57 protein-coding genes and 1 tRNA gene are annotated in these 56,401 nt (G+C 58.4%); 35 read left to right on the top strand and 23 right to left on the bottom strand.

Annotated features, from left to right (window positions below; genetic code table 11):
• Positions 1-52 precede the first annotated feature (52 nt).
• Positions 53-799: a hypothetical protein gene (locus tag K5E37_RS24035; RefSeq protein ID WP_221535348.1), complete on the bottom strand. Its 747-nt coding sequence runs from the start codon at positions 797-799 to the stop codon at positions 53-55.
• Positions 800-919: 120 nt separating this feature from the next.
• Positions 920-1,273, bottom strand: coding sequence for a hypothetical protein (locus K5E37_RS24030; protein ID WP_221535347.1), 354 nt, complete (start codon positions 1,271-1,273; stop codon positions 920-922).
• A 119-nt stretch (positions 1,274-1,392) separates the two neighbouring features.
• Here K5E37_RS24030 and K5E37_RS24025 point away from each other — a divergent pair, with 119 nt between their 5' ends.
• Complete coding sequence (locus tag K5E37_RS24025) at positions 1,393-2,139, top strand: hypothetical protein (protein WP_221535346.1); 747 nt, start codon at positions 1,393-1,395, stop codon at positions 2,137-2,139.
• A gap of 24 nt (positions 2,140-2,163) precedes the next feature.
• Here the strand turns inward: K5E37_RS24025 and K5E37_RS24020 are convergent, their stop codons facing one another.
• The 5 genes from K5E37_RS24020 to K5E37_RS24000 form a co-directional block, all read right to left on the bottom strand.
• Complete coding sequence (locus K5E37_RS24020; protein WP_221535345.1) at positions 2,164-2,529, bottom strand: hypothetical protein; 366 nt, start codon at positions 2,527-2,529, stop codon at positions 2,164-2,166.
• 109 nt (positions 2,530-2,638) lie between these two features.
• Positions 2,639-2,968, bottom strand: a complete 330-nt coding sequence (locus K5E37_RS24015; protein ID WP_221535344.1) for a hypothetical protein — start codon at positions 2,966-2,968, stop codon at positions 2,639-2,641.
• A 254-nt stretch (positions 2,969-3,222) separates the two neighbouring features.
• Complete coding sequence (locus K5E37_RS24010; protein WP_221535343.1) at positions 3,223-3,948, bottom strand: hypothetical protein; 726 nt, start codon at positions 3,946-3,948, stop codon at positions 3,223-3,225.
• Positions 3,949-4,724: 776 nt separating this feature from the next.
• Complete coding sequence (locus tag K5E37_RS24005; protein WP_221535342.1) at positions 4,725-6,146, bottom strand: UvrD-helicase domain-containing protein; 1,422 nt, start codon at positions 6,144-6,146, stop codon at positions 4,725-4,727.
• Entirely contained in the window at positions 6,139-7,869 is a 1,731-nt protein-coding gene (locus tag K5E37_RS24000; RefSeq protein WP_221535341.1) for an ATP-dependent endonuclease, read from the bottom strand. The genes K5E37_RS24005 and K5E37_RS24000 overlap by 8 nt, the downstream gene beginning before the upstream one ends.
• Positions 7,870-8,381: 512 nt before the next feature.
• On the opposite strand from K5E37_RS24000, the gene K5E37_RS23995 reads away from it, so the two are divergent.
• From K5E37_RS23995 to K5E37_RS23985, 3 genes are read left to right on the top strand one after another with little or no spacing between them, the layout of a single operon-like run.
• Entirely contained in the window at positions 8,382-9,344 is a 963-nt protein-coding gene (locus tag K5E37_RS23995; protein WP_221535340.1) for an SMEK domain-containing protein, read from the top strand.
• Positions 9,337-9,573: a hypothetical protein gene (locus tag K5E37_RS23990; protein ID WP_221535339.1), complete on the top strand. Its 237-nt coding sequence runs from the start codon at positions 9,337-9,339 to the stop codon at positions 9,571-9,573. The genes K5E37_RS23995 and K5E37_RS23990 overlap by 8 nt, the downstream gene beginning before the upstream one ends.
• Positions 9,567-11,288 carry a DUF2326 domain-containing protein gene (locus tag K5E37_RS23985; RefSeq protein WP_221535338.1) on the top strand — a complete coding sequence of 574 codons (1,722 nt, stop codon included), beginning with the start codon at positions 9,567-9,569 and terminating at the stop codon, positions 11,286-11,288. The genes K5E37_RS23990 and K5E37_RS23985 overlap by 7 nt, the downstream gene beginning before the upstream one ends.
• 204 nt (positions 11,289-11,492) lie before the next feature.
• On the opposite strand, the gene K5E37_RS23980 is transcribed toward K5E37_RS23985, so the two are convergent.
• The 11 genes from K5E37_RS23980 to K5E37_RS23930 form a co-directional block, all read right to left on the bottom strand.
• Entirely contained in the window at positions 11,493-11,858 is a 366-nt protein-coding gene (locus tag K5E37_RS23980) for a histone-like nucleoid-structuring protein, MvaT/MvaU family (protein ID WP_221535337.1), read from the bottom strand.
• A gap of 314 nt (positions 11,859-12,172) precedes the next feature.
• A complete protein-coding gene (locus K5E37_RS23975; RefSeq protein ID WP_221535362.1) occupies positions 12,173-13,015 on the bottom strand; it encodes a chromosome segregation protein SMC in 843 nt (280 codons plus the stop codon).
• Between the two features lie 219 nt (positions 13,016-13,234).
• Positions 13,235-16,144, bottom strand: coding sequence for a DUF927 domain-containing protein (locus tag K5E37_RS23970; protein ID WP_221535336.1), 2,910 nt, complete (start codon positions 16,142-16,144; stop codon positions 13,235-13,237).
• Complete coding sequence (locus K5E37_RS23965) at positions 16,141-16,413, bottom strand: DUF3077 domain-containing protein (protein WP_085641054.1); 273 nt, start codon at positions 16,411-16,413, stop codon at positions 16,141-16,143. The genes K5E37_RS23970 and K5E37_RS23965 overlap by 4 nt, the downstream gene beginning before the upstream one ends.
• A complete protein-coding gene (locus tag K5E37_RS23960) occupies positions 16,410-16,694 on the bottom strand; it encodes a hypothetical protein (protein ID WP_221535335.1) in 285 nt (94 codons plus the stop codon). The genes K5E37_RS23965 and K5E37_RS23960 overlap by 4 nt, the downstream gene beginning before the upstream one ends.
• The gene (locus tag K5E37_RS23955; protein WP_165368377.1) at positions 16,691-16,849 is read right to left on the bottom strand and encodes a hypothetical protein; all 159 of its coding nucleotides are present in this window, start codon (positions 16,847-16,849) and stop codon (positions 16,691-16,693) included. Before K5E37_RS23955 ends, K5E37_RS23960 begins: the two co-directional genes overlap by 4 nt.
• A gap of 373 nt (positions 16,850-17,222) precedes the next feature.
• The gene (locus tag K5E37_RS23950; RefSeq protein ID WP_122601761.1) at positions 17,223-17,528 is read right to left on the bottom strand and encodes a hypothetical protein; all 306 of its coding nucleotides are present in this window, start codon (positions 17,526-17,528) and stop codon (positions 17,223-17,225) included.
• The gene (locus tag K5E37_RS23945; protein ID WP_221535334.1) at positions 17,525-17,806 is read right to left on the bottom strand and encodes an AlpA family transcriptional regulator; all 282 of its coding nucleotides are present in this window, start codon (positions 17,804-17,806) and stop codon (positions 17,525-17,527) included. Before K5E37_RS23945 ends, K5E37_RS23950 begins: the two co-directional genes overlap by 4 nt.
• Positions 17,807-17,906: 100 nt before the next feature.
• The gene (locus K5E37_RS29515; RefSeq protein WP_260404453.1) at positions 17,907-18,746 is read right to left on the bottom strand and encodes a hypothetical protein; all 840 of its coding nucleotides are present in this window, start codon (positions 18,744-18,746) and stop codon (positions 17,907-17,909) included.
• 280 nt (positions 18,747-19,026) lie between these two features.
• Positions 19,027-20,268 (bottom strand): tyrosine-type recombinase/integrase, encoded by a 1,242-nt coding sequence (locus K5E37_RS23935; protein ID WP_221535333.1) that lies wholly within the window; start codon positions 20,266-20,268, stop codon positions 19,027-19,029.
• 164 nt (positions 20,269-20,432) lie between these two features.
• Positions 20,433-20,517 (bottom strand) — tRNA-Leu (locus K5E37_RS23930).
• 108 nt (positions 20,518-20,625) lie between these two features.
• On the opposite strand from K5E37_RS23930, the gene queA reads away from it, so the two are divergent.
• The 6 genes from queA to K5E37_RS23900 all read left to right on the top strand — a co-directional run bounded on the left by queA (position 20,626) and on the right by K5E37_RS23900 (position 26,710).
• Positions 20,626-21,675: a tRNA preQ1(34) S-adenosylmethionine ribosyltransferase-isomerase QueA gene (queA, locus tag K5E37_RS23925; protein WP_007956699.1), complete on the top strand. Its 1,050-nt coding sequence runs from the start codon at positions 20,626-20,628 to the stop codon at positions 21,673-21,675.
• Between the two features lie 14 nt (positions 21,676-21,689).
• Positions 21,690-22,805, top strand: coding sequence for a tRNA guanosine(34) transglycosylase Tgt (tgt, locus tag K5E37_RS23920; protein ID WP_161794909.1), 1,116 nt, complete (start codon positions 21,690-21,692; stop codon positions 22,803-22,805).
• Between the two features lie 43 nt (positions 22,806-22,848).
• A complete protein-coding gene (gene yajC, locus K5E37_RS23915; RefSeq protein WP_007956696.1) occupies positions 22,849-23,184 on the top strand; it encodes a preprotein translocase subunit YajC in 336 nt (111 codons plus the stop codon).
• Positions 23,185-23,248: 64 nt separating this feature from the next.
• Complete coding sequence (secD, locus tag K5E37_RS23910; RefSeq protein WP_039765691.1) at positions 23,249-25,117, top strand: protein translocase subunit SecD; 1,869 nt, start codon at positions 23,249-23,251, stop codon at positions 25,115-25,117.
• A 9-nt stretch (positions 25,118-25,126) separates the two neighbouring features.
• Complete coding sequence (gene secF / locus K5E37_RS23905; protein WP_007956694.1) at positions 25,127-26,041, top strand: protein translocase subunit SecF; 915 nt, start codon at positions 25,127-25,129, stop codon at positions 26,039-26,041.
• A 120-nt stretch (positions 26,042-26,161) separates the two neighbouring features.
• The gene (locus K5E37_RS23900; protein ID WP_007956693.1) at positions 26,162-26,710 is read left to right on the top strand and encodes a glycine zipper 2TM domain-containing protein; all 549 of its coding nucleotides are present in this window, start codon (positions 26,162-26,164) and stop codon (positions 26,708-26,710) included.
• A 97-nt stretch (positions 26,711-26,807) separates the two neighbouring features.
• On the opposite strand, the gene suhB is transcribed toward K5E37_RS23900, so the two are convergent.
• A complete protein-coding gene (suhB, locus tag K5E37_RS23895) occupies positions 26,808-27,626 on the bottom strand; it encodes an inositol-phosphate phosphatase (RefSeq protein ID WP_007941397.1) in 819 nt (272 codons plus the stop codon).
• Positions 27,627-27,771: 145 nt separating this feature from the next.
• Here suhB and trmJ point away from each other — a divergent pair, with 145 nt between their 5' ends.
• From trmJ to K5E37_RS23790, 21 genes are all read left to right on the top strand, one after another.
• The gene (gene trmJ, locus K5E37_RS23890; protein ID WP_007956692.1) at positions 27,772-28,542 is read left to right on the top strand and encodes a tRNA (cytosine(32)/uridine(32)-2'-O)-methyltransferase TrmJ; all 771 of its coding nucleotides are present in this window, start codon (positions 27,772-27,774) and stop codon (positions 28,540-28,542) included.
• A 2-nt stretch (positions 28,543-28,544) separates the two neighbouring features.
• Positions 28,545-29,321 (top strand): serine O-acetyltransferase, encoded by a 777-nt coding sequence (gene cysE / locus K5E37_RS23885; protein WP_007956691.1) that lies wholly within the window; start codon positions 28,545-28,547, stop codon positions 29,319-29,321.
• A 168-nt stretch (positions 29,322-29,489) separates the two neighbouring features.
• Positions 29,490-29,981, top strand: a complete 492-nt coding sequence (iscR, locus tag K5E37_RS23880; protein ID WP_007956690.1) for a Fe-S cluster assembly transcriptional regulator IscR — start codon at positions 29,490-29,492, stop codon at positions 29,979-29,981.
• Positions 29,982-30,031: 50 nt separating this feature from the next.
• A complete protein-coding gene (locus tag K5E37_RS23875) occupies positions 30,032-31,246 on the top strand; it encodes an IscS subfamily cysteine desulfurase (protein ID WP_007956689.1) in 1,215 nt (404 codons plus the stop codon).
• 101 nt (positions 31,247-31,347) lie between these two features.
• Entirely contained in the window at positions 31,348-31,734 is a 387-nt protein-coding gene (iscU, locus tag K5E37_RS23870) for a Fe-S cluster assembly scaffold IscU (RefSeq protein ID WP_003227907.1), read from the top strand.
• A gap of 28 nt (positions 31,735-31,762) precedes the next feature.
• Positions 31,763-32,086, top strand: coding sequence for an iron-sulfur cluster assembly protein IscA (gene iscA / locus K5E37_RS23865; RefSeq protein WP_003227904.1), 324 nt, complete (start codon positions 31,763-31,765; stop codon positions 32,084-32,086).
• Between the two features lie 8 nt (positions 32,087-32,094).
• A complete protein-coding gene (gene hscB, locus K5E37_RS23860) occupies positions 32,095-32,616 on the top strand; it encodes a co-chaperone HscB (RefSeq protein ID WP_007956687.1) in 522 nt (173 codons plus the stop codon).
• 51 nt (positions 32,617-32,667) lie between these two features.
• Positions 32,668-34,533 carry a Fe-S protein assembly chaperone HscA gene (gene hscA, locus K5E37_RS23855; protein WP_085745316.1) on the top strand — a complete coding sequence of 622 codons (1,866 nt, stop codon included), beginning with the start codon at positions 32,668-32,670 and terminating at the stop codon, positions 34,531-34,533.
• The gene (gene fdx / locus K5E37_RS23850; protein ID WP_007956685.1) at positions 34,533-34,874 is read left to right on the top strand and encodes an ISC system 2Fe-2S type ferredoxin; all 342 of its coding nucleotides are present in this window, start codon (positions 34,533-34,535) and stop codon (positions 34,872-34,874) included. The genes hscA and fdx overlap by 1 nt, the downstream gene beginning before the upstream one ends.
• A gap of 14 nt (positions 34,875-34,888) precedes the next feature.
• Positions 34,889-35,089 carry a Fe-S cluster assembly protein IscX gene (gene iscX / locus K5E37_RS23845; RefSeq protein WP_008084655.1) on the top strand — a complete coding sequence of 67 codons (201 nt, stop codon included), beginning with the start codon at positions 34,889-34,891 and terminating at the stop codon, positions 35,087-35,089.
• An 88-nt stretch (positions 35,090-35,177) separates the two neighbouring features.
• Positions 35,178-35,603 carry a nucleoside-diphosphate kinase gene (gene ndk, locus K5E37_RS23840; protein WP_221535332.1) on the top strand — a complete coding sequence of 142 codons (426 nt, stop codon included), beginning with the start codon at positions 35,178-35,180 and terminating at the stop codon, positions 35,601-35,603.
• A gap of 29 nt (positions 35,604-35,632) precedes the next feature.
• Complete coding sequence (gene rlmN, locus K5E37_RS23835) at positions 35,633-36,781, top strand: 23S rRNA (adenine(2503)-C(2))-methyltransferase RlmN (RefSeq protein WP_007956683.1); 1,149 nt, start codon at positions 35,633-35,635, stop codon at positions 36,779-36,781.
• Positions 36,782-36,793: 12 nt separating this feature from the next.
• Positions 36,794-37,552: a type IV pilus biogenesis/stability protein PilW gene (gene pilW / locus K5E37_RS23830; RefSeq protein ID WP_007956682.1), complete on the top strand. Its 759-nt coding sequence runs from the start codon at positions 36,794-36,796 to the stop codon at positions 37,550-37,552.
• Positions 37,552-38,610: a RodZ domain-containing protein gene (locus K5E37_RS23825; protein ID WP_221535331.1), complete on the top strand. Its 1,059-nt coding sequence runs from the start codon at positions 37,552-37,554 to the stop codon at positions 38,608-38,610. The genes pilW and K5E37_RS23825 overlap by 1 nt, the downstream gene beginning before the upstream one ends.
• A gap of 3 nt (positions 38,611-38,613) precedes the next feature.
• Positions 38,614-39,723, top strand: coding sequence for a flavodoxin-dependent (E)-4-hydroxy-3-methylbut-2-enyl-diphosphate synthase (ispG, locus tag K5E37_RS23820; protein ID WP_007956680.1), 1,110 nt, complete (start codon positions 38,614-38,616; stop codon positions 39,721-39,723).
• A gap of 22 nt (positions 39,724-39,745) precedes the next feature.
• Positions 39,746-41,035 (top strand): histidine--tRNA ligase, encoded by a 1,290-nt coding sequence (gene hisS / locus K5E37_RS23815; protein WP_085606838.1) that lies wholly within the window; start codon positions 39,746-39,748, stop codon positions 41,033-41,035.
• A gap of 41 nt (positions 41,036-41,076) precedes the next feature.
• Complete coding sequence (locus K5E37_RS23810) at positions 41,077-41,718, top strand: tetratricopeptide repeat protein (protein ID WP_007956678.1); 642 nt, start codon at positions 41,077-41,079, stop codon at positions 41,716-41,718.
• Positions 41,711-42,862 carry an outer membrane protein assembly factor BamB gene (gene bamB, locus K5E37_RS23805; protein WP_039765728.1) on the top strand — a complete coding sequence of 384 codons (1,152 nt, stop codon included), beginning with the start codon at positions 41,711-41,713 and terminating at the stop codon, positions 42,860-42,862. Before K5E37_RS23810 ends, bamB begins: the two co-directional genes overlap by 8 nt.
• Before the next feature lie 136 nt (positions 42,863-42,998).
• Positions 42,999-44,471: a ribosome biogenesis GTPase Der gene (gene der, locus K5E37_RS23800; protein ID WP_007956675.1), complete on the top strand. Its 1,473-nt coding sequence runs from the start codon at positions 42,999-43,001 to the stop codon at positions 44,469-44,471.
• A gap of 119 nt (positions 44,472-44,590) precedes the next feature.
• Positions 44,591-45,739, top strand: coding sequence for a pyridoxal phosphate-dependent aminotransferase (locus tag K5E37_RS23795; RefSeq protein ID WP_221535330.1), 1,149 nt, complete (start codon positions 44,591-44,593; stop codon positions 45,737-45,739).
• Complete coding sequence (locus K5E37_RS23790) at positions 45,727-46,518, top strand: amidohydrolase (protein ID WP_221535329.1); 792 nt, start codon at positions 45,727-45,729, stop codon at positions 46,516-46,518. Before K5E37_RS23795 ends, K5E37_RS23790 begins: the two co-directional genes overlap by 13 nt.
• A gap of 181 nt (positions 46,519-46,699) precedes the next feature.
• On the opposite strand, the gene leuA is transcribed toward K5E37_RS23790, so the two are convergent.
• The 4 genes from leuA to K5E37_RS23770 form a co-directional block, all read right to left on the bottom strand.
• Positions 46,700-48,379 carry a 2-isopropylmalate synthase gene (gene leuA, locus K5E37_RS23785; RefSeq protein ID WP_179693826.1) on the bottom strand — a complete coding sequence of 560 codons (1,680 nt, stop codon included), beginning with the start codon at positions 48,377-48,379 and terminating at the stop codon, positions 46,700-46,702.
• Positions 48,380-48,746: 367 nt separating this feature from the next.
• Positions 48,747-49,568: a peptidoglycan DD-metalloendopeptidase family protein gene (locus K5E37_RS23780; protein ID WP_221535328.1), complete on the bottom strand. Its 822-nt coding sequence runs from the start codon at positions 49,566-49,568 to the stop codon at positions 48,747-48,749.
• 3 nt (positions 49,569-49,571) lie between these two features.
• A complete protein-coding gene (xseA, locus tag K5E37_RS23775; protein WP_007956669.1) occupies positions 49,572-50,951 on the bottom strand; it encodes an exodeoxyribonuclease VII large subunit in 1,380 nt (459 codons plus the stop codon).
• A 10-nt stretch (positions 50,952-50,961) separates the two neighbouring features.
• A complete protein-coding gene (locus K5E37_RS23770) occupies positions 50,962-51,849 on the bottom strand; it encodes a LysR family transcriptional regulator (protein ID WP_221535327.1) in 888 nt (295 codons plus the stop codon).
• 100 nt (positions 51,850-51,949) lie between these two features.
• Here K5E37_RS23770 and K5E37_RS23765 point away from each other — a divergent pair, with 100 nt between their 5' ends.
• The 4 genes from K5E37_RS23765 to guaA form a co-directional block, all read left to right on the top strand.
• Positions 51,950-52,717 carry a sulfite exporter TauE/SafE family protein gene (locus tag K5E37_RS23765; protein WP_221535326.1) on the top strand — a complete coding sequence of 256 codons (768 nt, stop codon included), beginning with the start codon at positions 51,950-51,952 and terminating at the stop codon, positions 52,715-52,717.
• A 163-nt stretch (positions 52,718-52,880) separates the two neighbouring features.
• Positions 52,881-53,429, top strand: a complete 549-nt coding sequence (locus K5E37_RS23760) for a sugar ABC transporter ATPase (RefSeq protein ID WP_221535325.1) — start codon at positions 52,881-52,883, stop codon at positions 53,427-53,429.
• Positions 53,430-53,544: 115 nt separating this feature from the next.
• Complete coding sequence (gene guaB, locus K5E37_RS23755; RefSeq protein WP_011335798.1) at positions 53,545-55,014, top strand: IMP dehydrogenase; 1,470 nt, start codon at positions 53,545-53,547, stop codon at positions 55,012-55,014.
• A gap of 100 nt (positions 55,015-55,114) precedes the next feature.
• Positions 55,115-56,401 (top strand): glutamine-hydrolyzing GMP synthase (gene guaA / locus K5E37_RS23750; RefSeq protein ID WP_221535324.1); only part of this gene is annotated, 1,287 nt, incomplete at its 3' end.

Below are 56,401 nucleotides of genomic sequence, written 5' to 3'. Positions count from 1 at the left end.
GCACAGGCCGGCGATGATAGCGCAGCCGGCGCCTCGAACCCTTAAACCAGGCTTAAGAGCCCGCTTTTTCCAGCTTCAGCGCCAGCAGGCGCCATTCGGCAGGCGTCGCATCGACTCTTGGCTGTTCCTGTACGGAGCAGTCGAAGCGGTACGTCACGTCGTCGCCATTCATGTTCCGCGCGGTGACGGTGTTGCTGAAGGTGTAGACCTGATCCTTGAAGCGTTGCGGCGTCAGGCTTTTGCTGTCGGCAAACCGGGCAGACGCAGGGAAGCGCAAGGTGCTGGTCACGAACGGGCTGCACATGACATACGCGAGCATTGACTTGTCGCCCTGCGCATCGGCGCGCAGTTTTTTGCTCAGTGCCGTCAGGGCCTTGCGTCCCTCATCGTCACTCTGGTCGATCACGGTTTGCACCGACATCGTCTTCGGCGCGCGACTGGCGTAGTTCGGCAGCAGCGCGGAATCCGCTGGAGAGGGCTTGTTGTCCGGCTCGATAGCGGCAAACACCGGCGCATCTTTCAGCGCAGCAGGACTTGCAACTGCCTCGGCTTCCGGCAGCAACGAGGTCGGTTCGGCTTGCTGCTGTGCCACGACGTTTTCAGTCTGCGCGGCTTCGTAGCGATGCGCCGACGGGAACAATGAAAAAGTGATCGCCAGCACCACCATCGAAACAATGAAACCGCCCGCGACACCGACCAGGTTGGCGTAAAACAGATTCCAGCTGCCGCGGTTTTTCACCACCCAGCGCCACATGAAACCCCAGGCCGCGACAAATGCCAGAAAACGCAAAAACTCCATTCGATCCTTTCCTTAAACCTGCAAAACCTGAATTCAGCGCTCGCAGTGCTGAGATGGGCGGCAAGATAGCAAAATAGACATCCGCTGCTACAGCAACCATCGCATTCAACGCCGGCAAAATTATTTGAGTGCAAAAAACATGAATGTTGTCAGGCCGGCCACGGTGCCGCAAAGGCCTGCCAGTAGCTGACGCGCAACAGGATGTTCGACCCGCGATCGATGGGATACCAGCATCCATACACCCACCAGCGCCGCAGCGGTTGTCAGCATCTGCAGCACTGTGCCCATTAGCCCGGGTATGGGCGGCCGGTCCGCCCCGAACAGGCGAATGTAAAACTCCGAGACCACCACGCCTACCATCATGCCGCTGGCGGCACCGAGCACATTGGCGAGGATCAGATTCCAGGCACCACGTTGCCTGACGACCCATACCCACATGGCCGCCCAGGCAAAAAACATAACGGCTATTTCCATCGCATTCTTCCTTCGGAATCGGTGTTGATCAGGCCCTTGGCAGCTTGCTCGACAGTGGACGGCAAGATAGCAAAATAGTAGCGTCGCGCCACTGACTTCATCTCCGTAATGGACTACTCATGCCTGCTCTCAAAACCTGCCGTCTGTTTTGTGCGTTCGTCCTTGCTACCACGCTGACTCCGGCATTCGCTGCCTGGAAAGAGCACCCGGAAAACAGCTGGAAGTATTACCTCGCCAACTGTCAGCGCATGCAGGAAAAAATGGCCGACGTCCAAAGCGGTCGCGTGCCCGGCGCCTTTGAGGTGACGGGCGATCTGGAGAACAGCCTGGGGAGCATGAATGAGCACCGCCCAAACCTGCCTCCCCAGTACCTCGCCTCCGGGGAATTCGCTCAATGCGAAAACGTGGCGGCCGAGGCCGATGCGATGATTGCCCGTGGCAAAGCCGAGTTCGCCGACAGAATGAACCAGGCTGCCGAGCAAGGCCGGATCGCCCACCAGAACTCCCCCGAATACCAACGTGCCCGTTCACTCGGCTACAGCGATGTCGGCGAAATCTCCTTCCTCAAACTCCACGAAGACATGGACGGCGAAGCACGCCTGAAAACCATGATGATTACCGTCGATGAAGTCTGCGGCCAATACTTTCGCGCCACGCAATACGTGAAGCCGTATGTGATCTACACCGTTCGGCCGTCGGATGGCGGGTGTGGTGAGGAAAAGCGCGTGGCGATTGTCGGCGGCAGGTCGGTGGAGAAGGGCGATTACATCGATGAGCGCGGCGAGTTTCAGTATGTGGGCTGGAAGAAACTGGTGGGGGCGGATGGGTTTCCTACTGAGATTCGGGTGTTGAAGGCTCGGCGCTGACCGCAAAACAGTCACGCCGTCCAGTCACGTCTGGGGGAAATAATTCACCGCCAGAAACAGCAGGGTCGCCATGCCCGCGGCCAGGCCACACACCGCGCCGAGCAACTGACGTGCAACCGGATGTTCGGGTTGACGGCGATTGGCAATCCACAGCCATACCCCCGCCAGAACGCCCGCGCTGGTGATGAACACCACCAGACTGCGATTCAGATTGGGTGTCGCCATTGACGTACCAATGACTGCGTCGTAAATCAGCGTGAACACAATGCCGGTAACCACGCCACTTCCGGCGCCGGCAAGGTTGGCCAGTAACAGGTTCCACTCACCCCGTTGCTTCACCACCCACAGCCAGGTTCCAGCCATCACCAGCAAACACAACACAGCATCCATTTTGGTCTATTCCCGAGTGCGCGATAACAGAGGCGGAGACAGGCCTCTAGCGAGTGGACGGCAAGATATCAAAATAGAAGCTTCGCGCCACTTTCTTCATCTGCGTAGCTTAAAGAATGTCCTTCAAATAACCCTTGAGCGCGAGGAGCGGCTGATCCAGCTGCTCCAGCGACTGCGCCTGACCGAATTCGATCGACAACTTGTGCAGTTCCCGCCCCAACGGTTTCTCGACGCCACCCAACGCATCCATCGCCAGCGCCAGGCATTCGTTCATCTTGAACTGGATCGTCTCGACATCACCTCGGCGCACCAGCAATTCGAACACGTCTTTCTGATAGTCGCCCATGACCATGTCATCCCGCAGAATCGGGCTCAGGCCTTCTTCCTCGTACGCGAGTTTCAGGGAGAACAGGGCGACGGTTTCCAGTGACGTTTCCATGGGGTGAACCTGTGTGAGATCTCGCCGGAGGGCCAGCGGCACTTTCCGACAGACGAAAAAAAAGGCCTTGCTAAGCAAGACCTTTCTTGATTTTGGTGCCCGAGGGAGACTCGTGCAATTCATATAATTCAAGGTCTGCAAGGCGATTTGTTGGTTAGGGATACAGGGAGGGATACATGCTTACAGCTACTGCCGTAAAAAGCAGATCGCCTCCGAGTAAATCCAGCGTCGATATTAGCAGCAGTCTTTATTCATTAGCAGTGACGGCACCTTTCAGTGGAAAGGTGAGTAAAGCCACAATCGCATAGCTTTGCGTCAACCGTCGTATTGCAATGGAAGCAGAAGGGAGTTTTGAGATGGTCGATCACTAGGTAGGTTTGGTAGCAAACAGGACAGTCCAACGTCCCCTCGAACTCATCCGGTGAGTCCCCATCTTCCTCGTTCCAATCAGGCCAGGTGTCGTTGATCCACTGTTCCAGTCGATGCATGGCGATCCATTCAAGATCCTGCCGGTTAAAAATCAAACCCCGTATCTGCCGAAGCGTCGTAGGCTGAATGTCCCGTTCCAGTTTTTCTTTCAAAACACCTTCGACGAAGAAAAAAATAAACTGCAGAGACTCTGAAATTATCGCTTCGTCTTCTTCTTTGTGGTCGTAGCGGTGGTGTTCAATGCGGTTTCTTCTCTTTTGGATTCGCTCAATGACGGATTGAGGATCCTTGTGTAAGCCTTGGCCGACATTCTCCAGTCGGGCGAGCGCCTCTTTGATCCCTACCGTCTGCGAGTCGTCGGTAATTTTTGCGTCGATGTTCCTATAAATCAAAATCGGATTGGTGCGGTACAGCTGCTCCTTAAGCAACAGCTCTATGGCATGGAAGATCGTCAGGATTGCGTGTTTCCTACTGGAGTACCCCGGCTCTTTCAAGAAGTGCTCGATTCCGATTCGGAAAGAGTCGACTGCATTCGAATAAATATCGCTCATTTCGGCTTCCCCACTGAGTGCACCTACCAACGTGCTGGGAATTGAGGCTATCCAGTCATCGTGTGCCTGTCCATTACATGCCGCCTGCTAGGCCCATGTGCAAAAAACCGCTGGGGACCCTGAGGCTTTCTCGTCCACACGGGGTCGGAAACCCGCGGGACTGTGGTAGCGGGAGATGCTGCAGCTTACTGAAATTTCAACGTTGAAATTGAAAGGATCGTGAAGAAAAAAGGACATCGTTACCTTACCGGTAATGGTGGCCTTGGATCGATTGTTTCGTAGTGCAGATGCACAGGTGAACAGGCAGTTCACCGGGTTCACCTGTTCACTAAGCTGGGAGTTCTCCCGCTAACAAGATTCGGCGGGTTTCATGCCCCGTGTCATTCGGAAAGGCTCAGGGTCCCCGGCGACAGCTTGTCGGCTGCATCTGACCTGCGCTGGGGGAATCGACATTTCCGGGGAGATGGGGTGTAGCTCCTCAAGGGCGTGTTACGTAGGTTACGGGTGTAACGATTTCTATAACTTGTTGTAAATATTGATTATTTTATGAGTAACACTGCCTCGGCGAGTAGATAGAGAACTGTGTTACCGACTCAGCGCGTGTAACGCTGAGCTCGAGCGGTACTCCTTTTGCTTGCTGTTGTTTGCCAGTGATTGTCTAACTCAGATCGACTGCTAGCGACCATAAACGATGTTTGTCGTGGCAACGTAAAACTGGGTGAGAAAAAGTTGTCATTCGCTCTACCATCGTAAGAAATGAGAGCTGGAGCTTTCTCTCAGTTCCGCGTCGGTACTAACTCTGGCACCGCTGAGCACACAACGAGCCTATTAGACCCGCGCGTCAGGGCGACGTAGAGATGTCGGGCATCCATGTTTTCGGGGGAGGGAATGACGGCAACCTCGGCCTCCAGGCCTTTGAGAAGTAGTGTGCTGCCAATCGCGCGGCGAGCTAATGGTCGGCTCTCGTGGCGATTACGCTCTCGCTCGCGAATGGTGGCGGCGGAGAAGGTACAGTTGCCGCTGGCCGCCAACTGCAAAGCCCGCAGACAGCCATACAGAACGTCAGGGCGATATACACGTGAGTTGTCTTGGCGCATCAATGCACGTAGTGCTTCTGCGGCCAGTGGGTATGTCGGCGTGGCAGCGAAGGTCAAGAGCGCTACCTCGGTGGGCGTCGGTGGTGTTCGCGCTGTACCCCTGCGCAGGCTGTCCAATCTAGGCAAGAGGGTGGAGAGGCCAACTTGCGTCATCGTTTCGGCAGCAAAGTGAACCAGCCGCGTGACAGCATCAGGTGCTTCTAAGATGAACGTAAGGCCAAAACTGGTCAGGTCCGCAAGATCAACCGGCTCGACCGCTGTGGCTCCGGGGGTTTGGCTGGCCATTTGTCGACGTCCTCTGGGATTGCGACTGTCGCCGATTATCAGGACCTGTCCATCCGGGGTTATCGAGCGCGTCAACGCCGCGGCCAGGCGCTGGCGGTCGGCGGTGGCGGGATGCAGTTGAACCCATGTGACCTCAGGAGGTGCCGACCGTAGGTCGACACTGCCACCTGCTTGGAGGACGCGTCGGCAGTACAAAAGCCAATTGCCCAATTGCGGCGTCCCGGCGTTAATCCATCGCCAAGGTCGGTTGAGCTCGCCGATCGGAGGAAACTGCTGCAGAACATGCACATTCCAGTCGACTAACTGGTTTCCGCCAAAACCGAAGATAGCCTGCATTGGATCGCCAAGGACGCAGGTCGGCAACACGGTGGCCAGCGCCGTGACCAAAGAGTGCTGAACCAGGTTGCAGTCCTGGTACTCGTCAACGATAACGTGGGCATACGTGGCTCCCAGCGTCTCATTGAGGTGTCCGCCTTGCAACAGGTGGAGGGCTGCCACACGGATGGCGGGATAGTCCCCACCGGGGTTTCTCAGCTCCAAGGTATCAGCCGGTAGGCCGCTGCGCGCCGGAAAGAAGCTCACCAAGCGCATGGCAAATCCATCTAGCGTTGCGATGCGGTACGCCGATGACGGGACATTTCCGCGCTGCATCCGCAGACGCAACGTGGTAACTCCAGCATTGGTGTGAGTTAGGATGAGTACCGGTTTGCGACCCGTATGCTGAATCAGGGTGTCGGCGATAATCTGTGTTTTACCACAGCCCGCAGGTGCCGTAATGGTGCCCAAACGGACGGCTCGCAAATCAAACTCAGGCATGAGCCCATCCGTACAGCTGGTTGACCAGCGCAGCAAAGCCAGCTTCCACGGCAGGAAGGTGAGGGCCGACGATATCCCTGGCAACGTCTTCGAATTTGGTGACGGACTTGAACCAGCCGTTCTTGCGATGGCGGGAGGTCAAGCCGAGGGCTTGGCGCATTTCTGCTGTATACGGAGTGCCGGCAAGGCGCAGCGCGCGAATGCCTGCAAGCGTGATGGTCCCTTGCGAATGCGATTGAATGTGGGCGGCCACCAAATCCTCGTCGACCAGTTCAACTGCTCTTTGAAGCAGAGCGTCGATGGCGAGGTCGGGCAGGCTAAGGAAAAGTTCGTCCTCCAACGCACGCCCCACCCGCCAGGTCATGGTTTCCCCACCGGACGCTGTATAGGCCTGAACGACTGCGTCAGTTGGAGGTTTGTCTGCGTCGACGAGGACTAATACTCGGTACCCCAGGCGCCGCAGGGCGAGACCCCGTACGAAGCATCGGTCGGGTTCGCCGCCGCCAACGTTCACATAAGCCGTGCCGGCCGCGAGCATCGAAACGCCATTGATTGAGGTCCAGTAGTGGTCCAGTCCGCGTATAAAGCCGACCTCGCTCGCCCCTTCGCACACGATGACGTTGCGCGCTAGGAATGCTTCCGGGTCGGCGCGGACTGTACTTTGGATATCGTCGTTCACGCCGACTTGCAGGGCACAGGTAGCCTCATCGGCACTTTTCCGGACGACGAAGATCTGGTTGCCGCTGAGTTCGCGCACTGCAACCGGGGAATGCGTGGTCATGAACACCTGCAGCGGCACAGTGTTGTCCTTTGCTCCAAGCGAATTAAGCAGCCGAGTGAGCCGGTGAGGTTCAAGGCCGTACTCCACCTCATCGACAAGCACAATCGACGCACGCTGCGCTGCTTCGCGTTGGAGGCCAGCCACCAGCAACCGCGATGAGCCGGTACCCAAGGCACGCAAAGGCACCCCGGCAGCGTCATGAAGAGCTATCGCACCATCGCCAATGGAAACCGCTTGAGCATCAAGCAGCGCTTGGACCGCTCCGCCAACAGGAACACCCAGGGTTGTCGCAGTTCGGGCCACCGTCTGCAACGTATTGCCCAACTGCGCTCCCGCTTGATCGCCAAAATTGAGCCTTGCTTCACGTGCGGCCCGGGCCAGTTCAGCCGTAAGCTCTGGTCGCTCGTCCGAAAGCCGATTGAGGACGGAACTGCGATTCCAGGACAGATTGGAGCTGGCATACGTGCCCAGTCTGGCAGGCGCCAAGGCTACCCGCTCCTTCCATGCGATGCTGCGCTCTAAGCCCAGCATCTGCGCACGAGCCGAGACTAGTGTCCAGGCCGGCTCCAAGTCACTATGCACGGTGAGTCGAAGGACTAAGGCAGTCTCCATCCCTTGCTGTGGTTCTTCATCCACCATGCCTGTCGATGGCTCGTAAGCGCGTAGGTAATGCCCGTAAGCATCCAGGTCTTTTAACGCGTCTGACAACGCTCCGAGTGTCAAAGTGATTTGAATGGGCTGGGATACACCCAGTCGATAGAAGTCGGTGTCAACAAACGATACGTTTCTTCGAGCTCCCAGACATATGTCGATGGCATCCAGAATCGTACTCTTGCCACTGTCCCCTGGACCAATCAGGCAATTCAAACCTGGAGAAGGCTGCCAAGTCAGTGCCCGAATGGACCTGAAGTTCTGGATCTCGATCTTGCGAATTCGTGCCACAGGTTTCTCCTTTGATTCAATTGATCCAGGCAAGATCCAGCACTGTGCAGACAGCAAGAATGCACGCTCGCCAGGTACTATAGTCAAGATGCCATTATGGAGAGAGCCGATTGGCTGAAACGACTGCGCTGCGCCCGTAGCAGGCTCGAACAGCCTGAAAAGGTGGCCCATCCGCATAGGGCTGAGGATGAGAGATCTATCAAAGCTGTATTCGCAAACGTAGCGTCAATGTGGGTTGCAAATATTTATTGATTTTTGCGGGAGAGCTTAAATTCGCGTAGGGCCTAGAAAGAACGGTCGCTTCTGGCTTATAACTGCCATTCGTGACAAGGATCTACCGTCTGACTCACAGCGGTCGTTCACGCATGTTTTTGGGCCTCACAACGACTAAAATGAAGGTGAAATCAAAATTCAGTGAAAATACCTTCGGTACTAATATTAGGACTTGCTCAATCGCGCTACCGCCGATATATAGAAGTTTATGATCATCAAGGGATGGATGTTGATTATTTATGAATCGAATTGATTATCAGAAGAGCATAATCAAGGCGCTTTCCTGGTTGAAGACGCAGGTTGAGTATCAAAATAGTTTGAGCCTGACGGATATTAATCATGGCGCTGAGGACTTCTACTGTGGTCTGTTGAATCTGGTTTATGGCTATAGTTTAAAGAATATAAATATCGCTGATCCGAATGCGGCTGCCATCGATTTGGGTGACGAACAGAACAGAGTTGCTATACAGGTGACGTCCACGTCTGCCCTGAGTAAAACAAGGTACACTGTGGAGAAGTTTGTAGAAAAAGGGCTGCATAAAAAATTCGACAAGCTGCTAATTATTAATATTGTCAAGAAGTCCAATCACGAGGCTCCGACCATTGGCGGGTCGGAATATGTTCTTGATACAAAGAAAGATATTCTTGATGTAGAGGATCTAATTAAAAAAATAAATAGCGATCGTGATCTTGAAAAGTTAAGGTCTGTTGCAGCTTATCTCGATGCTGAACTTTGTTTGCCGGTACAGAAATCTTTGCCGAACGAGGTTCTAACCGTGCTCGGTATCATAGAATATATCAGTGATGAAACTCATGCGGGTGCGGGGAATGGCTACATTGAGGAGCCTGATCCAGATAGAAAAATATTCAAGCGGTTTCAGGAGCACTCTGAGTTTCTTGTTGAGATGTATAATGACGGCTATGTTGAATATGGTGCTGTGTTAGAGGCTGTTAAGAAAGAATCTGACTTTGGACAGGTTAAATTGCGGCGAGCTGCTAACTATCTGAAGGAATACAGCGACGCTGTTTTGACGGAATGCGGTGGCGATCCCCAAAAAGCACTCAATAAAATAATTGAGAGTTTTAAGGTCCTTTTGGGAGGCAATGGCTATGCTTTTGATGCTGGGGCTGCAAAGTTTTATGTAATAGACCAGCTAGTAAAGTGTAATATATTTCCGCTTAAGGAGGTGCCACTTGCCTAATTTGTTTTCTAAAGACGACGACTTGCGAAAATCAGCGCCCGTGCTCGGTTTTGAAATTTTGAAACTACTTCGTGAGTCTGAAGAGTCCCAGGTGAGCATTTTTGACATTGCTAAGGCGATGGCTAAAGCTGGCGGAATTAACGCTAGAAGTATCTATTACGCGATGCTATTTTTATACTCCTTGGATATAATTGATTTTCATGAACCATATCTGGTCGCGAAATGTTAAAGATAAGAAAGCTATATAGCGAGCCCCAAGTTTTTGATCCGATTGTATTTCAAGATGGGATTAATCTAATTCTTGGTGAAACTACAGAGGGTAACGTTAAAACTAACGGCGTCGGCAAGTCGATGGCGGTTGAGTTTCTTAACTATGGCTTATTAAAGCGTCATGAAGATAGCAGGGTTTCCCTGATTCCAAACGAAGCATTTCCCCATAGTACACTGATTTGCGTGGACTTCGAAATTAATGGTAGGTGTGTGACAATTAAAAGGAGTATCGAAAGCTATAAGTGCCCGATGTTGATCGTAGATGGCGAGAGTAGAGCTTGCAACGATATTGAGGATGCCACTAGATATCTAACCGCATTGCTGTTTGGATCCTCCAACGATGAAAGTATTCCCTCTTTCCGCTCCATGCTAGGCCCGCTGATACGAGACGAGCGGTCAGAGTTTAAGTCTATTATCAAGTGCTTTGATACGGAGAAAAATATTCCGCCGGATTATACACCTCATCTTTTTTTACTAAATATTGATCCAAAGCCTTACAAGCAGGCAAAAAGTCTTTTAGGGGAGATAGATAAAACAGGGAAGGCCATCTCTAAAGCAAAAGAAAATATTGTCGCCATCACGGGAAAAAACGTTTCCGAGGCTAAGGCTGATTTAAATGAGTTGACCAGTCAGGTTGAGAGAATACATCAAGAAATGGAGCGTCTTGAGAATGTTGAAGGCTATGATATTGTAAAGGATGAAGTAATTGAAATTGAAACGCAGTTGGATGCGTTTCGATCAAGACAGGCAGTTATCAAGACCGAACTTTCGAAAATAAAATTGTTTCGAGGTGATAACTATATCGATGAACATGAGGTTGCTGAACTCTACAATCAGTTCAAAGAGGGTCTCGGTACTCTTATAAAAAAACAAATTGAAGAGGTTACGGCGTTCAAGAAGAGAATTGATCACTTCCAAAAAACGTTGATTGATGGGCGGCGGAGGGAGCTTGAAGATAGCCTCAAGGACATAGGTGAAAAAATTCTTCGGCTTGACCGGCTGTACAGAGAAAAGCTTTCACTCATTGACCAGAAGGGCGCTCTGAAAAACCTTCGACAAACTATTGCGGCTTATCAAAGAAAGGTAGAGGATCACGCATCCCTTTCCGCGTTTATTAAGAAGCTCGCTGATTATGAGCGTGAAAAGAAGGAAAAAACCAATGAGCGGGATGGACTGATTTTTCTGCTAGACAGCTTGGTAGTTAACTCGTCTGACGTGATCGACTCTCTGGAGAAGACTATTCTAGATATACATGAGAATGTTGCTGGAAATCGCCTGAGCTCCTTTGAAGTGGAAGTTACAAAAAAGAAAGAAATTATAAAGTTTGAACTGCGTATATATGATGATGGGAGTCATAGTAACGAGCGCGAGAAAGTTTTTCTGTACGATATCGGATTGCTTATAAATGCTGAAACAGGTAGGCGTCATCCTGGTTTGTTGGTGCATGATAATATCTTTGATGTCGATTATGATACGCTTATTAAAAGCTTGAATTATCTCAGCGATAATGAGGATGTCTTTGCGCAAAAACAATATATCCTGACGCTTAATAGCGACAAAATACATGATGTAGATATCAATTCGCGTCTTCGATTGGATCTGGTAGGCTTGAAACGAGCTGCTTTCACAAAAGTTGCAAGATTCCTAAAAACCAGTTATCAAGAGCTTTCTTAGAGGTGCCTATAGCAATTTAAAGCTTTGGAAGCGGTTATCGATAACTTACTGAAAGGGGGGGCGCAAATCGATCATTAGCTATTGCAGTATTATCTTGAAATAGGTATCGAGTTAACAAAGCAAACTAACCTTGAGGTTTACTGGAAAAGTTGTCTGGTTAGATGTGAAAAAAAAGCCTCTGCAGAGGCCTTTTCTTATTGGGTGTTATTTAGTCAACCAGCTTTCTACCTCATTGACGCCATGCTTGGATTTCCACTCTTTCAGCGTCTTGTGATTGCCGCCTTTTGTTTCAACCACTTCACCGGTATGCGGGTTTTTGTAGACCTTCAGCTCACGAGGTTTGCGCTTGCCCGGTCCCGCGGCCGGCGTAGGCGCGCGCTTCGTGCTTTGTGGATCCAGCAGGTTGATGATGTGCTTGAGGCTGAAGCCGTACTGATTCAGCAGTTCGCGCAGCTTGGTCTCGAACTCAATCTCTTTTTTCAGTGCACCGTCGCTCTTCATAGTTTCCAGTGCTTGGAGCTGCTCGGCGAGGTGTTTTTCCAGCTGACGGTATTCGGCAAGTTTAGACATGTTCGTTTCCTATGTTCGTTTGATGACTGTTTGAATGCTCGTTCGGCTAATAAGTTCAGCGCTATTCTGAAAGTTTCAGATACTCTCGGATGCTGATGATCTCCGCCTTGATCAATTTTACGGTGAGAATCTCGACTTTCGTTTTTATGCGGGGTTTGTCCACGAATTCCAGCATTTCCTTTAAGGAGACTATTCGTGCTTTCAGTAGTTCTTTCCAGTTGGGGGTGTTTCTAAGGTCAAATTGAATGATCATTTTGTAGCCTGTGGTGGTTCAAACAGCCTACCTGCGTAGGCTGTTTCGGTGGTTAAGCGAGTTACAGCGAGAGGATGTCTTGCACGCTGTACTTGCCGGATCGATCCAACAGTTCGCGCCAGGTCCAGCTGTGGAAGTCTTCGCCTTCTTGTGGAAGCACTAACTTCATCAGGCTGAGGTGTTCCCCTCCCAACATGCCTTGCACATTCCACAGCTTGCCGCCCAACTCCATCAGCGCTTGCGCTTGTTCGTTCCACCGTTCCTCCAACACTGTCCGGGCCAGCGACATGGCTGTTCTCTGGATGGTTTGATGTTCCCTTTGCGCCTCGGCAATGTGCTGGTCGACAATGGCCAGCTCTTGTTCCAGTGCTGTGATGATCAGGTGTTGACGCCGATTGTGTTCGGTCGCCGTCGCTAGATTTTTCGCGGCCTTCTGTGCGTCGGCATTGGCGTTTTTTTCGCCCTCGGTATCGCCCCAGGCCACTGCCTGCGCGTAGGCGGTGGCGGCATCGGTTTCGGCTTGCCGGGCCTTGGTCATGTCCTCTTCGGCTTGCTGATGGATCTGCGCCAGGCGGGTGCTGAGGCTGTCGCGTTTTTCGTTGAGTTCTTGTTCGTCGGCTTTCCAGTTCGCCATCGACTCGGTGTAACCCGCCATCAGGGTTTCATGATTGAGTAGTTTCTCGCGGCGAGTGATCTTCGCATCGAGCAGCCAGGCACGGTGTTTACTGGCGTCGTAAGGAACTTTCAGGCTGCTGTGCTCCTTGCGAATTTCGGTCAGCCGTTCCTCCTCGATGACTTCTTCGCCTTCCAATAGCGCCTCCAACGGCGCGATCTTGGTGTGGTGCTGTTCAGCGTCGCTCAGATGCTTATTGCGTTGGGCGGTCAGTTGGTTGATCTCATCGATCAACCGCTGCTTCTTGTCACAATGACCTGTCGCGGCAGTGCTGTTCGAAACCGGCAGTGCTAGCCAGTTGTTCTCGCGGCCGGCCAGCAGTTCGTGTTGTTCAGTAGAAGCTTGGAATTCGTTCATCTGTCTTGTTCCTTCAAAAATTGGATTTGGGTTGAATGAGCGGCTGGCGAGGCCGGGAATAAGCCGGCGCTACCTCGATCAGCGGACGTGCCTTCAGGCGGCCCGAGCCTCGCTCTCATCCGTTCCTGGAATCCTTTTCACGATGTAGCAGCGCTGAGGCCCAAGCCCGGGCAACCGGACCAGACTCGATGCCTTCCCATCGCTGGCCGGCTCCAGCACTCCGCGCTGCAACAACTCCTTGTTCACAGCGTTGATGTTCATGCCCCGGAAAATCTCTGAGCGCCACGCCTCGGGCAGCACGTAGTAGGTGTTGGTGGTGTGCATGGTGTCGCCCATGCCGTGTTCCAACGTTTTGCGAAACCCGAGGCGGTCGATGGTGCGCGGGCCGTGTTCATCGATCTTGGCCGCTGCTGACTCCCAGCGGGTGAAGCGGCTTTCTCCAAAACGCTCGATGACCTGGCGCAGCCGCGCCAAGATCGCATCGCCCTCGAAGTTACCGGCGCCACCGCGCTCATGGAGCCACGCGTTCAAGCACACCCGAGCGGCGGTGGTAGCCGTGCCGTCCGGCCATCCAGTGATGCCCATAGCGGTGGCAAGCTCACCAGCGGCCGCTGCAAGGCCGAAGCGCGCCGCAGCACGGTGTGCTTGTCCACTGGCAGAGGCGGGGAGCGCTTGGGCAATAAAGCCTTCCAGCGTGCGCCGCAGGATCGCTGCCCAGCCGTGGCGCTTGCCGGGTTCGCACAGCGCGGTCAGGAACGCGGTAAGCGGGGTGCCGTAGTAGTTCGCCACGCGCGCCTTGAGTGCGTCGGAAAGAGCGGCGGCGTCTTCGAAACCATTGAGTGTGTCGAACATGCCAAGGCCTTTGCTGGCATCGGCCGGAATGGCGAGCATGCGCACCTCCATGCCGGCTTTCAGTTCCTTGTTGGCTTCAGCCATGTGCTGCGCCAAGGTCTTCTCGCCGGTAGAGAGGAACAACAAGCGCCACTCCTGCACCTGTCGGCCCGCTTGGCCTCGATCATTGGCGCGGGCTTTGCCGGTGCCGTTGCCGAGCATGTACACCGTCTCGCCGATGATCCGGGCATCACACATGCCGATTTCATCGAGCACCAGAAGCCCGTCGGAATGCGCGGCAGCGATCGACTCCAGCGCGTTGTCGGTCGAGCGCCACGAGCGCACCAGACGCGGCCCGCCGTAGATCGAGGCGGCAACTTGCAGGTGCGTGGTCTTGCCACCGGAGCTATCGCCGTACAGGTGAAAGCCACCCGATTCATGGCCGAGCATGTGCAGCAGCGGACCGGCAAAAGCCACGCCGACGACAAACGCCAAGCGATGGTTGCCGATGCACAGCGCGCCGATCTGCTGTTGCCACTGTTCCAACGTGCCCGCTTCGCTGATCGGCGGAAGTTGCGCGCCGGCCTCGTAGAAGTGCAGGTGTTCTGCGTGCATGCCGACCTGCTGCTCGGGCAACAGAAAGGCGTTGTCATGCCAACCCAAACGAGTGACCAGACGCGCCCGTTGCGCGCTGTCAAAGCCGCCCAGATAACTCTGCAAATCGTTGCGGGCATTGCGCCCCGAGCGACTGCCGGCCAGACGTAAACCCATGTCCACCAGCGGGCCGAGTACGTCTTTACCGAAGTCACCGGTCATGGTGCGCGCCGGGATGTTCCAGCGTTTCTTGGTGCCGTCGGGGTCGTCGAACTCGACCAGCAAGCCCCAGTTGTGGCCCTTTTCGTCACGAGTACGCGCAAGGATTGCCAGCGGCGAACACACCGGGCGTGCCTCACCGTCGTCGCCGGCATAGAACACGCCTTCGGGCGTCAGTCGAAAGCCACCGGGCATCAGATCGTTTTTCGATTTTGCCGGTCGCTTGGCCGGTGCTTTTGGTTTCGGTTCCGGTTCCGACTCGGCTTTCACCTGGTTAACTACCGGCGCTTCCTCAATCACACCGAACAGCTCGCCGCTGCTTGCCAGTTCGGCGAAGTGGCCGGCGGTCCAGCCTTTGTTGAGCGCATCGGCGGCATCGTCGCCGTCGTTCCATTGACCACCTTTGGCGAACGCGGCGCGGTCGTTCTTCAGCGTCGGCTTGCGTTTGAACACCTCCAGCGCGATGACCCGGACCGAAGCGGCGCCGATTTCGCGCAGCTTTTCGGCAACGGTGGCCATGCATGTTTTACCGCTGTCGTCGTTGTCCGGCCACAACACAACGTCGCGTCCATTGAGCGGCGTCAGGTCGGCTTTGTGCCAGGAGTTGGAACCGTTCGGCCAACAGGTTGCCACGTAGTTCGGCAGCAGTTCGGTGGCAGCGTCGGCAGCTTTCTCGCCTTCGCACAGAACCACCGGTGCGTCAGTGCGCTCGGCCATTTCATCGAGGCGCAGCAGCGGACGTGGATCCGGCAGACCCTGCCAGCGCCATTGCGTGGTTTGACCATCGGCGCGCTGACACCACGTCAGCGGTGCAAAGACCTTCTTCGGATTGCCGTCTTCATCCGGGCCGAGGTCGAAACGATACAGCGCCATGAGCGGCTGACCCTGCACGTCGCGGTAGATCCACACCTTGGATGGCACGCCGTGTTCACGGTGCTTAGCCGGGCACTTGTTCATGGCCTCGGACGGGATCGGCTGGATGGCGTTCCATGTCGGCGCCTTGGGCTTGGTCGGTGCTGCCATTGTCTTGGCGGCGCCCGGCGCGACGTTTAGGAGGTCGGCCAGCTTGTTGCAAGCCTCGACGTCGGTGCCACCGTCCAAGTAGCGCACCAGATCGATTAGGTCGCCGCCTTTGTCGCCGGTAGCAAAATCCGCCCATGTGCCCTTGCTCAAGTTGACCTTGAGCGAACCGGCACGCTTGTCGCTGCGAGTCGGATTCGGAGCGGTGTATTCCTTGCCGCCGTCCACGCGCTTGCCGTTGGGCAGCCAGTGCGACAAGACACGATCAATGTCTTTCAGCGCGGCGGCTTTCACGTTGGCAAAGCTCGGACGTTTAGCGTTGTTCGGTCGTTGGCTCATGTGTCAGCCCTCGGCAGAAAAAGCGCATCGTTGATGTCGTCGATCAGCGCTTTGGCCATCTCGCCCAGGTATAGGGCGGGCCAACTGAAACGCTCGCCGTGGTCACTCATGGCAGCGTCGAAACTGAGCTGGTTCGCGTGATGCTGCAGCAACGACACCATCTCCAGCGCGTCTTCGACGGGTACTCCGGCATTCACCCGAAATAGCTTTAGGTCGGTGGCATTAACGCGAGAAAAGGTAGCGTGGCCCGGTGTCGTGGAAATGCTCATAGCGCACCACCTTTCTGCACCGCAGGCGTTGAGGTGTTATCGCCGTGCATGGCGAGCGTCTTGATCAGTCCGAGGGTGCCGCGCACGTCCCAGAGGACGGCGGCGATGATGTGATTGGCAAGGCGCGAGGATTCGTTTTCGAAGTGATCTTCCAGCAGCGTGAGTACCGAGTCAGCGCGGTCGATGGCGCAGGTGATGGCGTCGATAGGTACGCCGGCTTCTGCGGTTGGTTTCACGCAGAGCAGATCTTCGGGCAGGGCAAAACTCAGGGTGTTGTTCATTGGGCACCGCCTGCGGTTTCGAGCGCGCGGGCTTTGGCCATGTGAGCGTTGTAACGAGATAGACGTGTAGCGAGGCTGGAGTTGGCGTGTAAAGCGGCGAGAGCCATTGCTCGGTGTGCAGCGGCGCGAATTTTGGACGGATTGATGGCGTGCATGTAGAGCTCCTTTTGCTGAGGAGCTGCCACCGCTTGCGGCCAAGCAAGGAATGGTGACAGCTGTACGCGGGTTGGCCGACCGGGGCAAAAGGGACCCGGCACACCCGAAGGTGTCCCACGCACAGCCGCCATAACACGATACGACGGGCACAAAAAAAGCGCCTGCGTTCGGATGGAGGGCGCTTGTGCGCCTTTTGCGATTCGGACGGCCAAGTCCGGTCGCTGAATTTGCAGCGACGGTCAGAGAGTAACGTCCGTGTTTCGAAAGTGCAACTGCGCTGATGGCTTGCGGATTTTTCAGGTGCGGCATAAATTGTTCGTGCATGTAGATTGACCTCAACGCCTCCGGATCGCCCCCGGAGGCGTTTTCGTTTCAGGCATGGGCTTCCCAGCGCAGGGAGAGAAGGGGCAGAAATCCGCCGCTGAGCATGGAGCGGGCGTCTTCGTACGCGTCGATCTGCTGGCCTTCGTCGACGACCACGGCCCCGGTTTTTTCGCAGTGGAGGGAGAGGGCGCACCAGGTGCCGTCGGCCCAACTGAGCACGCTGACAACGCGACCTTGCCTGTCCTGCTGGCTGCGGTAGCGTTCAAGACGCTGCATGACGCGAGACGAGAAACCGATCCGACGCAACACCGAAAAGGGGTGCATCAAAGCGTTGTTTGCAGTCTTGTGGCTCATGCAGCCACCTGATCACGTGCCTCGATGCGGCTGCGCGCCCACGCTTGAACTTCAGAAAGGACCCAGGCGACAGGGGCGCCGCGTGCGTTGCTGTTGCTCAGTTTGACGGGCTGGGGAAAGCCGCAGTCGGTGCGTTGCATCAGTTTGTAGATGGTCGAACGCTTCATCCCCACGATGCCTTCCACTTCGCGCATGCGGATTAGAGTTGAAGCGGCATCAAAAAGTGAGGCGGCGTTGGCGGGAGTATTGCGGGGAAAATCGGTGACAGAGGTGTTCATAGGTATTGCTCTCGATTGATTTGGACAACGAGAGCAATGGTCTAGAAATTGGTCGGCGGTGAGCAGTTCACTTCCATTTGAAATGACATTGAAATATCGGTCACACCACAAAATTGCGCTTGAGGATTCCCTCCACGCTTTTGCGGGTTAGCGCTTTTTCTGTTTCCATTGTCACCCACTCAGCGCGCTGTTTGAGTGGTTTGGACACCTCCCGTTCCAGCCAGGCGTGAACCGCCGTGGTCACGTTTCGCCGTGACATTCCGCTAGACACGTAGTGTCGACCTTGCCTAATGATTGCTGTATCCCGTGCGCCTATCTCTTCGTTACGCTCCATTCCGCTGATGATGCCCCCCTTAGTGCGGATAGCGTTCTCGATTGCCCTGTAAGCGATTGGGGTCAGCTCGTCACTGATCAAGCAGGGTAGGGCTGTTATGGGCTCCAAAAACAGCACGTACTGGTCCAATGCCTCAATACGTTCGTTTGGATCGACCTGTCTTTCCACAACCTGACAATAAAGGTCCCACGGCCAATCCGTCGGAGGCTCGGCAACATGCGACCAAGCCTCTTGTTCGGTGGAGCGCATCCAATCAGCTAAGGCGCTCAGCGTTTTTACTGCGCAGGCCATGACGTAGGCTGCATATGCCTCGCGTTCCGATGCTGAATGACACTTGCTGTATTGGCGAACCCAATGAGCGAGACGGTTTTGTTTGTCGGTTGAGGCGTACTGAAAAATAGCCTCCTCATGCATCGTTGTTTGGATGCACATGCTGCTCATGTCGCTGTTAATATCGCCGGTCTGGATGCGAATGCAGCACTGATTGATCAGCTCGCACACGTCAGTGATCTGTTCATTGCAGAACTCGTAGAGTGGCTGCTCTGAGAGATATTGGATCAGGCCAGCGGTTAGCGCCGAGTGCAAGATCGGGTGGGTATCAATCATGCGATTGGTTCTCGACGTGCAACGCACTGTCCCGCGCCCTGCGGGTTGGAAGAGTAACCAGCGAGCTTTGCGCCATGGGCAAGAGTGAGGGAGTGTCTGCCCGCAGCAGGCAAGGGGCCTGATGTAACGTTACACAATCGGCGTGCGTTACTTCGAGTGTACGGAATGGCGTGCTGGAGTGTAACGGGATTGAAGGCCAATGAATCCGGGTGTTTGGCCGGCATCGTTACACGAGTAACACTTGTTACACGGTTTTTGAAGGTGGTATGGATAAGTGCATTCATACCGCTCTTCCAAATTGTCCCTTGATCACCTTTTCGCTTGCCAACGCATCAAGGTGATCTGCATACCACTGCATCATCTTCACCCGGTGCTCAAGGTATTGAGCCTTGTTGTATATCCCGGATATTCCCTCTTCTTTGTGAGCAAGCTGCGCTTCGACATGCTCTTTCGGCCAGCCGTGTTCCCTGAGCAGTGTGCTGGCGGTGTGACGAGTACCATGACCAACCAAGCGACCTTTGTAACCAACCGTCGCGAAGACTTTGTTGATGGTGTTTTCGCTAATCGTTGGATTCTTAGCGCCCACACCAGGGAACAGCCAGCGACTACGACCTGTGAGGCAATGAAGTTCTTTTAGAGCGGAAAGCGCTTGCTTAGGGAGTGGGCACACAAAGTCTCTTCGCATCTTCATCTTGGCGGCAGGTGTCGTCCATAGCGCTTTATCAAGGTCGAACTCTTTCCATTCAGCTAACCGAACCATGCCCGGTCTAGATGCGGTCCAGATACAGAGCCATGCTGCAGTCCGGGCCGTCAGCCTGCTGGGAGTGTTTTTGAGTGCTTGAAGGAATTCTGCCAACTCAGGCTCAAGCAAATGAGGATGCTGCTGAGTCTTCGGGGCCTGGGCTGCAATATCTCGTAGGCGACTGCCCGGATCGTTTTCCGTGAGGCCCAAACCGATGGCTCGCCCGAATATCTGATTGATCCAAGTGCGACACTTTTCCGCCACGTTGTGTGCGTCCCGGGCTTCGATGGATGCTTGGAGTTCCGCGCAGTCGGTACGGGTGATTTCGTCTAGAGGCTTATCGCCCAGTGCCGGGAGTATGTCTTTGTCGAGGTAGGTGCGGATTTTGTTGAGGGTGGAGGGTGCGAGACCCTTTTCCTCTTTTGCCTTCAGCCAGGCATCAGCGGCAGCTCGAAAGGTTCGGGTCTTGGCGGCATCGATAGCAGCTTTCGCGGATCGCTTTTGTTCTAGGGGATCGGCACCGCTACTCACTACCTTCCGTAGATCGGCAGCTTTGTCCCTTGCCAACGCACCACTTACTTCCGGGTAACCCCCGAGCCCCATCCAAGCCCAATTGCCCGCCGGACGTTTGTAGCGGAGCTGCCAGGATTTACCACCATCAGGTTTAACCCTGAAGTAGAGGCCGTTTCCATCCAGCTCCCTGTATTCCTTTGATTCCGGCTCCAATCCCGCAAGTGTCGTGTCAGCGAGAGGGCGGCGCTTGATGTCTGCGCGCTTCATCCTTGTATCCCAAAGTTCGGTATTTTTCTCAGGATACAAGCAGGGATACAGGGATACAACGGATAAGGGGAGACAGGGGGAGACAGACAGGCACAAAAAAACCGGCCAAGTGGCCGGTTTCTCTGGGTCTGAGAGGCTGGTAGAGACTCTCAGATACTGCTATGTGGTGCCCCGAGGGAGACTCGAACTCCCACTCCTTTCGAAAACGGATTTTGAATCCGCCGCGTCTACCAATTCCGCCATCAGGGCTCAATGGCGGCGAAGTATAAAGAGGTGCCTACCGTTGGTCAATCACGTTTCATGGTCAATTTTCGATATTTCCGCTAGACTTTCCGGCCCTGCTAGACGAACCCCATCATGCGCGTTGCTGACTTTACCTTCGAGCTTCCTGATTCGCTGATTGCCCGCCATCCTTTGGCCGAGCGTCGCGGTAGTCGCCTGTTGACCCTGGATGGGGTCAGCGGCGCCCTGGCACACCGTCAATTCACTGATCTGCTGGAGCATTTGCGCCCGGGCGATCTGATGGTGTTCAACAATACCCGGGTGATTCCGGCGCGCCTGTTCGGGCAGAAGGAGTCCGGCGGCAAGCTGGAAATCCTCATCGAACGCGTGCTCGATACCCATCGCGTGCTGGCCCATGTGCGTTCCAGCAAGTCGCCGAAGCCGGGTTCGAAGATCCTGATCGACGGCGGCGGCGAAGCCGAGATGCTGGCGCGTCACGATGCGCTGTTCGAGCTGGGGTTTGCCGAAGAAGTGCTGCCGCTGCTCGATCGCGTCGGCCACATGCCGTTGCCTCCTTATATAGACCGCCCGGACGAAGGTTCGGATCGCGAGCGCTATCAGACCGTGTATGCCGAGAAACTCGGCGCGGTGGCGGCACCGACCGCCGGGCTGCATTTCGATCAGACGTTGATGGAAGCGATCGCCGCCAAGGGCGTCGAGACTGCGTTCGTCACACTGCACGTCGGCGCCGGCACGTTTCAGCCGGTGCGCGTCGAGAAGATCGAAGATCACCACATGCACAGCGAGTGGCTGGAAGTCGGTCAGGACGTAGTTGATGCAGTCGCCGCTTGCCGTGAGCGCGGCGGTCGAGTCATCGCTGTCGGCACCACCAGCGTGCGTTCGCTGGAAAGCGCCGCCCGCGATGGCGTGCTCAAGCCGTTCAGCGGCGACACCGACATCTTTATCTTCCCGGGCCGGCCGTTCCATGTGGTCGATGCGCTGGTCACCAATTTCCATTTGCCCGAATCCACGCTGTTGATGCTGGTCTCGGCCTTCGCCGGTTATCCGGAAACCATGGCTGCCTACAAAGCCGCGGTCGATAACGGATACCGCTTTTTCAGCTACGGTGATGCGATGTTCATCACCCGTAATCCCGCCCCCCGCGGCCCAGAGGAATCCGTATGAGTCGCACCTGTCGTATGTCTTTCGAGTTGCTTGCCACCGATGGCAAGGCTCGTCGTGGTCGTCTGACCTTCCCTCGTGGCACCGTCGAGACCCCGGCCTTCATGCCGGTGGGCACCTACGGCACGGTCAAGGGCATGTTGCCGCGTGACATCGTCGCCACCGGCGCGGAGATCATTCTGGGCAACACCTTCCACCTGTGGCTGCGCCCGGGTACTGAAGTGATCAAGGAGCACGGCGACCTGCACGATTTCATGCAGTGGAAAGGCCCGATCCTGACCGACTCCGGTGGTTTCCAGGTGTTCAGCCTCGGCGCCATGCGCAAGATCAAGGAGGAGGGCGTGACCTTCGCCTCCCCGGTCGACGGCTCGAAAGTGTTCATGGGCCCGGAAGAGTCGATGCAGGTCCAGCGCGACCTGGGCTCGGACATCGTGATGATCTTCGACGAATGCACCCCGTACCCGGCTGACGAAGACGTGGCCCGTGTGTCCATGGAGCTGTCGTTGCGCTGGGCTCAGCGTTCGAAGAATGCCCATGGCGACAACACGGCGGCGCTGTTCGGCATCGTCCAGGGCGGCATGCACCAGGACCTGCGCATGCGCTCGCTGGAAGGCCTGGACAAGATCGGCTTCGATGGCCTGGCCATCGGCGGTCTGTCGGTGGGCGAACCCAAGCATGAAATGATCAAGGTGCTGGACTACCTGCCGGGCATGATGCCGGCTGACAAACCTCGTTACCTTATGGGCGTTGGCAAACCGGAAGATCTGGTTGAGGGTGTGCGCCGCGGTGTGGACATGTTCGATTGCGTGATGCCAACCCGTAATGCCCGCAACGGGCATCTGTTCATTGATACAGGCGTGCTGAAGATCCGTAACGCGTTCCATCGCCATGATGATTCGCCTCTGGATCCGACCTGCGATTGCTATACCTGCCAGAACTTCTCCCGCGCTTATCTGCATCATCTGGACAAGTGCGGCGAAATGCTCGGCAGCATGCTCAATACCATCCACAATTTGCGCCATTATCAGGTGCTGATGGCTGGTTTGCGCGAGGCTATTCAACAGGGTACATTGGCCGCCTTTGTCGATGCCTTCTACGCCAAACGCGGGCTTCCCGTTCCGCCTTTGGACTGAGTTTTCTGACCCCAAGATTCAACATTTGCAACTGGAGTGCTAAATGAGCTTTTTTATCTCTAATGCCATGGCTGACGCGGCTGCACCGGCTGCAGCGCCTATGGGCGGCGGCTTCGAGTGGATTTTCCTGGTCGGCTTCCTGGTCATCTTCTACCTGATGATCTGGCGTCCACAGGCCAAGCGCGCCAAAGAGCAGAAGAACCTGCTGAGCAGCCTGCAGAAGGGCGACGAAGTGGTCACCACCGGCGGCATCGCCGGCAAGATCACCAAAGTGGCCGATGACTTCGTGGTTCTGGAAGTTTCCGACACCGTGGAAATGAAGTTCCAGAAGGGCGCCATCGCCGCCACGCTGCCAAAAGGCACGCTGAAAGCGATCTAAGGTTCCAACTTCTACTCAATCGACGGGGCGCGCAAGGCGCCCCGCGTTCATAACGGGCGGCGTGATGCTGAACAAATATCCTCTGTGGAAATACATTCTGATCCTGGCGGTGCTGGCGATCGGTCTGATTTATTCCGCTCCGAATCTATACCCCGATGACCCGGCCATTCAGATCAGCGGCGCCAGCACGGCCCTGCAGGTCAATCAGGCCGATCTGGATCGCGTGAGCACCGCGCTCAAGGAATCCGGGATCAACGTCAAGGCTTCGAGCCTGGCTGCGAACGGCAAGGGCGGTCTGATCCGTCTGACCAAGGCTGAAGACCAGCTGCCGGCCAAGGACGTTGTCCGCAAGGCATTGGGTGATGACTACGTCGTCGCGCTGAACCTGGCACAAACCACCCCGCAATGGCTGCGCAGTGTGGCCGCGCACCCGATGAAGCTGGGTCTGGACTTGTCCGGTGGTGTGCACTTCCTGCTGGAAGTGGACATGGACAAAGCCCTCGACGCCCGCCTGAAAGTCTACGAAGGCGACGTCAAGAGCCTGTTGCGCAAAGAGAAACTGCGTTATCGCAGCCTGCCGCAACTCAATGGCGCCATTCAGCTGGGCTTCAGCGATGCTGATTCCCGCGAGCAGGCCCGTGCGCTGATCCGCAAGAATTTCAACGATTTCGACATTGTTCCGGCCGACCTCAACGGTCAACCGGTGCTGCGTCTGGCGATGACCCCGGCCAAGCTGGCGGAAATCCGTGAATACTCCATCAAGCAGAACTTGACCACGGTACGTAACCGCGTCAACGAGCTGGGTGTTGCCGAGCCGATCGTCCAGCGTCAGGGCGCCAACCGTATCGTGGTTGAGCTGCCGGGCGTGCAGGACACTGCCGAAGCCAAGCGTATTCTCGGCAAGACGGCTAACCTGGAGTTCCGTCTGGCTGCAGAGCCGGGTGCTTCGAAAGCCACTTCCGAAACTTTCGAATTCCGCGAAGGCAATCGTCCTCCTGCCCAGATCGAGCGTGGCCTGATCATCACCGGTGACCAGGTGACTGACGCCAAGGCCGGTTTCGGCGAGCACGGCACGCCTGAAGTGAACATCCGTCTGGATGGTCACGGTGGCGAGCTGATGAGCCGCGCGACCCGCAGCAACGTCGGTCGCAGCATGGCGGTGATCTTCATCGAGCAGCGCCCGGTCACCACTTACACCAAGCAAGTGGTCGACGGCGTCGAGAAAGACGTCGCGGTGCAGACCTTCAAGGAAGAGAAGAAGATCATCAGCCTGGCGACCATTCAGTCGCCGCTGGGTGCTCAGTTCCGTATCACCGGCCTGAACGGCCAGGGCGAGTCGTCCGAGCTGGCGCTGCTGCTGCGTGCCGGTGGTCTGGCTGCTCCGATGTACTTCGCTGAAGAACGCACCATCGGCCCGAGCCTGGGTGCAGACAACATCACCAAGGGTATCGATGCATCGCTGTGGGGCATGTTGTTCGTCTCGCTGTTCATCATCGCCATCTACCGTTTCTTCGGTCTGATCGCCACCGTTGCACTGGCGGTGAACATGGTGCTGCTGCTGGCGCTGATGTCGCTGCTGGGCGCCACGCTGACCTTGCCGGGTATCGCCGGTATCGTGTTGACCATGGGTATGGCGGTCGACGCCAACGTACTGATCTTCTCGCGGATTCGTGAAGAGATCGCCGCCGGCATGACCGTGCAGCGTGCAATCAACGAAGGCTTCGGTCGGGCATTCACTGCGATTCTCGACGCCAACCTGACCACCTTGCTGGTCGGCGGCATCCTGTTCGCCATGGGCACCGGCCCGGTGAAGGGCTTCGCAGTAACCATGTCCCTCGGGGTTCTGACTTCGATGTTCACGGCCATCATGGTCACCCGCGCGATGGTCAACCTGATCTTCGGCGGTCGTGACTTCAAGAAGTTGTGGATTTAAGGGGCTGCCATGTTACGTACAATCAACTTCATGGGCGTCCGCAACTTTGCGTTCGGCGTCACTGTATTTCTGACCTTGCTGGCAATCTTCAGTGTGTTCCACAAGGGCATGAACTGGGGTCTGGACTTCACCGGCGGTACGCTCATCGAGCTGACCTACGAGCGTCCGGCCGATGTCACCAAAGTGCGCGAGCAGCTGGTTTCTTCCGGTTATCACGAAGCCGTGGTGCAGAACTTCGGCGCGACCACCGATCTGCTGGTGCGCATGCCGGGTGAAGACCCGCAGCTGGGCCATCAGGTGGCGGAAGCGCTGCAGAAGGTCGGCGGCGACAACCCGGCGACCGTCAAGCGCGTCGAGTTCGTCGGCCCGCAGGTCGGTGAAGAACTGCGCGACCAGGGCGGCATGGGCATGCTGCTGGCGCTCGGCGGCATCCTGATCTACCTGGCTTTCCGCTTTCAGTGGAAGTTTGCGGTCGGCGCCATCGTGTCGCTGATCCACGACGTGATCGTGACCGTGGGTATCCTGTCGTTCTTCCAGATCACCTTCGACCTGACGGTGCTGGCGGCGGTACTGGCGATCATCGGTTACTCGCTCAACGACACCATCGTCGTGTTCGACCGGGTGCGTGAGAACTTCCGTGTTCTGCGCAAGGCCACGCTGATCGAGAACATCAACATCTCGACCACCCAGACCCTGCTGCGGACTATCGCGACCTCGGTTTCGACCTTGCTGGCGATTGCGGCGCTGCTGTTCTTCGGCGGTGACAACCTGTACGGCTTCTCCCTGGCGCTGCTGGTGGGTGTTCTGGCGGGTACCTACTCGTCGATCTACATCGCCAACGTGGTGCTGATCTGGCTGAACCTGTCGACCGAAGACCTGATTCCGCCGGTCAACACCGAGAAGGAAGTCGACGACCGTCCATAACGGCCATCGTTTTCCCGGCTGTCAGTCAAAAAAGACGCGAGTTGAACTCGCGTCTTTTTTTTTGCTCCAAGGCTGGGAGAAGCGCGGGCGCGTCCCGCATGTGATGGTCAGGAGGTTCATGTGAACAAGTCGTTGCTGGTTGGTGCGGTATTGGGTGCTGTCGGTGTGACTGCCGGGGGTGCTGTTGCCACCTACAGCCTGGTTAAAAGCGGCCCTGAGTATGCGCAAGTGCTGGCCGTAGAACCGGTCAAAACACAGATCAAGACTCCACGTGAAGTGTGCAAGGATGTGACGGTGACCCGGCAGGCGCCGGTGAAAGATCAACACCAGATCGCCGGCACCGTGGTCGGTGCGCTGGCAGGTGGTCTGCTGGGTAACCAGATCGGCGGCGGCACCGGCAAGAAGATTGCCACGGTGGCCGGTGCGGTCGGTGGTGGTTACGCCGGTAACAAGGTTCAGGAGGGTATGCAGGAGCGTGATACCTACACCACGACCCAGACTCGCTGTAACACGGTGAATGACATCAGCGACAAGGTCGTGGGCTATGACGTCCGGTATTCGCTGGACGGCAAGGAAGGCAAGGTGCGGATGGATCGTGATCCGGGCAACCAGATCCCGGTCGACAAGGAAGGCAAGCTGATCCTGTCGCAGAACGAGCCGGGCCAGTAACTGGCTGATGGCTTATAGGAAAAGCACCCTTCGGGGTGCTTTTTCATGCCCATAAAAAAACACCCCGAAGGGTGTTTTTTTTGGTTTCGCGAAACGCTTAGCGCTTCAGCGAGGCCGGCAGGTGCGGCTGGATCGCCGTCAGAACTGCCTTGAAGCATTTGGTGTTGCCGGCAACAACGTGGCCTTTCTCAAGGAAGTCGTGACCGCCGGTGAAGTCGCTCACCAGGCCGCCTGCTTCCTGAATCAGCAGGGCGCCAGCGGCCATGTCCCACTCGGACAGGCCTGATTCCCAGAACGCGTCGAAACGACCAGCAGCAACGTAAGCCAGGTCCAGGCTCGCCGAACCGGCGCGGCGGATGCCGGCAGTCTGGCCAACCAGGGCGCGGAACATGCCCAGGTAGTTGTCGAGGTTGTCCATCTGGTCGTCACGGAACGGGAAACCTGTACCGAGCAGAGCGCCGTCCAGGCTGGTACGACCGCTGACACGCAGGCGACGACCGTTCAGTTGAGCGCCGCGACCACGGCTGGCGGTGAATTCTTCCTGGCGAACCGGATCCAGAACAACGGCGTGTTCCAGGCGACCACGGTATTTGCAGGCAATGCTGACAGCGAAGTGAGGAATGCCGCGCAGGAAGTTGGTGGTGCCGTCCAGCGGATCGATGATCCACAGGTATTCTTCGCCTTCGATGCCGGTGCCGGCGTGCAGACCGGTCTCTTCACCCATGATCGAGTGATTCGGGTAAGCCTTGCGCAGGGCGTCGATGATTTTCTGTTCGGCGGCGCGATCGACCTCGGATACGTAATCCTTGGCGTCTTTTTCGTCGACCTTGATGGTATCCAGGCGCTCGATGGAGCGGAAGATCAGTTCACTGGCGCTGCGGGCGGCGCGCAGCGCGATATTCAGCATGGGCTGCATGGATGTGTCACCTAAGGTTGTTAAAGAAAGCCGCGCATTCTATCAGAACTTTTCTTCAGGTGAAGGTCGCTGTTCGCTTTCATAGCTTAACGGTAGGCTGTTCTGTAAGATTTGCACCCCTTTGCCGAGTCCGAGAGCGCCCGCCGTGCTGCAAAATATTCGTGTCGTCCTGGTCAACACCAGCCATCCGGGAAACATCGGCGGGACCGCGCGCGCCATGAAAAACATGGGCCTGTCGCGCCTGGTACTGGTTGATCCGCGAGTCTTTCCGCATCACGAAGCCGATGCCCGTGCTTCCGGTGCCGGTGACATCCTTGAAAACGCGCAAGTCGTCGCCACCTTGGAAGACGCCCTGGTCGGTTGCAATCTGGTGCTCGGCACCAGTGCTCGTGATCGGCGCATTCCCTGGCCATTGCTGGATCCGCGCGAGTGCGGGACCAAAGTGGTCGAGGAGGCCGGGCAGGGCGCGGAAATTGCGCTGGTGTTCGGTCGTGAAGATTCCGGCCTGACCAACGACGAGCTGCAGCGATGTCACTATCACGTGCACATCCCCTCCGATCCTGAATTCAGCTCGCTGAACCTCGGGGCGGCGGTGCAGGTGTTGAGTTATGAAGTGCGCATGGCGTGGCTGGCTGCACAAGGTCAGCCGACCAAGATCGAGAAGGAAGAAGTCGCCTCCGTGAAAAGCGCAGAGCTTGCGACCATGGATGAGCTGGAGCGGTTCTATGAACACCTGGAGCAGACTCTGGTGGCCATCGAATTCCTCGATCCGGAAAAGCCGCGACACTTGATGGCGCGCCTGCGCCGGTTGTACGGACGCAGCTCGGTCAGCCGGGCGGAAATGAATATTTTGCGTGGCATCCTCACGGAAACCCAGAAAGCGGCCCGTGGCGAGCTCCTTAAGCGGAAGGATTAATGATGTTCGAGCGTTTGCGTGAAGATATCCAGAGCGTATTCCACCGAGACCCGGCGGCGCGTAACGCTTTTGAAGTCCTGACCTGCTACCCCGGCATGCATGCAATCTGGATTCATCGACTGGCCGGCATGCTCTGGCGCAACGATCTGAAATGGCTGGCACGGCTGGTGTCGAACTTCGGTCGCTGGCTCACCGGGATCGAGATCCATCCGGGTGCCAAGGTCGGTCGACGCTTCTTCATCGACCATGGCATGGGCATCGTGATCGGCGAAACCGCTGAAATCGGCGATGACGTGACGATCTATCAGGGCGTGACCCTGGGTGGTACCAGCTGGAACAAAGGCAAGCGTCACCCGACCCTCGGCGATGGCGTTGTGGTGGGGGCGGGTGCGAAGGTGCTCGGTCCGTTCACTGTGGGTGCTGGCGCCAAGGTCGGGTCCAATGCCGTGGTCACCAAGGAAGTGCCTCCGGGCGCCACTGTGGTGGGGATTCCGGGGCGTATCATCGTCAAGTCCGATGATGAGGCGGACGCCAAGCGCAAGGCGATGGCCGAGAAGATCGGCTTCGATGCCTACGGCGTCAGCGAAGACATGCCCGATCCGGTGGCGCGCGCCATCGGCCAGTTGCTCGATCACCTGCAAGCGGTGGACGGACGTCTGGAGGGGATGTGCGGCGCGCTGAAGGATCTGGGCAGTAATTACTGTGCGAAAGACCTGCCCGAGCTGCGTGAAGAAGACTTTGCCTGCGTCAAGGGCAAGGACGAATCCAAGCTCCACTGACGCACTTGCAGGGCTGCTGCCGACCGGTGTGCCATTAGGCCGCAGACCCTGCTATCATTCGCGCGCTCTTTTGCGGGTAAACCCGACTAAAGCACTAGGTCTTATAGTTGACTTAAATGCTCGGGAATTGCATACTCCCGCCCATTCCGAACTCCGTGGTAATTGTCCATGCGACTGACTACAAAAGGCCGATACGCCGTGACCGCCATGCTTGACCTGGCGTTGCACGCGCAACACGGGCCGGTGTCCCTGGCCGATATCTCCGAGCGCCAAGGCATCTCCCTGTCCTATCTCGAACAGCTTTTCGCCAAGCTGCGCCGCAGTAACCTGGTTTCCAGTGTTCGCGGTCCGGGCGGTGGCTACCAGTTGTCCCGCGACATGCAGGGCATCCAGGTGGCTCAGGTGATCGATGCGGTGAACGAATCGGTCGATGCAACAAAATGCCAGGGCCAGGGCGACTGCCACTCCGGTGACACCTGCCTGACCCATCACCTGTGGTGCGACCTGAGCCTGCAGATTCACGAATTTCTCAGCGGTATCAGCTTGGCCGACCTCGTAACTCGCCGTGAGGTGCAGGAAGTGGCCCAGCGTCAGGATCAGCGTCGTTGCAATGGCAAGGCGCCGCGCCTGGACAAGATTGAAGCGTCCGCCGTCGAATGACAGCCAGAGAGCTAGCGGCACGCCAGCCAGCCTGATTTAGGAGATAGTCCATGAAATTGCCGATTTACCTTGATTACTCTGCGACCACCCCGGTCGATCCGCGCGTTGCGCAAAAAATGAGTGAATGCCTGCTGGTCGACGGAAACTTCGGTAACCCGGCGTCCCGTTCCCACGTGTTCGGCTGGAAAGCCGAAGAGTCCGTCGAAAACGCCCGTCGTCAGGTGGCCGATCTGGTCAACGCCGACCCGCGTGAAATCGTCTGGACCTCCGGTGCCACCGAGTCCGACAACCTGGCAATCAAGGGTGCGGCACATTTCTACGCCTCCAAGGGCAAGCACCTGATCACCTCCAAGATCGAACACAAGGCTGTCCTCGACACCATGCGCCAGTTGGAGCGTGAAGGTTTCGAAGTCACCTACCTCGATCCGACCGAAGATGGCCTGATCACCCCGGCCATGATCGAAGCCGCGCTGCGCGAAGACACCATCCTGGTGTCGGTAATGCACGTGAACAACGAAATCGGTACCGTCAACGACATCGCCGCCATCGGCGAGCTGCTTCGTTCGAAGGGCATCCTGTTCCACGTCGACGCCGCTCAGTCCACCGGCAAGGTCGAAATCGACCTGCAGAAACTGAAAGTCGACATGATGTCGTTCTCCGCCCACAAGACCTACGGCCCTAAAGGTATCGGCGCGCTGTACGTCAGCCGCAAGCCGCGTGTGCGCATCGAAGCGACCATGCACGGCGGCGGTCACGAGCGCGGCATGCGTTCCGGCACCCTGGCGACTCACCAGATCGTCGGCATGGGCGAAGCGTTCCGTGTGGCCAAGGAAGACATGGCTGCCGAAAACGTCCGCATCAAGGCGTTGAGCGACCGTTTCTACAAGCAGGTCGAGCACCTGGAAGAGCTGTACGTCAACGGCAGCCTGACCGCCCGCGTTCCGCACAACCTGAACCTGAGCTTCAACTACGTTGAAGGCGAGTCGCTGATCATGGCGCTCAAGGATCTGGCGGTTTCGTCCGGTTCGGCCTGCACCTCGGCGTCGCTTGAGCCTTCGTACGTACTGCGCGCCCTGGGCCGCAACGACGAACTGGCACACAGCTCGATCCGTTTCACCTTCGGCCGTTTCACCACCGAAGAAGAAATCGACTACGCCGCGCAGAAAGTCTGCGAGGCCGTTACCAAGCTGCGCGCTCTGTCGCCGCTGTGGGACATGTACAAAGACGGCGTCGATATCTCGAAGATCGAGTGGGCGGCACACTAAATATAGAAGCCGCCGGATACAGATCCTGTAGCGACGCGGCGGTTTACGCAGCGCAGTTGCAGGGTCTCAAGAGCGGCCCTGATGAGTGAGGATTGAGAATCATGGCTTACAGCGAAAAGGTCATCGACCACTACGAAAACCCGCGCAACGTCGGCAAGATGAACGCGGAAGATCCTGATGTCGGCACCGGCATGGTCGGTGCTCCGGCGTGCGGCGACGTGATGCGTCTGCAAATCAAGGTCAACGATCAGGGCGTTATCGAAGACGCCAAGTTCAAGACTTACGGCTGCGGTTCGGCTATCGCCTCCAGCTCCCTCGCTACCGAGTGGATGAAAGGCAAGACCCTGGACGAAGCTGAAACCATCAAGAACACTCAGCTGGCCGAAGAACTAGCCCTGCCGCCAGTGAAAATCCACTGCTCGGTTCTCGCTGAAGACGCCATCAAGGCCGCCGTTCGCGATTACAAGCAGAAGAAAGGCTTGATCTAAGCATTGGGCGACGAGTAAGGAGTCAACGATGGCTATCAGCATGACAGAAGCGGCTGCTCGACACGTGCGACGCTCCCTCGACGGGCGCGGCAAGGGTGAAGGGATTCGTCTGGGTGTTCGCACCACGGGCTGTTCCGGCCTTGCCTACGTGCTGGAGTTTGTCGACGAGGTGGTTGCAGAAGATCAGGTGTTCGAGAGTCACGGCGAGAAAGTGATCATCGACCCGAAGAGCCTGGCCTACCTCGACGGCACCGAGCTCGATTTCGTCAAGGAAGGGTTGAACGAAGGCTTCAAGTTCAACAACCCCAACGTACGCGGTGAATGTGGCTGCGGCGAAAGCTTCAACATCTGAGGCTTGTCGTGGGTATTCCTTGTCATTTCGCTTTATTCGAGCTGCAACCGGGCTTTCGTCTGGATCTCGAGCAGTTGGCCACGCGCTATCGCGAGCTGGCGCGCGGCGTTCATCCTGACCGCTTTGCCGATGCTTCCGAGCGCGAGCAGCGGTCGGCGCTCGAGCAGTCTGCGCGGCTCAACGATGCCTACCAGACGCTCAAGAGTCCGGCCCAGCGTGCACGTTACCTGCTGACCATCAGCGGGCATGAAGTGCCGATGGAAGTTACCGTCCACGATCCCGAGTTTCTTTTGCAGCAGATGCAATGGCGCGAAGAGCTCGAAGATCTGCAGGACAGTGCCGATCTGGACGGTGTCGCGGCCTTCAAGCGTCGCCTGAAAACCGCCCAGGAAGAGCTCAACGAAAGCTTCGCAGCCTGTTGGGATGATGCAGCGCAGCGCGAACAGGCCGAACGCCTGATGCGGCGCATGCAGTTCCTCGACAAGCTCACCTACGAAGTGCGCCAGTTAGAAGAGCGCCTCGACGATTAACCCAGTGCCGCTCCGGTCGCACGCCTGATATACAGATAAGTCCTGATCACGATGGCCCTACTGCAGATCGCCGAACCCGGCCAAAGTCCTCAACCGCACCAGCGTCGTCTGGCTGTGGGGATCGACTTGGGCACTACCAATTCGCTGGTCGCTGCGTTGCGCAGTGGTCTTTCCGAGCCGCTGGCCGACGCCGAAGGGCGGGTCATCCTGCCTTCCGCCGTGCGTTATCACGCCGATCGCGTCGAAGTCGGCGAGTCGGCCAAACTGGCTGCGTCCTCCGATCCCCTGAATACTGTGCTGTCGGTCAAGCGCCTGATGGGTCGTGGTCTGTCCGACGTCAAGCAATTGGGCGATCAACTGCCGTACCGCTTTGTCGGCGGCGAATCGCACATGCCTTTCATCGACACCGTGCAGGGCCCGAAAAGCCCGGTCGAAGTCTCCGCCGATATCCTGAAAGTATTGCGTCAGCGCGCTGAAGCCACCCTTGGCGGTGAGCTGGTGGGTGCGGTGATCACCGTTCCGGCGTATTTCGACGATGCTCAGCGCCAGGCTACCAAGGACGCGGCGAAACTCGCCGGTCTGAACGTGTTGCGTCTGCTCAACGAGCCGACCGCCGCAGCGGTGGCATACGGTCTGGATCAACATGCCGAAGGCCTGGTCGCGATTTATGATTTGGGTGGCGGCACTTTCGATATTTCGATTCTGCGCCTGACTGGTGGCGTCTTCGAAGTTCTGGCAACCGGCGGTGACAGCGCGCTGGGCGGCGATGACTTCGATCACGCGATTGCCGGCTGGATTATCGAGAGCGCCGGTTTGTCCGCCGACCTCGATCCGGGCGCGCAACGCAGCCTGCTGCAAACTGCCTGCGCAGCCAAAGAAGCCCTGACGGATTCTGACAGTGTTGAAGTTGCCTACGGCGACTGGAAAGCACAACTGACCCGCGAAGCCTTCGATGCGCTGATCGAGCCAATGGTCGCCCGCAGCCTGAAAGCCTGCCGCCGCGCCGTTCGCGATTCCGGCGTCGAGCTGGAAGACGTGCACGCCGTGGTCATGGTCGGTGGTTCGACCCGTGTTCCGCGTGTTCGCGAAGCTGTCGCCGAAGCCTTCGGCCGTCAGCCGCTGACCGAAATCGACCCGGATCAAGTGGTGGCCATCGGTGCCGCGATCCAGGCCGATACGCTGGCCGGCAACAAGCGCGATGGCGGCGAACTGCTGCTGCTCGACGTGATTCCGCTGTCCCTGGGGCTGGAAACCATGGGCGGCCTGATGGAGAAGGTGATTCCGCGTAACACCACCATCCCCGTCGCTCGCGCCCAGGACTTCACCACTTATAAAGACGGCCAGTCGGCCATGGCGATCCACGTGTTGCAGGGCGAGCGTGAGCTGATCAGCGATTGCCGCTCGCTGGCTCGCTTCGAATTGCGCGGCATCCCGGCGATGGTGGCCGGTGCGGCGAAAATTCGTGTGACCTTTCAGGTCGATGCCGACGGTCTGCTCAGCGTTTCTGCCCGTGAACTGGGCTCGGGCGTTGAAGCGAGCATTCAGGTCAAGCCGTCCTATGGTCTGACCGACGGCGAAATCGCCAAGATGCTGAAAGATTCGTTCCAGCACGCCAATGACGACAAGGTCGCCCGCGTTCTTCGCGAGCAGCAAGTCGATGCGCAGCGCCTGATCGAAGCGGTGCAGGGCGCTCTTGAGGCGGATGGCGAGCGTTTGCTCGACGCCGAGGAGCGCATGGTCATTGATCTGCAGGTGCAGGAACTGACCGAACTGATGAAAGGCACTGATGGTTATGCCATCGAGCAGCAGACCAAGCGTCTGTCGCAAGTGACCGATGCTTTTGCAGCCCGTCGTATGGATCAGACGGTGAAAGCCGCTCTGTCCGGGCGCAATCTGAATGAAATCGAGGATATCTGATGCCGCAGGTCATTTTTCTGCCCCACGAGAAGTTCTGCCCTGAAGGCATGGTCGTTGACGCTGCGCCTGGCACGTCGATCCTCGAACTGGCTCACGAACACCACATCGAGATGGAAAGCGCCTGCGGCGGCGTCTGCGCCTGCACCACTTGTCACTGCATCATTCGCGAGGGTTTTGACTCGCTGGAAGAAGCCGACGAGTTGGAGGAAGATTTCCTTGATCGTGCCTGGGGTCTGGAAGCCCAGTCGCGCCTGGCTTGCCAGGCGATCGTCGGTGAAGAAGACATCACCGTCGAAATTCCGAAATATTCGCTTAACCATGCGGCCGAAGCGCCGCACTGACTGGTAAGACTGTCATGAGCTACGGTTGGAATGATGTTCAACGTATTGCAGAAGAGCTGGCGGAAGCCAAACCGGGTGTAGACCCGTTTTCTGTCAATTTCGTCGACCTGCAGCAATGGATCAAAGAGTTGCCGGATTTCGACAATACCTCTGGTCGTGTTGGCGAGAAGGTGTTGGAGGCGGTTCAGACTCTCTGGGCCGAAGAATTGGACTGATCGTCCTCGCAGGTTAGGCAATACCCAAGAACCCGCGTATAATTCGCGGGTTTAATTTTTCGCAAATTACCGTTTCTGGAGTTACACCATGGCTGTTCAACGTACTTTCTCCATCATCAAGCCTGACGCCGTTGCTAAAAACGTGATCGGCAAGATCACCACTCGCTTCGAAGACGCTGGCCTGCGCGTTGTAGCTTCGAAACTGAAGCAACTGTCCAAAGCCGAAGCCGAAGGCTTCTACGCTGAGCACAGCGCTCGTGGTTTCTTCGGCGACCTGGTTGCCTTCATGATCTCCGGTCCTGTTGTTGTTCAGGTTCTGGAAGGCGAAAACGCTATCGCTCTGAACCGTGAGCTGATGGGTGCTACCAACCCTAAAGAAGCTGCTGCCGGCACCATCCGTGCTGACTTCGCTGATTCCATCGACGCCAACGCTGTACACGGTTCGGACTCCGAAGCCGCTGCTGCTCGTGAAATCTCGTACTTCTTCGCAGCTACTGAAGTAACCACTCGCTAAGCATTGGCTTAAAGAGTGAAGGTGAATCCATGACTACATCGACTGTTAAAACCAACCTGCTGGGTCTGACCCAGCCGGAAATGGAAAAATTCTTCGACTCAATCGGGGAGAAGCGTTTCCGTGCCGGTCAGGTAATGAAATGGATTCACCACTTTGGCGTCGATGATTTCGACGCCATGACGAACGTCAGCAAGGCCTTGCGCGAAAAGCTCAAGGCTGTTGCTGAGGTCCGTGGTCCCGAAGTGGTCAGCGAGGACATCTCCAGCGACGGCACCCGCAAGTGGGTGGTGCGCGTGGCGTCCGGCAGCTGCGTCGAGACCGTTTACATTCCCCAGGGCAAACGCGGCACTCTGTGCGTTTCGTCCCAGGCAGGCTGTGCCCTGGACTGCAGTTTCTGCTCCACCGGCAAGCAAGGCTTCAATAGCAACCTCACCGCCGCCGAAGTCATCGGCCAGGTGTGGATTGCCAACAAATCCTTCGGCAGTGTTCCGGCTACCATCGACCGCGCCATCACCAACGTGGTGATGATGGGCATGGGCGAACCGCTGCTGAACTTCGACAACGTCGTGGCCGCCATGCATCTGATGATGGATGACCTGGGCTACGGGATCTCCAAGCGCCGCGTGACCCTGTCCACGTCGGGTGTGGTGCCGATGATCGATGAGCTGGCCAAGCACATCGACGTATCCCTGGCGTTGTCCCTGCACGCACCGAATGACGCATTGCGTAACCAATTGGTGCCGATCAACAAGAAATATCCGCTTAAGATGCTGCTCGAGTCGTGCCAGCGCTACATGTCCGAACTGGGCGAGAAGCGCGTGCTGACCATCGAGTACACCTTGCTCAAGGACGTCAACGACAAGCTTGAGCACGCTGTGGAAATGATCGAGTTGCTGAAGAACATTCCATGCAAGATCAACCTGATTCCGTTCAACCCGTTCCCGCATTCCGGGTACGAGCGGCCGAGCAACAACGCCATCCGCCGGTTCCAGGATCAGCTTCACCAGGCCGGTTTCAACGTCACCGTGCGCACCACCCGTGGTGAAGACATCGACGCGGCTTGTGGTCAATTGGTAGGGCAGGTGCTGGATCGCACCCGTCGCAGCGAACGTTACATCGCCGTGCGTGAGTTGAGCGCCGACAGCGATCTGGCACAGAACGCCGCGAACACTAACTAAGAGAGGATCTCTATGTCCCTGCGCTTTGCGCTGCTGTTGCTGTTGGCCAGCCTGTGTGCTGGTTGTGTCCTGTCGGGCGATTACAACCCGATGAAGACCAGCAAGGGCCGTGACGAAGCGCGGGCTGCCTACGTGCAGCTGGGGCTGGGATACTTGCAGCAGGGCATGACCGAGCGGGCCAAGGTTCCACTGAAGAAGGCGCTGGAACTGGACGGTTCGGATCCCGACGCCAATGCCGCGCTGGGGCTGGTATTCCAGGCCGAAATGGAACCTGCGCTTGCTGACGAACACTTCCGCAAAGCCTTGTCCTCCCGTCCCGCCGATGCGCGCATCCTCAACAACTACGGCAGTTTTCTCTACGAAGAACAGCGTTACAAGGAAGCCTACGAGCGTTTTGAACAGGCGGCCGCCGATACCCTGTATCCTGAGCGTTCGCGGGTGTTCGAGAACCTCGGCATGACGGCGGCGAAGCTCGGGCAGCGTGATCTGGCGCAGCAGCAGCTGGAAAAAGCGCTGCGTTTGAACCGTCAGCAGCCGCGCGCATTGCTGGAAATGGCTGAGTTGTCATTCGAAGACAGGCATTATGTGCCCGCGCGTGACTATTACGACCGTTTCAGCCAGCTCTCCGAGCAAAATGCACGTAGTCTGTTGCTCGCCGTTCGGTTGGCAAAAGTATTTGAAGATCGCGACAAGGCCGCCAGTGCGGGCCTGCAATTAAAACGACTCTATCCCGGTACGCCGGAATATCAGCAATACCTGTCGGAGCAATGATGAAAGCGGCGCATCCCGAAGTTGTAGCAGCGAATCGCGTTAACCCCGGTGAGACCCTGCGCCAGGCCCGCGAAAGCAATGGCTGGTCGCTGGCCGAAGTGGCCCTCAAGCTCAACCTCACCGTGACTTCCCTGAGCAATCTTGAAGCCGGCGCATTCGACAAGTTGCCCGGGCATACTTTCGCTCGCGGCTACATTCGCGCGTACGCCAAATTGCTTGGCATGGACCAGACTGTTTTGGTCCAGCAATTCGACCAGTCCACCGGCACCGATTCCCAGGGCAGCAACGTCCACGCACTGGGCCGTATCGAAGAGCCGGTACGGGTTTCCCACACCATTTTGCGTATCGTCAGCCTGTTGTTGCTGATCGCGGTCATCGGCGGCGGTTTCGTCTGGTGGCAGGATCAGACCTCGATGCGTACCAAGGACCTGATCGGCCTGGCTCCGGAGCACGTCGAAGTCGAAGGCGCCGACGGCACCACCCAGATTCATCCGCTGGACGAGCCGGAAGACCAGGCCGTCGCGGAAGGCGAGGCCGAGGGCTCGACCGCTCTGGCGCTGCCTCAATCGGAAACCACTGCTGAATCGACCGGTGCCGAGACCGAGGCCGCAGCGCCAGCGACCGCACCCGTTGCTCCGGCACCTGCTACGCCAGCCGCGACTCCGGCTGCACCGGCTCATACGCCAGCGCCTGTAGTGGCTGCTCCGGCAACTCCAGCACCAGCCGCTCCGGCCACGCCTGCACCGACCGTTGCTGCCCCGGCAGCCCCGGCCGTCGCTGCACCCACGCCGACAGCGCCAGTTGCTCCGGCCGCAGGTCAGGGCCAGGTTCAGGTGCAGTTCATCGCCGATTGCTGGACTCAAGTGACCGATGGCAGCGGCAAAGTGCTGTACAGCGGCCTCAAGCGTAAGGGCGACAGCCTGTCTGTCGTCGGCAAGCCTCCGTTTGCCGTGCGTCTGGGCGTTGCCCGTGGCGCGCAGGTCAGCTACAACGGCCAGCCGGTCGATGTCGCTCCGTTCACCAGTGGCGAGACCGCTCGCCTGAAGTTGGGTCAATAAGTCATGCACGGCGAATCTCCAATCAAACGTCGCGAATCGCGCAAGATCTGGGTCGGTAACGTGCCCGTGGGCGGCGATGCCCCTATCGCTGTGCAGAGCATGACCAACAGCGACACCAATGACGTCGCTGCCACCGTCGCGCAGATCAACCGTCTGGAAGCCGCCGGCGTCGACATCGTCCGCGTTTCGGTGCCGGACATGGACGCCGCCGAGGCGTTCGGCAAGATCAAGCAACTGGTCAAGGTGCCGTTGGTTGCCGACATCCACTTCGACTACAAGATCGCTTTGCGCGTGGCCGAACTGGGTGTGGACTGCCTGCGCATCAACCCGGGCAACATCGGTCGCGAAGACCGCGTGCGTGCGGTGGTCGATGCCGCCCGTGACCGCGGGATCCCGATCCGCATCGGCGTCAACGCCGGTTCCCTGGAAAAAGACTTGCAAAAGAAATACGGCGAGCCGACCCCGGCCGCGCTGGTCGAGTCCGCCCTGCGTCACGTCGAACACCTCGAACGCCTGAATTTCCAGGACTTCAAGGTCAGCGTGAAGGCTTCCGACGTGTTCATGGCCGTTGAAGCCTACCGTCTGCTGGCCAAGGAAATCGTCCAGCCGCTGCACCTGGGCATCACCGAAGCCGGCGGATTGCGCTCCGGTACAGTGAAATCCGCCGTGGGCCTAGGTATGCTGCTCGCCGAGGGGATTGGCGATACTATCCGCATCTCGCTGGCGGCCGACCCGGTCGAGGAAGTGAAGGTCGGTTACGACATTCTCAAGTCTTTGCATCTGCGTTCCCGTGGCATCAACTTCATCGCCTGCCCGAGCTGCTCGCGGCAGAACTTCGATGTGGTCAAGACCATGAACGAGCTGGAAGGGCGCCTTGAAGACCTGCTGGTGCCGCTGGATGTCGCGGTGATCGGTTGCGTGGTCAACGGCCCCGGCGAAGCCAAGGAAGCCCATATCGGCTTGACCGGCGGCACGCCAAACCTGATTTACATCGACGGCAAGCCGTCGCAGAAACTGACGAATGACAATCTGGTGGACGAGCTGGAAAAGCTGATCCGCGAGAAAGCGGCCGAGAAGGTCGAAGCTGACGCAGCGGTTATCGCGCGCGGCTGATCGAACGAATTAAGGAATTTCTGTGAGCAAGTCTCTGCAAGCCATTCGTGGCATGAACGACATTCTGCCGGAACAGACGCCGGTATGGCGTTATTTCGAAGGCACCGTTTCGCGTCTGCTGGATAACTACGGTTACAAGCAGATCCGCATGCCGATCGTCGAGTTCACCGAGCTGTTCAAGCGCTCGATCGGTGAAGTGACCGACATCGTCGAAAAAGAGATGTACACCTTCGAAGACCGCAACGGCGACTCCCTGACCCTGCGTCCGGAAGGCACGGCCGCGTGCGTGCGTGCAGTGCTCGAGCACGGCATCACCGGCGGTGGCCAGGTACAGAAACTTTGGTACATCGGCCCGATGTTCCGTCACGAGCGTCCGCAGAAAGGCCGTTATCGCCAGTTCCACCAGATCGGTCTGGAAGTGTTCAACCTCGACGGTCCGGACATCGACGCCGAACTGATCGTGCTGACCTGGCGCCTGTGGGGCGAGCTGGGCATCCGCGATGCAGTCAAGCTCGAACTCAACAGCCTCGGCACCAGCGAGTCCCGCGGCCGTTATCGTGAAGCGCTGGTCGAGTACCTCTCGGCGCACCACGACAAACTGGACGAAGACAGCCAGCGTCGCCTCAAAACCAACCCGCTGCGCGTGCTCGACACCAAAAATGCCGACACCCAGGCCGTGCTGGTCGATGCGCCGAAAATGGCGGATTACCTGGATGACGAATCCCGTGCCCACTTCGAAGGCCTGAAGGCCCGTCTGGATGCCGTCGGCATTCCTTACGTGCTGAACCCGAAGCTGGTGCGTGGTCTGGATTACTACAGCAAAACTGTATTCGAATGGGTCACCGACAAGCTCGGCGCCCAGGGCACCGTCTGCGCGGGTGGGCGCTATGACGGTCTGGTCGAGCAGATGGGCGGCAAGCCGACCCCGGGCGTCGGTTTCGCCATGGGTATCGAGCGTCTGGTGCTGCTGCTGGAAACCCTGGAGCAGATCCCGGAAGAAATCTCCCGTCAGGTCGACGTCTATCTCTGCGCCTTCGGCGAAGAAGCAGAGCTGGCCGGTCTGGCCCTGGCCGAGCGTGTACGCGACCAACTGCCCAACCTGCGCCTGCAAGTCAATGCCGGCGCCGGCAGCTTCAAGAGCCAGTTCAAGAAAGCCGACAAGAGCGGTGCGCTGTACGCACTGATCCTCGGTGACGACGAAATGGCCCAGCAAGTGGTAGGTTTCAAACCCCTGCGTGGCCAGGGCGAACAACAAAGCATTGCCTGGGATGCGCTCGCTGCACACCTGGCCACCTGCGTCGTGCAGGGTTGAAGCTGTCTAAACAGCCGATTTAGCGATTAAGGAGTATTGGGGTGTCGAGTACCGAAGACGAACAGTTGGCGGATTTGAAGGACTGGTGGACACGCAACGGCAAACCTCTGGTCACCGGCGGCCTGTTGGCGCTGGTCATCGTGTTCGGCTGGCAGGCTTTTCACAAGTATCAGAGCAACCAGTCGCAAGGCGCCTCGGTGCTCTATCAGCAATTGCTGGAAACCACGCTGACCCCGGATGGCAAGCCTGACGCCGCGCGCGTTGCGGATCTGGCCGGCAAGCTCAACAGCGAATTCGGCGGTTCTGCCTACGCGCAGTACGGCAGCCTGTTCGTGGCCAAGGTAGCGGTCGACAGCGGCAAGCTGGACGACGCGGCGACCGAACTGAAGGCCATCGTTGCCAAACCGGCCAACCCGGCGCTGGGCGAAATCGCCCGTCAGCGTCTGGCGCAGGTACTGGGTGCGCAGAACAAGGCCGATGAAGCCCTGAAACTGCTCGAAGGCGATGCCGACAAGTCGTTCCTGGCCACTCGCGAAGAACTCAAGGGCGACCTGCTGGTACAGCTGGGCCGTACCGATGAAGCGAACGCGGCGTATCAAAAAGCCAAGGCGGCACTGTCGGATGAAGCGGCGGTCGGTGGCCTTCAAATCAAGCTGGACGACCTGGCCAAAGGGGATGCGTGACGTGATCCGTTGGAAGCATGCAGCATTGCTGGCTCTGGCCATTCTGGCCGCGGGTTGCAGCAGCAACAGCAAAAAAGAACTGCCACCGGCCGAGCTGACCGACTTCAAAGAAGAAGTGGTCCTGCACAAGCAGTGGAGCCGCTCGATCGGTGACGGTCAGGGCGAAACGTACAACATGCTGGTACCGGCGATCGACGGTGACACCATCTACGCAGCCGACGTGACCGGTATCGTGATGGGCCTGGATCGCGGCAACGGCGACGTGAAATGGAAGAAAGACCTTGAACTGCCTGTGTCCGGCGCCGTTGGCGTGGGTTACGGTCTGGTCATGGTCGGCACCCTGCGCGGTGAAGTCGTTGCCCTCGACGCCATCAACGGTGAAGAGAAGTGGCGCTCGCGCGTCAACAGCGAAGTCCTCGCGCCACCGGCCAACAACGGTGACGTGGTGGTGGTACAGACCCAGGACGATCGTCTGATCGGTCTGGACGCGTCCACCGGCAATCAGCGCTGGGTGTATGACAGCACTCCGGCCGTGCTGACCCTGCGCGGCACCAGCGCACCGATCGTCACCAACCGCCTCGCGGTGGCTGGGCTGTCGACCGGTAAAGTGGTCGCTCTCGACATTTCCAACGGCGTGCCGGTCTGGGAACAGCGGATTGCGATTCCACAAGGTCGTTCGGAACTGGAGCGCGTGGTCGACATCGACGGCGGTCTGCTGTTGTCCGGCGGTACCCTGTACGTCGCCAGCTATCAGGGTCGCGTTGCGGCACTGGATCTGGAAAGCGGCCGTCAACTCTGGCAGCGCGACGCGTCGAGCTACGCCGGTGTTGCCCAGGGTTTCGGCAACGTCTACGTAAGCCTGTCGTCGGGCACCGTTGAAGGCGTCGACGAGCGTTCCACCACAGCACTGTGGAGCAACGACTCGCTGGCCCGTCGTCAACTGTCGGCGCCGGAAGTGTTCTCCAGCTACGTTGCAGTCGGTGACCTGGAAGGTTACCTGCACCTGCTGAGTCAGGTGGACGGTCGTTTCGTCGGCCGCGAGCGCATCGACAGCGACGGCCTGCGTGCCCGTCCGCTGGTGGTGGGCGACACGATTTATGTGTATGGCAACAGCGGCAAACTGGAAGCCCTGACCATCAAGTAACAACTATGCTTGGGGTTAACTCCCCAGGCGGCCTTGCTTCTGCAGGGTTTGCAGCACCCACGGGTGTTGCCCCGAGCACCAGCCGCTGCCTCGCAGCGGCTTTTGTATTTTCTGAAATAACGAAGTGGAGAGCCGCATGGTTCCCGTAATCGCCCTGGTGGGCCGACCGAACGTCGGCAAGTCCACCTTGTTCAACCGCCTGACCAGGACTCGCGACGCCATCGTTGGCGACTTGTCCGGTCTGACCCGTGATCGCCAGTACGGTGAGGCCAAGTGGCAAGGGCGTTCCTACATTCTGATCGACACCGGCGGTATCTCCGGTGACGAGCATGGTATGGACGAAAAAATGGCCGAGCAGTCGCTGCTGGCCATCGAAGAAGCGGATGTCGTTCTGTTCCTGGTAGATGCCAAGGCCGGTTTCACCGCCGCCGACCAGATGATCGCCGAACACTTGCGCAAGCGTAACAAGCGTTCCCACGTGGTCGCCAACAAGGTCGACAACATCGACCCGGAAATGGCCCGCGCCGAATTCGCCCCGCTGGGCATGGGCCACGCGATTCCGATCGCCGGCGCCCACGGTCGCGGCATCACGCAATTGCTGGAAGCCGCCCTGAGCGACTTCCCGCGCGATGATGACGAGCCGGCCGAAGGTGAAGAGGAAGAAGTGGTCGCCGAAGGCGAGGAAGCCAAGCGCATTCCTGGCCCGAGCGAAAAAGACGGGATCAAGATCGCCATCATCGGCCGTCCGAACGTCGGCAAGTCGACCCTGGTCAACCGCATGCTCGGTGAAGACCGGGTGATCGTCTATGACCAGCCCGGCACTACTCGCGACAGCATTTACATCCCGTTCGAGCGTAACGACGAGAAGTACACGCTGATCGACACCGCCGGTGTGCGCAAGCGCGGCAAGATCCACGAAGAAGTCGAAAAATTCTCCGTGGTCAAAACCCTGCAGGCGATCAAAGACGCCAACGTGGTGATCTTCGTGATGGACGCCCGCGAAGGCGTGGTCGATCACGACCTCAACCTGCTGGGCTTCGCCCTCGAGGCGGGTCGTGCACTGGTGATCGCGATCAACAAGTGGGACGGCATGACGCCGAGCGAGCGCGACTTCGTGAAGGTCGAGTTGCAGCGTCGGTTGTTCTTCGTTGACTTCGCCGATATCCACTTCATCTCGGCTCTGCACGGTACTGGCGTGGGCAACCTTTACGCCTCGGTGCAGAACTCGTTCAAGTCGGCGGTCACCCGCTGGCCGACCAGCCGCCTGACGCAGATTCTCGAAGACGCGGTCAGCGAGCACCAGCCGCCGATGGTCAACAGCCGCCGGATCAAGCTGCGTTACGCTCACCTGGGTGGTGCGAACCCGCCGATCATCGTGATCCACGGCAACCAGATCGAGAAAGTGCCGAAGTCGTACGTGCGCTATCTGGAAAATACTTACCGTCGTGTGCTCAAACTGGTCGGTACGCCGATCCGTATCGAGTTCAAGGGCGGCGAGAACCCGTACGAAGGCAACAAGAACACGCTGACCGACCGCCAGGTCAACAAGAAACGTCGTTTGATGTCGCACAACAAGAAGGCCAGCAAGAAGCGCCGCGACAAGAAGTAAGGTCGTTGCGAACAGAGAGAAGGGGCGCCGTTTGGCGCCCTTTTTTTATGGGCGCCGGATGGGCTATCCTCGGGCTCTCCCGCGCCGTCGTCAGAGCCGGGGCAGAGCAGGGAAACCCGATGATCACCAGTAAGCTGCCGAATGTCGGCATCACTATTTTCACGCAGATGTCTCAGCTCGCGGCGCAGACCGGAGCGATCAACCTTTCCCAGGGTTTTCCCGATTTCGACGGCCCGCAGGCACTGCGCGACGCGGTCGGTCGACACATCGCCAGCGGTCATAACCAGTATTCGCCCATGACCGGCCTGCCGGCGCTGCGTCAGCAGATCGCGGCGAAAATCGCCCGCAGTTATGGCGCCAATGTCGATGCCGATACCGAAGTGACCGTCACACCGGGCGCGACCCAAGCAATCTTCTGCGCTATCCAGGCGGTTATCCACAGCGGCGACGAAGTCATCGTGTTCGACCCGGCCTACGACAGCTACGAGCCAGCAGTAGAGCTGGCCGGCGGGCGCTGCGTGCATGTGCAACTTGGGCTGAAAGATTTCTCCATCGACTTCGACAAACTCAGCGCAGCCCTGAGCCCGCGCACGCGGATGATCATCCTCAATACTCCGCACAACCCGAGCGGCGCATTGATCAGTCGCGCCGAGCTGGATCAACTGGCGGCGTTGATCCGAGATCGCGACATCTACGTGATCAGCGACGAAGTCTACGAACACCTGGTATTCGACGGCGTGCCGCACGTCAGCGTGCTGGCCCATGAAGAGCTGTATCAGCGCGCCTTCGTGGTCAGCTCGTTCGGCAAGACCTATCACGTCACCGGCTGGAAAACCGGCTACGTCGTGGCGCCGCCGGCCCTGACGGCGGAGCTGCGCAAGGTGCATCAGTACGTCAGTTTTTGCGGTGTGACACCGTTGCAGTTCGCTCTGGCCGATTACATGGCTGAGCATCCGGAACACGTCGAAGAACTGCCGGGCTTCTATCAGGGCAAGCGCGATCTGTTCTGTGATCTGCTGGCGCCGTCGCGATTCAGCTTCACCCGGGTCACCGGCACCTATTTCCAGTTGGTCGATTACTCGCAGATTCGTCCCGACCTGAACGATGTCGAGATGGCGATGTGGATGACCCGCGAGCATGGCGTGGCGAGTATTCCGGTGTCGGTGTTCTACCAGAATCCACCCGAAGGCCAGCGCCTGGTGCGCCTGTGCTTTGCCAAACGTGAGGAGACGCTGCGGGAAGCGGCGGCCAAACTATGCGTGATCTGAGTGCGTTGCCCGATCTCAATCTGGCGCTGATCCAGACCAGCCTGGCCTGGCATGATCGTCAGGCCAATCTCGAGCATTTCGACGCCTTGCTGGAGCAGGCGCGCGGTGCGGATCTGATCATCCTGCCGGAAATGTTCACCACCGGATTCTCCATGGAGTCCGAAACCTTGGCCGAAGCCGAAAACGGCCCGACCAGCAAATGGCTGCGGATCCAGGCGGCGAAACTGAACGCGGTCGTCACGGGCAGCGTGATCATCCAGGCCGCCGACGGCAGCCACCGCAATCGCTTGCTGTGGGCGCGGCCGGACGGCGAAGTGCTGCATTACGACAAGCGCCACTTGTTCCGCATGGCCGGCGAGCACAACCACTACACCCCCGGCGAGCGCCAGGTGCAGTTCGAGCTCAAGGGCTGGCGGGTGCGTCCGCTGATCTGCTACGACTTGCGCTTCCCGGTGTGGAGCCGCGACGCTCAGGACACCGATCTGCTGCTGTACGCGGCCAACTGGCCGGGCGCGCGGCGTCAGCACTGGAACCGCTTGCTGCCGGCCCGGGCGATCGAAAACCTGTGCTATGTGGCGGCGGTCAACCGCGTTGGCACTGATGGCAAGGGTTTCGCGTATACCGGCGACAGTCAGGTGCTGGATTTCCAGGGCGAGAGTTTGCTGGCGGCGGGGGAGGCTGACGGGGTATTCAAGGTGGTTCTGGAAGCGGCTTCGCTGGCCGCTTACCGCGAGCGGTTCCCGGCGAATCTTGACGCGGACACCTTCGAGTTCACTTAATAGCCCAAGTCACCTAGATCGTTCCCACGTTCCGCGTGGGAATGCAGTTCGTGACGCTCTGCGTCACTGGGACGCGGAGCGTCCCTTGAGGCATTCCCACGCAGAGCGTGGGAACGATCAGATAAAAAATAAAAAGGCCCCGGAGTTCGCACTCCGGGGCCTTTTGCATTGCAGCGGTCAGTTACGCCGCTTTCGCTTCCGGCTGGCTCAGCGAGCGGTTCAGCGCGCTGAACAGGGCCTTGAAGCTGGCAGTGGTGATGTTTTCATCGATGCCCACGCCGTGCACCGCACGTTCGCCGTTCACACGCAGTTCGATGTAGGCCGCCGCTTTGGCGTTGGTGCCCGCGCCGATGGCGTGTTCGTTGTAGTCCATGATCTCCACCGGAATCGGCAGACCGGCCACCAGCGCTTCCAGCGCGCCGTTGCCCTTGCCGCGCCAGTGCAGGTTGGTTTCGCCCTGACCCTTGCTCGCCACTTCCACTTCAACGGCGCTGTTGCCGTTTTCTTCCTGCAGGCGATGGCTGACCAGCGCGTACGGGGTGTTGGCTTGCAGGTACTCGCTGTGCAGCAGCGCGTGGATTTGCTGCGCAGTCATCTCCAGGCCCAGGCGATCGGTTTCACGCTGCACGACCTGGCTGAATTCGATCTGCATGCGACGTGGCAGACTGATGCCGTATTCCTGCTCCAGCAAGTAGGCGATGCCGCCTTTGCCCGACTGGCTGTTGACGCGGATCACCGCCTCGTAGCTGCGGCCGATGTCGGCCGGATCGATCGGCAGGTACGGCACTTCCCACAGAGTGTCCGGTTTCTGCTGCGAGAAGCCCTTGCGGATTGCGTCCTGGTGGGAGCCGGAGAACGCGGTGTGCACCAGGTCGCCGACGTACGGGTGACGCGGGTGAACCTGGATCTGGTTGCACTCTTCGACGACTTTGCGCACGCCGTCGATGTCGGAGAAGTCCAGTTGTGGGTCGAGGCCTTGGGTGTACATGTTCAGTGCCACGGTCACGAGGTCGACGTTGCCGGTACGCTCGCCGTTGCCGAACAGGCAGCCTTCGACGCGGTCGGCGCCGGCCATCAGGCCCAACTCGGTGGCGGCCACGCCGGTGCCACGGTCGTTGTGGGTGTGCAGGCTGATGATCACGCTGTCACGACGATTGATGTTGCGGTGGAACCACTCGATCTGGTCGGCGTAGACGTTCGGCGTCGCGCATTCAACGGTGGCCGGGAGGTTGAGGATGATCTTGTGCTCAGGCGTCGGGTTCCAGACCTCGATCACCGCGTCACAGACTTCCTTGGCGAATTCCAGCTCGGTGGCGCTGAAGGTTTCCGGCGAGTACTCGAAGGTCCACTCGGTGTCCGGCTGCATGGCTGCGTATTTGACGAACAGCTTGGCGGCGTTCACGGCGATAGCCTTGATACCGTCCTTGTCCTGATTGAAGACAATGCGGCGGAAAGAAGGGGAGGTGGCGTTGTACAGGTGAACGATGGCCTTCTTCGCCCCGCGCAGGGATTCAAAGGTGCGCTCGATCAGGTCTTCACGGCCCTGGGTCAGCACCTGAATGGTGGTGTCGTCCGGGATGTGGCCGTCTTCGATCAGGGTACGTACGAAGTCGAAATCGGTTTGCGAAGCGGCCGGGAACGACGCCTCGATTTCCTTCACGCCGACCTGCACCAGAGTTTTCCAGAAGCGCAGCTTTTTCACCGCGTCCATTGGCTCGATCAACGACTGGTTGCCGTCACGCAGGTCGGAGCTGCACCAGATCGGCGCGGCATCGATGGTTTTCGACGGCCAGGTGCGGTCCGGCAGGTTGATCACAGGAAACGCGCGGTATTTCGAAGACGGGTCTTTGAGCATGCTCATCGGGAAATTCCTTATTGTCTGGGCCGAAAAGAGGCGGCCTGCCGGTGGAACGAACGTTCTTGGAAAAGCGTGGGACGAGGCGCAGCGATTCAGCCCGGCAGTCGTGCGCTGACGAGGCACAGGCTGCGGTGCTGGCGAAGCTGAATGAGGGTGTGAGAGGTTTTCATGCCTTCAACCCTAACCGCGGGGGGAGAGGATGGCAAGCAGTCGAAAAAAATTGAGAGGAATACCCGGAAAGCGGTTTTTTCCGAGATTTTATTCTCTGAATCAAAGTGAATGTTTGCAGAGATTGCGCAGTCCGTTCGTCGTGCGCAATCCCTGTGGGAGCGAGCCTGCTCGCGATGAGGCTAGTCGCCTCACCCGCAAATCAAGACTGGAAAGCCCCAATGAAAATCGCCGGATCGACCCGCGCATCGTTCAGGCTGACGTTCCAGTGCATGTGCGGCCCGGTCGCCCGACCTGTAGCGCCCACCTTGCCCACCACCGCACCGCGGGCCAGTTGCTGGCCGTTCTGCACATCGATCTTCGACATGTGGCAGAACATGCTGATGAAGCCCTGGCCGTGGTCGACGAACACCGTGTTGCCATTGAAGAAGTAGTTGCCGATCAGGATTACCTTGCCCGCCGCCGGGGTCTTGATCGGCGTGCCGGCCGGCACTGCGAAGTCGAGGCCAGCGTGCGGATTGCGCTCTTCACCGTTGAAGAAACGGCGCACGCCGAACTTGCTCGACAGCGGTCCGTTGACCGGTTTGTCCAGCAGCAGATTGCTTGGGGTATTCGGGCTGAAACTGCGGTAGGCCTTGATCTGCTCGGCCAGTTCGCCCTCGATGCGCTTGAGGTTGGCCGGGTTCGGATTGACCTGCTGGGTGTTCTTCAGGGTGATGTGCTGTTCCGGGTATTTCTTGTTGCCGACATTGAAGTTGAGGTTACGGCCGCCACTGCTGATCTGCTGAACGCCGGGTTTGACGGTCAACGGAACACCGACAATCGCCAGCCAGTTGTTCTGTTCCTTGACCACCAGCACCGGTTTGCCCTGATACGTGGCTTTCGGCGCTTGCGCAGCGGTCCCCAGATCGACGACAGCCACGCCGCCCGGCACCGGTTTGTTCAGCAGGCGGGTGATGTAACTGTCGGCGTGGGCGTTGAAGGTCAGGCACAGCAACAGCAGCGGAGCTAGAAAACGCGGCATGGATCAGTCCAGTAAAGAAAGGGTGACAGGCGTGAGGTGATTGTCCTCGACGCGCACTTGCAGTTCGCCTTCGCCCAGTCTGGCCTTGAGGCGCTGGCCGGTGTGAGTCTGCGCGGCGTTGCGAATCGCGTTGCCGCGCTCATCCAGCAGAATGCTATAGCCACGGCCGAGAGTCGCCAGCGGGCTGACCACGTGCAGGGTCTGCATCTGGCTTTGCAGCTGTAAACGGCGGCGTTTCAGGCCTTCGTTCATGGCGCGTGGCAGGCGCTCGGCGAGGCTGTCGAGGCGCTGGCGCAACAAGGCCAGCTGGCGTCCCGGATGTTGCCCGGCGAGGCGGGTTTCCAGACGAATCAGGCGTTCGCGGCGGGTATTGAGCTGGCGCTCGAAGGCGCGGCGCATGCGCATGTCCAGATCATCCAGACGCTGTGCCTGCTGGCGCAGACGCTCGCCGGGATGGCGCAACCGGCGGGTCATGCCTTCAAGGCGCAATCGATCGCGCATCAGGCGATCACGCATGCGCATCACCAACCGGCGATGCAGGCTTTCGACCTGCCGGATCAGGTGGCTGGAATCCGGGGCAAGCAGTTCAGCGGCAGCGGACGGCGTCGGAGCGCGCACGTCAGCCACGAAGTCACTGATCGACACATCGGTTTCATGGCCGACCGCGCTGACGATCGGCGTGACGCAGGCATCCACCGCCCGGGCCACCGCCTCTTCGTTGAAGCACCAGAGGTCTTCCAGCGAGCCGCCGCCGCGAGCCAGGATCAGCGCGTCGAAACCACGGGCATCCGCCAGTTTCAGGGCGCGGACGATCTGCGCGGTGGCTTCGCGGCCCTGAACGGCGGTGGGAATCAGCGTCAGCTGAACCTGCGGCGCGCGGCGGCGGAACACGCTGATGATGTCGCGGATCACCGCGCCGGTCGGCGAACTGATGATGCCGATGCGCTGCGGGTGCGCCGGCAGCGGCACCTTGCGCTCGGCACTGAACAGGCCTTCGGCGCTGAGCTTTTCCTTCAAGGCATCGAAGGCCAGACGCAGGGCGCCATCACCGGCCGGCTCCACGGTGTCGAGGATCAGTTGATAGTCGCCACGCCCTTCGAACAGCGAGACCTTGCCACGCACCTTGACCGCCAGACCGTCCTTCAGCGCCTGACGCACCCGCGCGGCGTTCTGGCGGAACAGCGCGCAACGCACCTGCGCGCCGCTGTCCTTGAGCGTGAAATACACGTGGCCGGACGCCGGGCGGGCGAGGTTGGAGATTTCGCCTTCGACCCAGATGTTGCTGAACACGTCTTCGAGCAACACCCGCGCGCGGCCGTTGAGCTGGCTGACGGTCAGGACTTCGCGGTCGAGGCCGAGTCTTGCAAAGGGATCTTTAATCATGGGGCGCAGTTTAAAGGCATTCGCCGGTGAATGTCTGGAGGAAGTGTTGCACCAGAGGTGTGGGATTGTGCCGAGAAGCAAGGGCGACGGTGCTCTGGCAATCGCCGGTCAGCGGCAGAAATCTCACACCGGCCGGCGCAATGTCCTGCATCGATTCCGGCAGCAGAGCGATGCCGAATCCGGCCTGGATCAACTGCAATTGTGTGGTCTTGCGCGACATCACTCGCGCAGCCTGGGGGAAGAAACCGTGCCGCATGCACAGGTCCGCGCACAAGTAACTCAGCCCGCCGCGCTGCGGATGCGGGATGGAGATGAAGGCTTCGTCTTTCAGTTGTGCCAGATCGACTGCCTCCATCAAAGCCAGTCGATGACCCGCCGGCACGGCAAGCAGCAAGCGTTCGGTATAAAGCGGCACAACCTGAACACCCTCGCGCTGGCGCAGCACCGGCAGGCGCAGAAGACCGATATCGAGCCGGCCCTCGGCCAGTTCTTCAAGTTGTGCTTCCGAGGAGAGCGTGCCGATGTCCAGCGAAACGCCGGGTTGTTGATCCAGATATGCGCTCATGTCGCGCAACAGTTGGCCGCTGATCGGCACGGTACTCGAGTGACACACGCGCAAAGTACCGCGCTGCCCTTGGCCAATTTCCGTGGCCAAGGTGCTGGCCTTGTTCAGTTCATTGAGCAGGTTTCTCGCCCGGGGCAGGAACGCTTCGCCAGCGGCGGTGAGCCGGGGCTGGCGCGCGGTGCGTTCGAACAGCGGCGTTTGCAGGCGGGTTTCCATGTCCTTGATCTGCCGGCTCAGCGCCGATTGAGCGATGAACAGCCGTTCGGCTGCGGCACTGAAGCTGCCGCTCTCGGCGATTTCCACGAAGTAGCGCAATTGACGGGTTGAAAGCACGAGGTATGCCTTTTCGAGATGGCTTGGCGGATTCTAAGATATTAGTCGCAACCCTCGGCGCTGGCTAAAGTCATCGCAGGCTTATAAAGGAAGCGAGCGAATGAGTGTGGCGGGGTTGTTGAGCGAATGGTCGTGGGGCGCGCAGGGCTGGGTGGTGATCGGGCTGGCCATCGCGCTGGCCTACATCGTGTTCGGGATAGCCGGTTTCGGTACGGCGCTGGTGGCGGGGCCGATTCTGATTCTGTTCATGCCGTTGTCGAAGATCGTGCCGTTGTTGGTATTGCTGGATTTCGTCGCGGCGTTCGGCAATCTGCTGCCGTCGCGGCGCGACGTGGCGAAACCGGAATTGCTGCGGCTGCTGCCGTGCATGGCGGTCGGGTGCACGCTGGGGGTGATTTTCCTGCTTAATCTCAAGTCCGATCTTTTGCTGCTGTTGATGGGGTTGTTCATCAGTGCCTATGCGATGTACAGCTTGTGGATCAAGGCGCGGCCGGCGCAGTTGTCCGCCGGATGGGCGTTGCCGATGGGCACGGTGGGCGGGCTGTTCGGGGCATTGTTCGGCAGTGGCGGCTTTCTTTATGCGATCTACCTCAACAGCCGACTGCCAAAAGACGCGGCGCGGGCCACGCAAAGTGCCCTGATCAGTTGCAGCACGGTGGTGCGTTTGAGCCTGTTCGCCATCGCCGGGGTGTATGCCGAGCTACCCTTGTTGATGCTTGCGCTGTGCCTGTTGCCGGCCATGGCGCTGGGCTTGTGGGTCGGGCGGCGGTTGACCATGCGCCTGTCCCGCGAGGCCTTCGTGCGGTTGGTGACCTGGCTGGTGCTGGCGAGCGGGATTGCGCTGATCGGCCGCTATTTAAGCACTTGACCGGATTTTGTCAGGGATTAAGCTGCCGGCCGCAGTTTCTGTGGGAGCGAGCCTGCTCGCGATAGTGCCGTATCAGCCAGTATTGACGTGACTGACTCACCGCCATCGCGAGCAGGCTCGCTCCCACAGGGGTAACCTTCGGTTTTTGCAGCAGGCTTGCACCATGAATTCCCAAAGCATCATCGTCCCGAAAATCTCCAACCTGCCGGTGCACGAGCCCCGGGCCCGGGCGATCCTGCGCTGGCTGGTGCGCAAGAACATCATCAAGGAAGAGCTGAGCACCTGCGGACGTACCGGCAATCGCATGGGCTACGCCATCGCCGATGGTGCCCGCGCGGTGGTGCTGCATCCCGAGGCGCTGCCGTTCGGTGAGCCGATCAATGGGCTGGAAGTCATCACCAAGCGCTGCATCTACACCCCGGCCAAAGGTTTTCTCGAAGAAGCCGGTTGTGCCGAGTGCCGCCAGGAGATCGGCGAAGCGCTGTTCGAAAGCCTGGAAGACTGGATGCCGGGCCGCACCGACAACTTCACCTGTCCTGAATGCGGGCATGAAGACGACATCAACGGTTTCCTGTATTTGCAGGAGTGCGGGTTTTCCAACCTCGGGTTCATCTTCAACAACTGGCTGGAGGCGGGCTTCAAGCAGAGTTTCATCGACGAATTCGCCGACTGGCTGGATCAACCGGTGAGCTGGGTCAAGGTCGAGTTGTAAGGGGCGTTTTTCCCGTACATCAGCAACATTGATATAAGACAAGTTTTACATTGAGCCCGGTAGGGTGTCTGAGTATAATGGCGCGCTTCCATTTTCCCGCTCGGGAGCCCCCGCGATGCTGCGTATCAGCCAAGAAGCTCTGACCTTCGACGACATTCTTTTAGTGCCTGGTTATTCCGAGGTGCTTCCTAACGAAGTCAGTCTGAAGACCCGCCTTACCCGTGGCATCGAGCTGAACATTCCTCTGGTTTCTGCCGCCATGGACACCGTCACCGAAGCCCGTCTGGCAATTGCCATGGCTCAGGAAGGTGGCATCGGCATTATCCACAAGAACATGACCATCGAGCAGCAAGCTGCCGAAGTTCGCAAGGTCAAGAAGTTCGAAGCCGGTGTGGTCAAGGACCCCATCACCATCGAGGCTGACGCCACGGTTCGTGATCTGTTCGAACTGACCCGCATGCACAACATTTCCGGCGTTCCGGTTTTGCACGATGGCGACCTGGTCGGCATCGTCACTTCCCGTGACGTGCGTTTCGAAACCCGTCTGGACGCCACCGTTCGTGAAGTGATGACGCCGAAAGAGCGTCTGGTCACCGTTCGCGAAGGCGCCGACAAGAACGAAGTCCGCGAGCTGCTGCACAAGCACCGCCTGGAAAAAGTCCTGATCGTCGACGACAAGTTTGCCCTCAAAGGCATGATGACCGTCAAAGACATCGAAAAAGCCAAGGCCTACCCGCTGGCCAGCAAGGACGATCAAGGTCGTCTGCGCGTCGGCGCTGCGGTCGGTACCGGTAAAGATACCGGTGACCGCGTTGCCGCCCTGGTCAATGCCGGTGTGGACGTGGTGGTGGTCGACACCGCACACGGTCACTCCAAAGGCGTGATCGACCGCGTTCGCTGGGTCAAAGAGAACTTCCCTGAAGTGCAGGTGATCGGCGGCAACATCGCCACCGGCGCAGCCGCCAAGGCTCTGGCCGAAGCTGGCGCCGATGCCGTCAAGGTCGGTATCGGCCCTGGCTCGATCTGCACCACCCGTATCGTCGCCGGTGTCGGCGTTCCGCAAATCAGTGCCATCGCCAACGTTGCCGCTGCCCTCGAAGGCACCGGCGTTCCGTTGATCGCCGACGGCGGCATCCGTTTCTCCGGTGACCTGTCCAAGGCCATCGTGGCCGGTGCGTCCTGCGTGATGATGGGCTCGATGTTCGCAGGCACCGAAGAAGCGCCGGGCGAGATCGAACTGTTCCAGGGCCGTTCGTACAAGGCTTATCGCGGCATGGGTTCGCTGGGCGCCATGTCCCAGGCTCAAGGTTCCTCCGACCGTTACTTCCAGGACTCCTCGGCAGGCGCCGAGAAACTGGTTCCGGAAGGCATCGAAGGGCGTGTTCCTTACAAGGGCACCCTGAGCGCGATCATTCACCAGTTGATGGGCGGTCTGCGTTCCTCGATGGGTTACACCGGCAGCGCCAACATCGAAGAAATGCGCACCAAGCCTGAGTTCGTGCGGATCACCGGTGCCGGCATGGCCGAATCCCACGTTCACGACGTGCAGATCACCAAGGAAGCGCCAAACTACCGCGTAGGTTGAGGCTTCAAGCAAAACGTTAAATGACCGGGGCTGTTTTATTCAGCCCCGAGTCGTTTCTGAATCAAAGACTGTTTCTGAATTACTTAGACGAGACTGAATCATGGCCCTCGACATTCACGCTCACCGCATCCTGATCCTCGACTTCGGTTCGCAATACACCCAACTGATCGCCCGCCGCGTGCGCGAGATTGGTGTGTACTGCGAACTGCACCCGTTCGACATGGACGAAGATGCGATCCGCGAATTTGCGCCAAAAGGCGTGATCCTCGCCGGCGGTCCCGAGTCCGTGCACGAAGCCAACAGCCCGCGCTGCCCGCAAGCGGTGTTCGACCTGGGCGTACCGGTCTTCGGTATCTGCTACGGCATGCAGACCATGGCCGAGCAACTGGGCGGCAAGGTTGAAGGCTCCGAACTGCGTGAGTTCGGTTATGCCCGCGTTGACGTGGTCGGCAAGAGCCGTCTGCTCGACGGCATCGAAGACCACATCGACGCCGACGGCCTGTTCGGCCTCGACGTGTGGATGAGCCACGGTGACAAGGTCACCAAAATGCCGGAAGACTTCCACATCCTGGCCAGCACCCCGAGCTGCCCGATCGCCGGCATGTTCAACGACGAGCGCGCCTACTACGGCGTGCAGTTCCACCCGGAAGTGACCCACACCAAGCAGGGCGGTCGCATCCTGTCGCGTTTCGTTCTCGACATCTGCGGCTGTGAAGCCCTGTGGACTCCGTCGAAGATCGCCGAAGACGCCATCGCCAACATCCGCGCACAGGTCGGTACCGACAACGTGCTGCTGGGTCTGTCCGGCGGTGTGGACTCCTCGGTGGTTGCGGCGCTGCTGCACAAGGCCATCGGCGACCAGCTGACCTGCGTTTTCGTTGACAATGGCCTGCTGCGTCTGCACGAAGGCGAGCAGGTGATGGCCATGTTCGCCGAGAACATGGGCGTCAAGGTGATCCGCGCCAACGCTGAAGACCAGTTCCTGAACAACCTGGCCGGCGAAGCCGATCCAGAGAAGAAGCGCAAGATCATCGGTCGTACCTTCATCGACGTGTTCGATGCCGAATCCTGCAAGCTGGACAACATCAAGTACCTGGCTCAGGGCACCATCTACCCGGACGTGATCGAGTCGGCTGGCGCGAAAAGCGGCAAGGCCCACGTGATCAAGTCGCACCACAACGTGGGCGGCCTGCCGGAAGAGATGAACCTGAAACTGGTCGAGCCACTGCGCGAACTGTTCAAGGACGAAGTTCGTCGTTTGGGCCTGGAACTGGGCCTGCCGTACGACATGGTCTACCGTCACCCGTTCCCGGGCCCGGGCCTGGGCGTGCGCATCCTCGGCGAAGTGAAGAAGGAATACGCCGACCTGCTGCGTCGCGCCGACCAC

It is taken from the genome of Pseudomonas sp. RIT778, from assembly GCF_019718735.1.
Taxonomy (GTDB): Bacteria; Pseudomonadota; Gammaproteobacteria; order Pseudomonadales; family Pseudomonadaceae; genus Aquipseudomonas; species Aquipseudomonas aphyarum.
This window is presented reverse-complemented; position numbering and strand designations above follow the sequence as displayed.

Bases quoted from the DNA above. Each gene is read 5' to 3' on its own strand.
- K5E37_RS23945 (WP_221535334.1), bottom strand. From the start codon at position 17,806: ATGAACACCTCTGTCACCGATTTTCCCCGCAATACTCCCGCCAACGCC.
- cysE (WP_007956691.1), top strand. From the start codon at position 28,545: ATGTTCGAGCGTTTGCGTGAAGATATCCAGAGCGTATTCCACCGAGAC.
- xseA (WP_007956669.1), bottom strand. From the start codon at position 50,951: ATGATTAAAGATCCCTTTGCAAGACTCGGCCTCGACCGCGAAGTCCTG.
- K5E37_RS24015 (WP_221535344.1), bottom strand. From the start codon at position 2,968: ATGGAAACGTCACTGGAAACCGTCGCCCTGTTCTCCCTGAAACTCGCG.
- K5E37_RS23970 (WP_221535336.1), bottom strand. From the start codon at position 16,144: ATGAGCCAACGACCGAACAACGCTAAACGTCCGAGCTTTGCCAACGTG.
- secD (WP_039765691.1), top strand. From the start codon at position 23,249: ATGCTGAACAAATATCCTCTGTGGAAATACATTCTGATCCTGGCGGTG.
- fdx (WP_007956685.1), top strand. From the start codon at position 34,533: ATGCCGCAGGTCATTTTTCTGCCCCACGAGAAGTTCTGCCCTGAAGGC.
- K5E37_RS23955 (WP_165368377.1), bottom strand. From the start codon at position 16,849: ATGCACGCCATCAATCCGTCCAAAATTCGCGCCGCTGCACACCGAGCA.
- iscA (WP_003227904.1), top strand. From the start codon at position 31,763: ATGGCTATCAGCATGACAGAAGCGGCTGCTCGACACGTGCGACGCTCC.
- K5E37_RS23780 (WP_221535328.1), bottom strand. From the start codon at position 49,568: ATGCCGCGTTTTCTAGCTCCGCTGCTGTTGCTGTGCCTGACCTTCAAC.
- iscR (WP_007956690.1), top strand. From the start codon at position 29,490: ATGCGACTGACTACAAAAGGCCGATACGCCGTGACCGCCATGCTTGAC.
- K5E37_RS23790 (WP_221535329.1), top strand. From the start codon at position 45,727: ATGCGTGATCTGAGTGCGTTGCCCGATCTCAATCTGGCGCTGATCCAG.
- iscU (WP_003227907.1), top strand. From the start codon at position 31,348: ATGGCTTACAGCGAAAAGGTCATCGACCACTACGAAAACCCGCGCAAC.
- K5E37_RS23765 (WP_221535326.1), top strand. From the start codon at position 51,950: ATGAGTGTGGCGGGGTTGTTGAGCGAATGGTCGTGGGGCGCGCAGGGC.
- yajC (WP_007956696.1), top strand. From the start codon at position 22,849: ATGAGCTTTTTTATCTCTAATGCCATGGCTGACGCGGCTGCACCGGCT.
- K5E37_RS24030 (WP_221535347.1), bottom strand. From the start codon at position 1,273: ATGGAAATAGCCGTTATGTTTTTTGCCTGGGCGGCCATGTGGGTATGG.
- K5E37_RS23950 (WP_122601761.1), bottom strand. From the start codon at position 17,528: ATGAGCCACAAGACTGCAAACAACGCTTTGATGCACCCCTTTTCGGTG.
- pilW (WP_007956682.1), top strand. From the start codon at position 36,794: ATGTCCCTGCGCTTTGCGCTGCTGTTGCTGTTGGCCAGCCTGTGTGCT.
- bamB (WP_039765728.1), top strand. From the start codon at position 41,711: ATGCGTGACGTGATCCGTTGGAAGCATGCAGCATTGCTGGCTCTGGCC.
- queA (WP_007956699.1), top strand. From the start codon at position 20,626: ATGCGCGTTGCTGACTTTACCTTCGAGCTTCCTGATTCGCTGATTGCC.
- K5E37_RS24020 (WP_221535345.1), bottom strand. From the start codon at position 2,529: ATGGATGCTGTGTTGTGTTTGCTGGTGATGGCTGGAACCTGGCTGTGG.
- K5E37_RS23960 (WP_221535335.1), bottom strand. From the start codon at position 16,694: ATGAACAACACCCTGAGTTTTGCCCTGCCCGAAGATCTGCTCTGCGTG.
- leuA (WP_179693826.1), bottom strand. From the start codon at position 48,379: ATGAGCATGCTCAAAGACCCGTCTTCGAAATACCGCGCGTTTCCTGTG.
- K5E37_RS23825 (WP_221535331.1), top strand. From the start codon at position 37,552: ATGAAAGCGGCGCATCCCGAAGTTGTAGCAGCGAATCGCGTTAACCCC.
- K5E37_RS24005 (WP_221535342.1), bottom strand. From the start codon at position 6,146: ATGCCTGAGTTTGATTTGCGAGCCGTCCGTTTGGGCACCATTACGGCA.
- secF (WP_007956694.1), top strand. From the start codon at position 25,127: ATGTTACGTACAATCAACTTCATGGGCGTCCGCAACTTTGCGTTCGGC.
- K5E37_RS23795 (WP_221535330.1), top strand. From the start codon at position 44,591: ATGATCACCAGTAAGCTGCCGAATGTCGGCATCACTATTTTCACGCAG.
- der (WP_007956675.1), top strand. From the start codon at position 42,999: ATGGTTCCCGTAATCGCCCTGGTGGGCCGACCGAACGTCGGCAAGTCC.
- guaB (WP_011335798.1), top strand. From the start codon at position 53,545: ATGCTGCGTATCAGCCAAGAAGCTCTGACCTTCGACGACATTCTTTTA.
- K5E37_RS24035 (WP_221535348.1), bottom strand. From the start codon at position 799: ATGGAGTTTTTGCGTTTTCTGGCATTTGTCGCGGCCTGGGGTTTCATG.
- K5E37_RS23985 (WP_221535338.1), top strand. From the start codon at position 9,567: ATGTTAAAGATAAGAAAGCTATATAGCGAGCCCCAAGTTTTTGATCCG.
- hscA (WP_085745316.1), top strand. From the start codon at position 32,668: ATGGCCCTACTGCAGATCGCCGAACCCGGCCAAAGTCCTCAACCGCAC.
- K5E37_RS29515 (WP_260404453.1), bottom strand. From the start codon at position 18,746: ATGATTGATACCCACCCGATCTTGCACTCGGCGCTAACCGCTGGCCTG.
- K5E37_RS23875 (WP_007956689.1), top strand. From the start codon at position 30,032: ATGAAATTGCCGATTTACCTTGATTACTCTGCGACCACCCCGGTCGAT.
- rlmN (WP_007956683.1), top strand. From the start codon at position 35,633: ATGACTACATCGACTGTTAAAACCAACCTGCTGGGTCTGACCCAGCCG.
- K5E37_RS24025 (WP_221535346.1), top strand. From the start codon at position 1,393: ATGCCTGCTCTCAAAACCTGCCGTCTGTTTTGTGCGTTCGTCCTTGCT.
- K5E37_RS23935 (WP_221535333.1), bottom strand. From the start codon at position 20,268: ATGAAGCGCGCAGACATCAAGCGCCGCCCTCTCGCTGACACGACACTT.
- K5E37_RS23980 (WP_221535337.1), bottom strand. From the start codon at position 11,858: ATGTCTAAACTTGCCGAATACCGTCAGCTGGAAAAACACCTCGCCGAG.
- ispG (WP_007956680.1), top strand. From the start codon at position 38,614: ATGCACGGCGAATCTCCAATCAAACGTCGCGAATCGCGCAAGATCTGG.
- K5E37_RS23995 (WP_221535340.1), top strand. From the start codon at position 8,382: ATGAATCGAATTGATTATCAGAAGAGCATAATCAAGGCGCTTTCCTGG.
- suhB (WP_007941397.1), bottom strand. From the start codon at position 27,626: ATGCAGCCCATGCTGAATATCGCGCTGCGCGCCGCCCGCAGCGCCAGT.
- K5E37_RS23965 (WP_085641054.1), bottom strand. From the start codon at position 16,413: ATGAGCATTTCCACGACACCGGGCCACGCTACCTTTTCTCGCGTTAAT.
- iscX (WP_008084655.1), top strand. From the start codon at position 34,889: ATGAGCTACGGTTGGAATGATGTTCAACGTATTGCAGAAGAGCTGGCG.
- ndk (WP_221535332.1), top strand. From the start codon at position 35,178: ATGGCTGTTCAACGTACTTTCTCCATCATCAAGCCTGACGCCGTTGCT.
- K5E37_RS24010 (WP_221535343.1), bottom strand. From the start codon at position 3,948: ATGAGCGATATTTATTCGAATGCAGTCGACTCTTTCCGAATCGGAATC.
- K5E37_RS23760 (WP_221535325.1), top strand. From the start codon at position 52,881: ATGAATTCCCAAAGCATCATCGTCCCGAAAATCTCCAACCTGCCGGTG.
- tgt (WP_161794909.1), top strand. From the start codon at position 21,690: ATGTCTTTCGAGTTGCTTGCCACCGATGGCAAGGCTCGTCGTGGTCGT.